Source organism: Streptomyces panaciradicis, from assembly GCF_023516615.1.
In the GTDB taxonomy this organism is placed as follows: Bacteria; Actinomycetota; Actinomycetes; order Streptomycetales; family Streptomycetaceae; genus Streptomyces; species Streptomyces panaciradicis.
The window spans coordinates 1-56,742 of sequence record NZ_JAMGBF010000120.1 but is presented as its reverse complement, the minus strand read 5'-3'; the positions used below and the strand labels follow the sequence as shown (position 1 = coordinate 56,742).

Below are 56,742 nucleotides of genomic sequence, written 5' to 3'. Positions count from 1 at the left end.
CCCTCGTGCAGCAGCCGTACGTCCGGATGGACCTTGGCGGCGAAGTAGGCGAAGCCGTAGGCCTGGGAGGCGGCGGCGCGCAGACCGAGGACGGGCAGCGGGCGGGAGGCGGCGAGCAGGCGCCCTGCCCGGCGCACCGGGCGCGGGTCGGCGAGCAGTTCGGCCAGGTGGCGCAGGTTCTCGATCTCCGCCTCGACGGCCTGCTGGTAGGCGTTGTGCGCGGCGGCCTCGGGGGCCTGCTCGGCCGGCGCGACCTCGCGCAGGTGCCGGCGCAGCGCCGGGTAGCCGTCGAAGCCGAGGGCCACGGCGAAGCGGGTCACCGACGGCTGGCTGACCCCGGCCAGCTCGGCCAGCTCCACGCTGGACAGGAAGGGCACGTCGGCGGCCCGGCGCACCATGCTGTGCGCGATGCGCCGCTGGGTCGGCGTCAGCCGGTGCCCCTCGAAGAGCGCCTGCAGGCGCCCCGCAGGACTGTCCATCACGCTCATGTCCCCTTCCAGGCTCATGACTCGCTCCCCCTCCAGATACCGGGGAACCGGTCCAGAGTCGCGGCCGCCGCCGTCACGTCGTCCGTGAGCGGCCGGTCGGCCTGGTCCTGTGCCAGTACGGATTCGGCGAGCCGAAGCGCGTGTCCGACCGGAAGTTCCGGGTCGGGTCTCAGGTCGCGCTGACGCAACGCCCTTACGGCGGCGACGAGTTCGCAGCCGACGACGAGACGGTACGCGCGGCAGGCCCGCAGTGTCTGGCGTGCGGCGAGCGAGGCGAAGCTGGCCTGTTCCTCGACGCCCCGGGAGAGTACAGCGTGGCCGAGGGAGGCGGGGGCGCAGAAGGCACGCAGGTCGCCGAGGGCGGCGCCGGCGGCGTACTCCAGGATCATCACGCCGGAGGCGGCCGGCTCGTGGTCGGCGAGGAAGGGGCGCAGTCGGGTGAAGGCGGGCTCGTTGAGGGTGGACAGGCGGGAGGTCGACAGCCGCGCCACCTGCATCAGCGAGAGGCGGAAGTGGTCCAGGGCGAGGGCGAGCTGGGCCTGGTAGAAGCCGCCGTGGTGGTAGGCGGCCATGTCCTCGGGCGAGATCAGCGGGTTCTCGGCGGCCGCGTTGATCTCGACGTCCAGCACCTTCTCCAGCGCGTCGGCGGCGTCGTGCGCCGGGCCGTGGATCTGGGGCAGGCAGCGGAAGCCGTACGGGTCCTGGATACGGCCCAGCGGCGGGGTGGGCCGGTCGGCGGCGCCGATCAGCCGCCGCATGCGCCGGGCCACCTCGGCGCTGCCGCGGTGCGGGCGGGCGGCGTGCACGGGGGCGGCGTAGGCCTCGTGCGAGCCGTCCACGGCCAGCAGGGACAGGGCGGCGACCACCTGGGTGGCCTCCACCAGGGCGCGCAGTTCGTGCAGGGCGAGCGCCGACTGGCCGAGGGTGAGGGCGTTGCTGCTGATGAAGGCCAGGGCGTCGTTGTTGTCGAGGGGCTGGGCCGCTGGGGCGCCGGAGCCGTCCCCGGCCGTCCGCCAGGGATGCTCCCCCGCCAGCGCGAGCCCCGCCTGGGCCAGGGCGGCGATGTCCCCCGTGCCGACCGACCCGAACTCGTTGACGACCGGATGCGCGCCGTTCGTCAGCGCCTCGCACAGGGCCGTCACCACCGTCGGCCGCAGCCCCGCGCCGCCGGCCAGCAGCTGGTTGGCGCGTACGGCGAGCATGGCCCGGACCTGCCGGGCGGGCAGCTCGTCCCCGATGGCGCCCGCGTGGCTGCGCAGCAGCCGCAGCCCGTGCCCGGCGGCCGCCTCGGTGGGCACGGGCTCGTTGCGGTTGGCGCCGACGCCGGTGGAGCGGCCGTAGACCCGTCCCGTCGCGGCGATGCGTCGGGCCGCGTCCCAGGACTCGGTGACCCGCTTCATGGCGTCGGTCCCCGCGACGGGGCGCGCCGAGCCGTCGGCGAGGCGGACGACGTCCTCGACGCCGAGGCCGATCCCGTCGAGGACGACCAGACCGGTGTGCGCCACGCCCCCACTCCCCTCACCCGGACCGCCATATTCAGATTCTAGGAACCCTGCATGGCCCTATGCAGGCACAGCGTTCCCGATCAGGCGGCCACCTCGCAAGATCGGCGGCGTCCTCCCGCCCGGCGGACCCCCGTCCGGACAGGGGGGCTAACCCCAGTGCGGTGGGCGCCGGGGCTGCCTACCGTGGGTTTCCATGACAGGCATGGGGACGGAGACGGTGATGGACGCGCGGGACGCGGAGCTCAAGAAGGAACTCAACGCCACCCTGCAGGCGCGCCGGGAACTGGGCGAGGAGTACGAGTCCGCGCTGGTCGACTCGTTCCTGGAGAAGGTCGACCAGCGCATCGACGGGGCGGTCGAGCGGCGGGTGCGCCGGCAGATGGCCGAGCAGCAGATGGTCGTCGCCCGGGGCGCCCGCGCGCCGAGGCCGACGGACTCCTGGGGCGAGCGCTTCGGCTTCGGCATGGTCTCTATGGTCCTGGCGATCCCGCTGTCCGCGATCGGCGGCGGCATCGCCCACCTGCCCGGCCTGTTCGTCACCTGGGCCGGCATCGTCGGCGTCAACGCCTTCCAGGCGGCGCGCGCCAACCCGGCCCTGTTCGGCGCGCGGCGCCGGCGGGACAAGGACGGCGACCGCTGGGAGGACTGACCTCACGCCTGCCGGGTCGGCAGCACCATGATCTGCCGCAGGTTGACGTGCCGGGGACGGCTGCTGGCGTAGGCCACGACGTCGGCGACCTCCTCCGGGGACAGGCTGCCCATCGTGTCCACCATCCCGTCGACGAACTCCCGCAGCGTCTCGCTCTCGATGTGCGAGGCGAGCTCGGTCGCCGTCAGTCCCGGCTCGATGTTGGTGACCCGGACGTCGCGCGGCCCCAACTCGGCGCGCAGAAGCTGCGAGAGGTGGGTCAGCGCCGCCTTGGTCGCCCCGTAGACGGCGTAGTTGGGGAACGTCAGGTGCGCGCCGACCGACGAGATGTTCACCAGGTCCGCGGTGCGTCCGGCACCGGCGGCGGCGAGCAGGTCCCCGGTGAAGGCGCGGATCATCCGCAGCACCCCGGTGACGTTCGTGTCGATCATCCGCTGCCACTCGTCGATGCGCCCGTCGTCGACGGGGTGGGGCAGCATCACGCCCGCCGAGTTCACGACCAGGTCGACGGCTCCGTACTCCGCGTGGATCCGCTCAGCGGCGGCGTCCACCGAGGCGTCGTCGGTCACGTCGGCGGCGACGGCGAGGGCCTGCCCGCCGTCCGCCCGGATCTTCTCCACGACGGCGTCCAGCCGCTCCCGGCGCCGTGCCAGCAACGCCACCCTCGCGCCCTGCGCGGCCAGCAGCACGGCGACGGCCTCGCCGATCCCGCTCGCGGCCCCGGTGACGACGGCGGTACGGCCGGCCAGGTTCTCGTACGACATGAAGCACTCCCGATTCGTCGGGCCGCCGGCGTGCCCGGCGGCGACCACCACCGTGCGCCGCCGGGCCGGTCCTACCCAGGGATGCGCTTTTCCTGGGTCTGGCAGAACCAGGCTGGAATCCCGCCTCTCCCCTAGGCTCGAACCCATGAACGGGGACCTCGGAGACTTCCTGCGCTCGCGCCGTGCCCGCATCCGGCCCGAGGAGGTGGGGCTGGCCTCGTACGGCCGGCGCCGCGTGCCGGGCCTGCGCCGCGAGGAGGTGGCACAGCTCGCCGGAGTGAGCGTGGACTACTACATCCGGCTGGAGCAGGGGCGGGGGCCTGGGGGCCCCTCCCGGACGAAGTCTGGGGGAGTCTCCGACGCCGTCCTGGACGCCATCGCGCGCGTGCTGCGGCTGGACGAGGAGGAGCACGCGTATCTGTACGCGGTGGCCCGGCCGCGGAAGACCCGCGAGCGGCGGGCCGCGTCCCGGGTCCGGCCCGGCATCCGCGCGCTGCTCGACGGGATGGCGCACACCCCGGCGTTCGTCCTCGGGCCCGCCATGGACGTGCTGGCCTGGAACGCGCTCGCCGACGCGCTGAGCGGCTTCGGCGGCATGACGGCGGCGGGCCGCAGCATGCCGCGGCAGGTGTTCCTGGACCCGGCGAGCCGGGAGCTGTACCCGGAGTGGTCCGCGGTGGCCGCCCAGACCGTCGCCAACCTGCGGATCTGCGCCGGCCGGCACCCCGAGGACGCCGAGCTGTGCGCGCTGGTCGGGGAACTCTCCGTCAAGAGCGAGGACTTCCGCCGCCTGTGGGCCGACCACCAGGTCAAGGAGTGCGCGTACGGCGTGAAGCGGATGCGGCACCCGGTGGCGGGCCTGCTGACCCTGCCGTACGAGACCCTGACGATTCCCACCGACCCGGACCAGACGCTGGTCGTCTACACGCCCGAGCCGGGTTCGGAGACCGCGGAGAGGCTCGCGCTGCTGGGCAGCTGGGCGGGCGCACGCGCGTAGAAAAGTGATGCGCGGGGACCGCCGCACCCCCGTTGCCGGGGGGCGGGACGACGGCGGTCCCCGCGAAGGACGCTGACCGGGTCAGGCCGGGCCTCGCGTCCGGCGTCCATGGAGGTCCGGGAGCCGCTCCGGAGGTCCTTGGACGATCGGTGCCGGCCGGGGCGGGGAGCCGCTCCCGCCCTGCCGACACCCACCAATGTGCCGGACCCGTGTTAAGCGTGTGCTGCGTGGACGTGACACGCTCGTACCACTTCCGCGAAGTCCGCGAACCCGGGCGAAGAACCGCAGGACCCACGCCGGCACGGGCCGTTCACCGGACGTTCGCCGTCACTTGCCGCCCTTGGCCAGGAACGCCAGCAGGTCCTGCCGGCTGACCACACCGGTCGGCTTGCCCTCGACGAGGACGATCGCCGCGTCCGCGGCGCCGAGCACGGACATCAGGTCGGCGACCGGCTCGCCGGAGCCGACCTGGGGCAGCGGGGCCGACATGTGCTTCTCCAGCGGGTCCTCCAGCGAGGCCCGCTGGGTGAACAGGGCGTCCAGCAGCTCCCGCTCGACGACCGAGCCGACGACCTCGGCGGCCATCACGTCCGGGTGGCCGGCGCCCGGCTTCACGATCGGCATCTGCGAGACGCCGTACTCGCGCAGCACCTCGATGGCCTGGCCGACGGTCTCGTCGGGGTGCATGTGGACGAGGGACGGGATGGCGCCGTGCTCCTTGTCGTTGAGGACGTCGCCGACGCGGGCGCTGGGGCCCTCGTCCTCCAGGAAGCCGTAGTCGGCCATCCACTCGTCGTTGAAGATCTTGCTGAGGTAGCCGCGGCCGCTGTCCGGCAGCAGGACGACCACCACGTCGTCCTCGGTGAGCCGCTCGGCGACCCGCAGCGCGGCCACGACCGCCATGCCGCAGGAGCCGCCGACCAGCAGACCCTCCTCCTTGGCCAGGCGGCGGGTCATCTGGAAGGAGTCCTTGTCGGAGACGGCCACGATCTCGTCGGCCACGGTCCGGTCGTAGGCGGTCGGCCAGAAGTCCTCGCCCACGCCCTCCACCAGGTACGGCCGGCCGGAGCCGCCGGAGTACACGGACCCTTCGGGGTCGGCGCCGATGACCTTCACCCTGCCGTCGCTGACGTCCTTCAGGTAGCGGCCGGTCCCGGAGATGGTGCCGCCCGTCCCCACGCCCGCGACGAAGTGGGTGATCTTCCCCTCCGTCTGCTCCCACAGCTCGGGGCCGGTGGAGTGGTAGTGGGAGAGGGGGTTGTTGGGGTTGGAGTACTGGTCGGGCTTCCACGCGCCGGGCGTCTCGCGCACCAGGCGGTCGGAGACGTTGTAGTACGAGTCCGGGTGCTCGGGGTCCACGGCGGTCGGGCAGACGACGACCTCGGCGCCGTAGGCGCGCAGCACGTTGATCTTGTCAGTGCTCACCTTGTCGGGGCAGACGAAGATGCACTTGTAGCCCTTCTGCTGGGCCACGATCGCCAGTCCCACGCCGGTGTTGCCGCTGGTGGGCTCCACGATCGTGCCGCCCGGCTTCAGCTCCCCGCTCTGCTCCGCCGCCTCGATCATGCGCAGGGCGATGCGGTCCTTCACCGAGCCGCCGGGGTTGAAGTACTCGACCTTGGCCAGGACGGTGGCCCTGATGCCCTTGGTCACGCTGTTGAGCCTCAGCAGCGGGGTGTTGCCGACGAGGCTGATCATCGAGTCGTGGAATCGCACCGTTGTCTCCGGTCGCTTGCAAAAGAAGTGGTCCTGGTGGTCCGGCCAGCCTATGACCTGTGGAGCGTCCACGAAGGTCGTTCACTCCCCGTTGAGATTGGCGCACCGTCTGTACGGGGCAAGGAGTGGTTGTACGGCTAAGAGGAGGTGACGGCGACGCATGACGAGCATGTCGAGGGCACGGGTGGCCCGGCGGATCGCGGCCGGCGCCGCATACGGCGGCGGTGGCATCGGGCTGGCCGGTGCGGCCACGGTCGGTCTGCTGCTGGCGGAGGTGCAGCTGGCCAAGCGCCACGTGGGTAACGGCGGCAGCGGCCGGGTACCGGTGGCGGACGGCCTGTACGGCACCGCGTACACCGTCCCCGACGAACCTCCCCTGCGCCTGACGATGCTCGGTGACTCCACGGCCGCCGGCCAGGGCGTGCACCGCGCGGGCCAGACGCCGGGCGCGCTGCTGGCCTCCGGCCTGTCGGCGGTGGCGGAACGCCCGGTGGAACTGCACAACGTGGCCCTCCCGGGGGCCACGTCCGACGACCTGGACCGGCAGGTGGCCCTGGTCCTGGCGAATCCCGCCCGGATGCCGGACGTCTGCGTGATCATGATCGGCGCGAACGACGTCACCCACCGGATGCCGCCGACCCGCTCCGTCCGGTACCTGGCGGCGGCGGTCCGCCGGCTGCGCACGGCGGGCGCGGAGGTGGTGGTCGGCACCTGCCCCGACCTCGGCACGATCGAACCGGTCCAGCAGCCGTTGCGGTGGCTGGCCCGCCGGGCCTCCCGTCAGCTGGCGGCGGCCCAGACGATCGGCGTGGTGGAGCAGGGCGGCCGCACGGTGTCGCTGGGCGACCTGCTGGGCCCGGAGTTCGAGGCCAACCCGCGCGAGCTGTTCGGCCCCGACAACTACCACCCCTCGGCCGAGGGCTACGCCACGGCGGCCATGGCGGTCCTCCCGACGGTCTGCGCGGCGCTGACCCTGTGGCCGGCCGACGAGGAGCGCCCGGACGCGGCCCGCCGCGAGGGCTTCCTGCCGGTGGCCCGGGCGGCCGCGGAGGCCGCCTCCGAGGCCGGCACGGAGGTCGCGGCGGCGATGCCGACGGGCCCACGCGGCCCCTGGGCCTTGCTCAAGCGCAGGCGCAGGCGCAGGGTGGCAGTGCCGGAGACCGAACCGTCCCGACCGACCTCGGCCCCCTCCAGCCGGACCGGCGCCTGAGGCCAAGGCCCGCCCCCTCCAGCCCGTCCGGCGCTGGAGGACGAGGCCTGCCCTTTCAGCCCGTCCGGCGTTTGAGGACGAGGCCCGCAGGGCCGACGGGGGGTCTGGGGGCGCAGCCCCCAGGGACGCCCGCCCCCACCCACCCGCACCCCCACCGGCCCAACCGCCGGAGGCCCAAGCAAGCGCTTAGAAAATTGCGGCCAGGGTCACACCGCCACACCCGTGACCCGGCTCATACGTGCGGGTAACTTCCCAACCAGCCCTGCCCATGCTCATCCGTACGCCCGCCCGTCACCCGACCACCGCCCCTCAACGAGGCGCTACGCGCCACCCCTTTCCTCTGGAGCCGTGATGCCCGAAGCCGTGATCGTCTCGACCGCCCGCTCCCCCATCGGCCGCGCCTTCAAGGGCTCCCTGAAAGACCTGCGCCCCGACGACCTCGCCGCCACGATCATCCAGGCCGCCCTCGCCAAGGTCCCCGAGCTGGACCCGAAGGACATCGAGGACCTGATGCTCGGCTGCGGCCTGCCCGGCGGCGAGCAGGGCAACAACCTCGGCCGCATCGTCGCCGTGCAGATGGGCATGGACCACCTGCCGGGCTGCACGATCACCCGGTACTGCTCCTCCTCCCTGCAGACCTCCCGCATGGCCCTGCACGCCATCAAGGCCGGCGAGGGCGACGTCTTCATCTCGGCCGGCGTCGAGATGGTCTCCCGGTTCGTCAAGGGCAACTCCGACAGCCTGCCCGACACGCACAACCCGCTCTTCGCCGACGCCGAGGCCCGCACCGCCGAGGTCGCCCAGCAGGAGGGCACGACCTGGCACGACCCGCGCGAGGACGGCCTGGTCCCCGACCCCTACATCGCGATGGGCCAGACCGCCGAGAACCTGGCCCGCCTCAAGGGCGTCACCCGCCAGGACATGGACGAGTTCGGCGTCCGCTCGCAGAACCTCGCCGAGGAAGCCATCAAGAACGGCTTCTGGGAGCGCGAGATCACCCCGGTGACCCTCCCCGACGGCACGGTCGTCTCCAAGGACGACGGCCCGCGCGCCGGCGTCACCATGGAGGGCGTCTCGGGCCTCAAGCCCGTCTTCCGCCCCGACGGCCTGGTCACCGCGGGCAACTGCTGCCCGCTCAACGACGGCGCCGCCGCGGTCGTCATCATGAGCGACACCAAGGCCCGCGAGCTCGGCCTCACCCCGCTCGCCCGCATCGTGTCGACCGGCGTCTCCGGCCTCTCCCCGGAGATCATGGGCCTCGGCCCGGTCGAGGCGAGCAAGCAGGCCCTCAGCCGCGCCGGCCTGACCATCGGCGACATCGACCTGGTCGAGATCAACGAGGCGTTCGCCGCCCAGGTGATCCCCTCCTACCGCGACCTGAACATCCCGCTGCAGAAGCTGAACGTCAACGGCGGCGCCATCGCCGTCGGCCACCCCTTCGGCATGACCGGCGCCCGCATCACCGGCACGCTCATCAACTCCCTGCAGTTCCACGACAAGCAGTTCGGTCTGGAGACCATGTGCGTGGGCGGCGGCCAGGGCATGGCGATGGTCATCGAGCGCCTCAGCTGAGCCCTCCGTAACCACCGGGGCACACCTCGTGAGCCTCTGGCCCGGAGTCCGGGACACCCCTGGACTTCGGGCCGTTTTGTGATCCAATCTCCCCCAGGATGTGACCTATCTCCCTCACCGGAGAGATCCACGCAGGTCAGCGCCGTCACGGCGGGGACCCCGGGCCCAAAGTCCTGTCCGATTCGTGACGTTACGCACTGACAGCTGGTTAGTCCGCCCTTCAAGCTGATGTAGGAAGTCGGGGGTCGACTTTGAACCGGGAGTACGTCAGTGAGCGCCATGCCGATCGCCTTGCTGCTCATCACGGCCGCCACGGGCGCCGTGGGCGTCGCCGTCCTGCGCACCCTCATGGTGCTGCGCCGTGAGGTCGCCGCCCTGCACACGCAGCTCGCCGAACAGCGCGCCCCGCACGGCCTCGTGCCGGCGGCCCGCCTGTCCGCCGAGGCCGACGAGATACGCGCCGCCGTCGCCGAGGCGCTCGCCGAGGAGCGCGAGCGCGAACTCGCCGAGGCACGCGCCTTCTGGGCCGCGCAGGAGGCGCGTGACGTCTCCGACGCCCCCTCCCTGCTGGGCCTGCCGGACAGCGAGCTCTTCCTGCCCCGGCAGAGCGACTTCGTGGGCCTGGAGCCGCTGGAGTCGGTGACCGAGCCGTCCACGGACGGCGACGAGTTCGCCGCCGACTCGGCCGAACTGGCCGCGGCCCGGCGCCGCCACCCCTCCCACCCGGACTTCGTCCCGGTCCAGTCGCCGGTGGTGAACGACCATGAGCGCACCGTGGCGACTCTGGAGGAACTCGCCGCCTCCCGCGTCGAACTGGCCGACGTCCGCCCCGGCCCGCTCGGCACCCTGGACGTCTACGTCTTCGCCGACGGCACCACGCTGTGCATGACCCCGGGCCACCGCGAGACGGCCGAACGCCTGGCGGCGGCCCTGCGCGCGGGCGAGACCCCGGTCCTGCTGGGCGGTTCGGGCGTCTCGGGCGCGTACACGCTGACGTTCGCGTGCGGCGAGGAGAACGTCTACATCCTGGCGGACCGGGTCATAGCGTCGCTGTAGCGATCAGACCCCGGCCCGCTGCTGGGCCTGCCCCACGAGCTCGACCGCCTCTTCCACCTGGCCCTCGTCCTTCAGGACGAGGGCCAAGTCGTGCGCGGCGACGGTGATCTGGTCGGCGGCCGCGAACATCCCCGCGTCCGGCATCTCCCTGAGCGGGGTGCCCGGCTCCTCCACGGCCTGCGTCCGGCGGGCCAACTCCCGGGCCAGTTCCAGCGCCTCGGCGGCGGCCCCGCGCTGGAGCCGGCTCTGCGGCGCTGCCCGCAAACGGTCGGCGAAATGATCCACGGCACGTGTCAGGGGCGTCGTATCAACCACAGACGGAGCGTACGCGGGACCTCCGGACTGTTGCCAACAGGCGAACGCTCAGGCACCGTGACCTGAAGGACCGGCTTACATCCCCTTTGCGTCCGGAGGCGCCGATGTCCCACGTCCTCTCCGAGGAGACCCACCGCAACATGCTCGCCCGCATCCCCCACTGCACCGGTCGTGAAGTATCCGACTGGCTGCGCACCGTCGAAGAAGGCCCCGCCCTCTTCCGCTTCGAGGAAAAGGTCAGCTGGCTCCGCCACGAGCACAACCTCGCGTACGGCCACGCGAAGGCGATCGTCCACGAATACGACCTGAGGAGGGCAGCGCGCAAACTGCTCTAGGCGCGCACCACGACATGACGAAGGGCCCCGGTCAGGCGACCCGGGGCCCTTTGCCGTACGACCGGCGCAGGCTAGTCGTTGCTGTTGAGGATCGCGATGATCCGCAGGAACTCCATGTAGATCCACACCAGCGTCAGCGTGAGCCCGAAGGCCGCCAGCCACGCCTCGTTCTTCGGCGCGCCGTAGGCGATGCCGTCCTCGACCTGCTTGAAGTCCAGGGCGAGGAAGCAGGCGCCGAGGATGATGCCGACGACGCCGAAGAAGATGCCGAGCGGGCCGCTGCGGAAGCCGAGCCCGTCACCGCCGCCGAAGACCGCGAACAGCAGGTTCACCGTCATCAGCAGCACGAAGCCGAGCGCGGCCGCCATCACGAAGCCGTAGAAGCGGCGGTTGACGCGGATCCAGCCCGCCCTGTACGCCACCAGCACACCGGCGAACACCGCCATCGTGCCGATCACGGCCTGCATCGCCGCGCCGCTCGCGATGCGGTTGTCGACGATGCTGGACACCACGCCGAGGAAGACACCCTCGAACGCGGCGTACGACAGGATCAGCGCCGGCGTCGCCGTGCGCTTGAAGGACTGCACGAGCGCCAGCACCATGCCGACGATCATCGCGCCGAAGCCGATGCCGTACGACCGGTTGATGTGGGCGTCGTCGACCGGCAGCAGCGCCCAGGCGAGCGCGGCGGTGACGATCAGGGTGCCGAGGGTGGACGCGGTGCGCAGGACGACGTCGTCCATGGTCATCCGGCCGGTGGTGGCCGGGGCCTGGGGCGGGGCGCCGTACTGCAGGTCCTGCTGGGCGTACGGGTTCTGCGCGTAGGGGTTGCCGTACTGCTGTCCGTACGGGTTGGCCTGCGTGCCGACAGCGGGTCCCCCGGCCTGCGGCGCGGTGTTGAAGCCCGCGTAGCCGTTGTCGCGGCTGAACCCCCGTCGCGAGAAGACCGGGTTTCTGCTCCTCATTTCACTCCTCCATGGCCACACGTCGCGGCCTTGGCTCAAGAGTAATAGGTAGGCAAAGAAATGCCTCTAGTGCTTGGGGAGGATCTTTCCCTCACCACGCTGCGCAACACGCTACGCGGGTCCGTGATTCCCCTCACCGGAGGGGCCCACACGGCCGTCGTCCAGGGGAAAGCCGGTGTAGCCCTCGGCCAGGTCGGTCTCGGCCGCCCGGGAGCGGGCGATCCGGTCGAGGCGGGCGAGCTGGAGGCGGTCGTCGAAGGGCGCGGCACCGGGGGCCGGGTGCAGCATCGTCGTCATGTCGTACGAGAACCGCTCGGCCTGCCAGACGCGGCGCAGGCAGGTCTCGGAGTAGGCGTCGAGCAGCGCGTCCGATCCGGTCTCCTTCGCGTACGTCAGCGCCCGCGCGAAGGTCACGACGTCGCCGACGGCCAGGTTCAGCCCCTTCGCGCCGGTCGGCGGGACGATGTGGGCGGCGTCCCCGGCCAGGAACAGACGGCCGTGGCGCATCGGCTCGTGGACGTAGGACCGCATCGGCGTCACCGACTTCTGGGTGATCGGCCCGCGCTCCAGCCGCCAGCCGTCCGCGGTCTCGAAGCGGCGCTCCAGCTCGTCCCAGATCTCCTCGTCGGTCCAGTCCCCGGCGTCCGTGCCCTCGGGGACCTGGAGGTAGAGCCGGGACACCGACGGGGAGCGCATGGACAGCAGGGCGAAGCCGCGGTCGTGGCGGGCGTAGACGAGTTCGTCGTGGGAGGGCGGGACGTCGGCGAGGACGCCGAGCCAGCCGAAGGGGTACGTGCGCTCGAACACGCGGACCAGTTCGGCGGGGACCGCCTTCCTGGCGACCCCCCAGAAGCCGTCGCAGCCGACGACGTACGCGCACTCCAGCACCTGCTCGCGTCCCTCGTGCCGGAAGCGCACGGACGGGCTGTCGGTGTCCGCGCCCTCGACCGCCAGCGCCTCCGCCTCGAACAGCAGCGGGCCGCCCTCCTTGAGCTGCAGGGCGATGAGGTCCTTGCACACCTCGGTCTGGGCGTAGACCATCACCGACCGGCCGCCGGTGAGGGCGGGGAAGTCGACGCGGTGGCGCTTTCTGTCGTACCGCAGCTCGATGCCGTCGTGCCGGAGTCCCTCCCGGTCCATCCGCTCCCCGGCGCCGGCCGCCCGCAGCACGTCCACCGTGCCCTGCTCCAGGATTCCGGCGCGCTGGCGCTGCTCGACGTAGGCGCGGTCGTGGCTCTCCAGGACGACCGAGTCGATGCCGGCGTTGTGGAGCAGCCGGGCCAGGAGGAGGCCGGCGGGGCCGGCTCCGATGATGCCGACGGTGGTGCGCATCGGGCGTTCCCTTCGAGTAGCCGCGGAGGTTCGCTTCACCTCTGTTCGTGAGGTGAAATTTTGTTCACCTGAATGCTGGACGTGAGTCTGCGCCCGCGGGAACGCGATGTCAATGGCCGACCGCCGTGCCTCTGGGGGGCGGCACGGCGGTCGGAGTCCGGCGGGGTCAGGCGGCCGGCGGCCAGCCGTCCAGGTGCCGGTGGAGCGTGACGTCGGGCTGCACGTCGCCCTTGGGGGCGCCCGCCACGGCGTCCTTCAGGACCGCGCTGACCTCCGCGGCCAGGCAGTCGGCCTGCTTCTTCAGGTCGGCCGCGGAGACGGAGGACCTGGTCAGCTCGTCCAGCCGGCGGTGGATGTCGGCCAGCTTGCCCTGGGCGGTGGCGTCCAGGGTGAGGGGCCGGGGCGTGGAGACGACGAACTGGTAGGCGCCGGCCAGCGTCTGGCAGCCGGTGCACTCCTTGTTCGCGGCGTCGCTGATGTTCACGGCCCGCAGGTGCGCGTGCTCGCCGGCGACGGTGACGATCTGGAAGGACAGCGCCACCGAACGGCAGGCGTCGTCGGCCGAGCAGCCGGCCGAGACGGCGTTGGCCTGGTTGCGGGCGCTGGCGGCGTTCACCGTGCCGAACTGGCGGATGGTGAACGAGTCGCGGGCCTGCGTGTGGTGCGCCCGGTCGACGTGGCTGAACACGTGGTCCGAGACGACGGCGGCATGCGTCACGCCGCTCGCGGCCTGCGCCGGCACGGCGGTCGCGGCACCGGCGACGCCGGCGGCGAACAGGCCTATGCCGAGGGCGCGGCGGGTCAACGGGTTGCTGACCGGTCGTACTTTTCGATGGCTGCTCAAGGGATCTCCTCGGTGGATGGATCAGGATCGGAACGGACTGGGTGAAACGGAGGCGGCGCCGACGAGGCGCGGCGGTGCGGACGGACGCCGCGACGGGGGGCGGGGTCACGCACCGGGGAAGCCGGTGCGGCGGCCCGTCCCCAAGCCGCCGCACCGACCCGCCGTACGGGCCCCCGCCCGAACCCCGACGCCGCCGGGCCCGCGTGCCCCCGCCCGGAACCGCCGTGCCGTGGTTTCGCCGCCGTGGCCGAAGCGGGGACGTCCACCCCGCCGAGGCCACGCCGGCGGCCCTCAGGTCGCCGCCGGCGACGCGCTGGCCGGTGGTGACGAGGGAGCCTCGGTGGGTGAGGGCGGCACGCTCTCCGAGGGGGTCGGCGACGGCTGCGGACCCGACGGGATGCCGCCGGGGGCGGAGGACGTCGCGGTCGGACCGGTCCCCGGCCCGTCCGTCCTGGACGACGACGAGCTCCCGCCCGGCCGGGCCGACTTCGAGGCCGACGGCGACGCCGACGCCGCGGCGGACGCGCTCGCCGACGCCCCCGGCGAGGGACTGCCGTGCAGACCGGACGGGCCGGGCGACGCCGACGGCGACAGCGAGGCGCCGATGCCGGAGGAGTCGTGCGACCCGCGCCCGCCGGGTGTCGAGGCGTCCTGGGGGCCCGGAGGCTCCGTGGACACCCCCGGCTGCAGGATGGGCGCGATCGGCGGCTGCTTCGGCAGCGGCTTCGGGGTCATCCCGGACACCCACGCGTAGCTGAGCCCGGTCAGCCCGGCCAGCGCGAGCGCGCACACCACGATCCGCAGGCGGGGCCGGCCGGCCGTGGAGCGCTTCGCGGCGCGGAAGAGCCGGCCGCCCAGCTTCACGGACAGGTAGAGGACACCCGCCATGGGGCACAGCAGCATCACGCAGCCGATCACCCCGACGAGACCCTCGGCGATCCGCCCGTCCCCGAACGCGGCCCCCGTACCGATGATCTGCTCGGTCAGCGACCGCGTCATCGTGGCCAGGATGCGCGGCAGATTCCACAGCGCGTACCCCAGCTCGCCGACGATCAGCGGCACCATCGTCAGCACCCAGGTGGCGACGATGTGCCGGGCCGACTTCTTCAGCCCCGCGACCTCCTGGCGGGCCGCCGCCCCCTTCGCGCCCGGCAGCAGGCTCAGCAGGATCGGCTTGATCTTGCCGTAGAGGTCCGGCACCCCGGCGAGGTCGCCCAGGATGTAGTAGCCGTCCAGCCGGACGGCCGGCATGAGCTGCTCGAGGATCTCGAAATGCCCCAGGTACACCGCGGCCAGGAAGAACTGCATCCCGGTCGCGAAGTACGCCGCGGCCATGGCGAGCATGAAGACGACGTTGAAGTACACCCCGCCCAGGTCGGTGCGGATGCGCCCGCCCCGCCCGATCCGGTAGACGTCCGTCACGTCGGTGTACATCGACGGCCAGATGAGGAACAGCCCGCAGCCGATGCAGCCGGGCCGGGCCCCGCCGTACTTGCAGGCGGAGGCGTGGCCGAACTCGTGGAAGACGAGCGAGGCCACCGTCAGCACGAAGACGATGAGGATCAGCACCGGCTGGTCGAGGACCTGCAGGACCGGCTCGATCGCCCCGAAGAAGCCGAACAGCCACACGTCCATGGCCACCGCCGACAGCAGGACGGCCACGACGACGGCCGGTTTGTGCAGCCAGGCGAAGGCCGCCGCGATCCGCGCCGTCCGCTTCTCGTCGAAGATGACCCGGTGGCCCTTGAGGGCGAGCAGCAGGTCGGAGCGCGGGGCGTCGACCTCGTCGTCCTCCTGGCCGGCGGGCACCGTCACACCGAGCGGCTGGAGCTTGTTCTCCACCAGGTAGCGGACGTTGTCGCCGCTGACCTCGCGGCCGAACCGCGCGCTGACCCGGTGGGCGATCGTCTCGGCGTCGCGGACGCCGTCGATGCTCGACGCCACCAGGTACAGCAACCGGGACAGCTGCACGACCTGCCCGTCCCCCCGACGGGCGATGTACTTGGGGTCGGTGAAGCCCGACCCCTGGTACTCGCCGTGCAGTTGCAGCCCCGCGCTCAGCCGCGGGGCCGGTTCCGGCGGCTGTTCGACGACGGGCAGCTTGCCCGTCGCGACCTGCTCGTAGGTCACCGGCCAGCCGCCGGGTCCGGGCACGGGCCCGGTGTCGTACAGCGCCGTCGGACCGTTGCCGAGCACTGTCATGTGTGGTCTCCCCCCAGAGTCCTCGGCGCTTCCCCGGACCCGCCGCTTCCCCCCGGAAGCGCGGCGGGTTCCCCCCGGAACGCGCCGTGGGGGCGGACCGGGCCGTCAGTTGCTCACGGTCCGCCCCCTGGCCGCCACGGTGGCGGGTGCCGCTACTGCTGGACGGTGATGTTCTGCGTCGCCTGCGACTGGGCGTCCGACCACGAGGAGTGGTCGTTCAGGGCCGCGGACTCGTTGTGCGCCGAGATGTGGGCGACGTGCTTGGTGACGTTGACCGTCTTGCCGAAGCTGAACTTCAGCCGGCCCAGGGCCTCACGGCCCGGCAGCAGCTCCGCGCTCTCGGTGTCCAGCTCGCGCATGTCCATGCTCATGACGTATGTCCTTTCGGTGTTCTCGGGTGGGTGGTGAGGTGGAGCGCGAGCGTTACTGCTGGACGATGATGTTCTGGGCGGCACCGGAGTCGGCCACGGACCACGAGGAGTGGTCGTTGAGGGCCGCGGACTCGTTGTGCGCCGAGATGTGGGCGACGTGCTTGGTGACGTTGACCGTCTTGCCGAAGCTGAACTTCAGCCGACCCAGGGCCTCGCGACCCGGCAGCAGCTCCGCGGACTCGGCCTCAAGCTCGTGGGCGTTCATCATGATCAATTCCCCCTCAGGGATGGGCACTTCCGATCAGACAGCGTCAGGTTCCCCCCGGACTCTGTCCAATCTGGTCGGACGGGCTGTCCAACGAGATTGGACACTAGGGCCTCGCGGGGCGGTTGCGCAACCCGTTCGGGGAATCACCCTTTCGGCGACCCGGGGCCACGACCGTAGAATCGGCCCCGACATGGACGGTCCAGCCGACACAGCCAGCAGGAAGTGACCCACCCGTGGCCAACGCACTGCAGCAGTTGATCCGTGACCGCCTCGACCACAAGGGCTGGTCCTACGGCGATGTCGCACGCCGCGGCGGCGTCCCGCGCTCCACCGTCCACCACCTCGCCACCACCGAGCGCGTCGTCCGCATGCCCCAGTCGGCCACCCTGGAGGGACTGTCCAAGGGGCTGGAACTGCCGTTGGACACCGTGCGCCGCGCCGCCGCCGAGGCGTGCGGCATCCACGTCTACGGCAGCCCGGACACCGCCGGGTCGGACGCCGGCGCCACCGACCCCGAGGTCGACCTGCTCATCGCCAGCGTGCAGAAGCTCTCGGCCGACGACCGCCGGCATGTGACCGCCCTCGTGGAGTCGCTGCTCGACCGCTCGGCCCCCCGCACGCCGGAGAAGTGACGGCCGGTCGAGCCGACCCGCGCCATCCGGCGAGCACGGACGGGCACCGTACGGCCCCCGGACGCGCCGAGTCCGTCAAGTCGGAAAAAGAATTCAACTCGCCCGAAAGCGCCGAGATCCCCCGCTAGTCTCTCGTCCTGCCCGAGAAGCGTGAGCCGCCCCACGACCACGCCGGGCCCCTGGGGGGAAGTGTGTTGTTCGTGCATGGCGGACCGGCCACGGCCGTGGTCCGCGGACCCGCCGGCCAATCGGTCGTCCTGCTCTCGGGCGAACTGCCCGAGGTGCTCACGGAGGGAGCGGTGGCCGAACTCGTGGACCTGGCCGCCGCGATCCTGGACGCCGAGGAACTGGAGCTGTTCCACAGCTGTCTGGAGAAACTGCGCGGCGGGCTGCGCCCGGGCCGCCGGATAGAGGTCGACGGCGCCGTCCTCACGGTCTACGAAGGCTGAGCCGTACCCGAAGACCGAGCCGCGCGGCCGAGCGGTGCGCGAAGGCAGAACCGCGCGCGAAGACCGAACCGCGCGCGAACGGTGAGCCGCGCCCGAAGGCCGCGCCGCACACGAAGCGTGACGACCGACCACGGAACGCTTCGTCCCGTGGGCGCGGTAGTGCCCGGAGCCGGACTTGAACCGGCACGCCCGCGAAGGGGCAGCGAGGTTTAAGCTCGCCGTGTCTGCATTCCACCATCCGGGCAGGCCATGGGCTCCGCGTCGAGGTTCCGAGCCTATCGGGATGCCTCCCCCGAACAGCGGCCCCACGGAGCGATGTTGTCTTATTTTATTGACGTCTGAGGGTGCATCAGCACAAGGAACACGCCATCAGCACTTGCCAATAGCCTTGCGTGAGACGCCCGCGCACGCATGCGGAATGACGGAATTTCACCGCCCGAACGAGGGTGCTCCACCGGTTCTCGACGTCTGCCCGAGCAAGCGCTTGCGCCCCACCCGGCCGTCAGGGTCTCCCGTCATCCCCAGGTATGACACCGCGGCACCGGATCAGACCCGAGTCGCCCCCCGGAACCGGAACTGCGACTGACTACACGGGCCTGTTCGGCGACCACCATGGAACACGTCCCTTCCCGACGTCGTCCCCGCGAGGAGTCCCTTCCCGTGACCACCACACCCGTCGCCGACCGGTCCACCGCGACCGTGGCCGCACGCGCCACGGATCTTTCGAAGATCTACGGACAGGGCGAGACCCAGGTGGTCGCCCTGGACCGCGTCTCCGTGGACTTCCGGCAGGCCGAGTTCACCGCGATCATGGGCCCCTCCGGGTCGGGCAAGTCCACGCTGATGCACTGCGTGGCCGGCCTCGACACCTTCTCCTCCGGCTCGGTGCGCATCGGCGAGACCGAGCTGGGCTCGCTCAAGGACAAGCAGCTCACCAAGTTGCGCCGGGACAAGATCGGCTTCATCTTCCAGGCGTTCAACCTGCTGCCGACCCTCACGGCCCTGGAGAACATCACCCTCCCGATGGACATCGCGGGCCGCAGGCCGGACAAGCAGTGGCTGGACACCGTCATCCAGATGGTGGGCCTGCGCGACCGGCTCGGGCACCGCCCCTCCCAGCTCTCCGGCGGCCAGCAGCAGCGCGTCGCCGTCGCCCGCGCCCTCGCCTCCAAGCCGGACATCATCTTCGGCGACGAGCCGCCCGGAAACCTCGACTCCCGCTCCGGCGCCGAGGTGCTGGGCTTCCTGCGCAACTCCGTACGGGAGTTGGGGCAGACGGTGGTGATGGTGACCCACGACCCGGTGGCGGCGGCGTACGCGGACCGGGTGGTGTTCCTCGCGGACGGACGGATCGTCGACCACATGTACGGCCCGACGGCCGAGACGGTCCTCGACTTCATGAAGCAGTTCGACGCGAAGGGCCGTACGAGCTGATGTTCCGCACCGCCCTGCGCAACGTGCTTGCGCACAAGGCCAGGCTGCTGATGACCGTGCTCGCCGTGATGCTCGGCGTCGCGTTCGTCTCCGGGACCCTGGTCTTCACCAACACCATCTCCGACGCCTACCAGAACAGTTCGGCCAAGGGCTTCGACCGGGTCGACGTCGCCGTGTCCGCCAAGTCCCAGGAGGACAAGGGCAACACGATCGGCAAGACGCCCGAGCTGACCCAGGCCATGCTCGACCGGAGCGCGAAGGTGCCGGGCGCCGCCTCCGCGGTCGGCGTCGTCAACGGCTTCACGGCCATCGCCGACAAGCACGGCAAGCTCATCGGCCGCGGCTTCCAGTCGCAGGGCGGGAACTACTGGGGCGACAAGGACGCCCGGTACCCGCTGAAGTCCGGCCGCGCGCCGCACGGCGCGGACGAGGTCGCCATCGACGCCAAGACGGCCCGGCGCGCCGGGTACACGGTCGGCGACACCGTCCGCCTCTCCGTCGACGGCCCGGTCCTCAGCCCCAGGATCAGCGGCGTCTTCACCACCGACGACGGCAACGTCGCCGCCGGCGGCAGCCTCGCCCTGTTCGACACGGCCACCGCCCAGAAGCTGTTCGGCAAGCCGGGCACGTACGACGAGATCGACGTGACGGCCGCCGCCCGCACCTCCCAGACCGCGCTGAAGACCGAACTGGACAAGGCGCTGGGCACGAAGCTGGTGGAGACCACCACCGGCAAGAAGCTCGCCGACGACCAGGCCGAGCAGATCTCCTCCTCGATGAGCGGGCTCAAGCAGGGCCTGCTGGTCTTCGCGGGCATCGCGCTCTTCGTCGGCACGTTCATCATCGCCAACACCTTCACCATGCTGGTCGCCCAGCGCACCCGGGAACTCGCGCTGATGCGCGCGGTCGGCGCCTCGCGCCGCCAGGTGACCCGGTCGGTGCTGATCGAGGCGTTCGTGGTCGGCACGGTCGCGGGGGTCACGGGCCTGGTCGCGGGCATCGGCATCGGCGCCGGCCTGCGCTCGCTGATGGGCACCCTCGGCGCCACCGTCCCGGACGGGCCGCTGATCGTCACGCCGGGCACGGTCGCGACCGCCCTCGTGGTCGGCATCGTCATCACGATGCTGGCGGCCTGGCTGCCCGGCCGCCGGGCCGCGAAGATCCCGCCGGTCGCCGCGATGAGCAGCGTCCACGCCCAGGCCACCACCAAGTCGCTGGTGCTGCGCAACACGCTGGGCGCGCTGTTCGCCGCGGCGGGCGTCGCGGTGGTCCTGGCCGCCACGACGATGGACGGCTCGGACGGTCAGGCCCCGATGGGTCTCGGCGCGGTCCTGCTCATCATCGGCGTCTTCATCCTCACGCCGCTGCTGTCGCGCCCGCTGATCGCGGCCGCGGCACCGCTCCTCCGCGTCTTCGGCGTCGCCGGCAAGCTGGCCCGCCAGAACTCGGTGCGCAACCCGCGCCGCACCGCGGCCACCGCCTCCGCGCTGATGATCGGGCTCACCCTCATCACCGGCATGACGGTGATGGCGGGCAGCCTGCAGAAGTCGATCGACAAGATGGCCTCCTCGGCGATCAGGGCCGACTACGTGGTCTCCATGGCGAACGGCAACTACCTCTCGCCGGACGTCGACCGGAAGCTGAACGCGACCGGCGGGGTCACCGCCACCAGCCCGCTGCGCAACGTCTACTCGCGCATCGACGGCACGGGCGAGTCTCTGACCGGTGTGAACGGCGCGGCGATCGGGAAGCTGACCGACCTCAAGGTCGACCAGGGCACCTTCACGGTGGACGGCACCCAGGTCGTCGTCGACAAGGACACCGCCCGTTCGCACGGCTGGAAGGCCGGCTCGGCCTTCACCGCGCACTACGAGGACGGCAAGTCGTCCCGCCTGACCGTGTCCGGGATCTACGAGGGCAACGAACTGATCCGGGGCATCCTGCTCGACAAGGCCGTCGTCACCCCGCACACGACCGACCCGGGCGACATGCGGGTCCTGGTCCAGACGGCCGACGGGGCGTCCAGCGCCACGAAGGACAAGCTGGAGAAGGCCCTCGGCACCAACCCGGCGATCAAGGTCCAGAGCAAGCAGGACCTGTCGAACGACATCGCGCAGATGTTCACGCTGATGCTGAACATGCTCTACGGCCTGCTGGCCATGGCGGTGATCGTGGCCGTCCTCGGTGTCATCAACACTCTGGCCATGTCGGTCTTCGAACGCTCGCAGGAGATCGGCATGCTCCGCGCGATCGGCCTGGACCGCAAGGGCGTCAAGCGCATGGTGCGCCTGGAGTCCCTGGTCATCTCCCTGTTCGGCGGGGTGCTCGGCATCGGGCTGGGCGTCTTCTTCGGCTGGGCGGCCGGCGAGCTGCTCGGCACGAAGATGGCGACGTACGAACTGGTCCTGCCCTGGGCGCGGATGGCCGTCTTCCTGCTGCTCGCGGCGACGGTCGGCATCCTGGCGGCCCTGTGGCCGGCCCGGCGCGCGGCCCGCCTGAACATGCTGACGGCGATCAAGTCGGAGTAGCGGCATGGCACGAGGAGGCCCCGTCCGGTGCGCGGACGGGGCCCCCTCGTGTGTGCGCACGGGCTCCGCTACGAGGGGTGCGGTCCCCATGTCCGCGCCCGCAGCGGCATTCCGGCCCCGCCGTCCTTCGGGGTCCGTACGGCCAGCACCTGGTTGACGCCGATGCGGTTGTGCTCGAAGGCGAGGGCGCTGGCGGCCATGTACAGCCGCCACACCCTGGCCCGCCCCGGCCCGGCGAGCCGTGCCGCCCGCGGCCACTGGGCCTCCAGGTTGGCCACCCACCGGCGCAGCGTGAGCCCGTAGTGCTCGCGGAGGGACTCCACGTCGCGCACCTCGAACCCGGCGCGTTCGAGCTGGGTGACCGTCGTGCCGAGGGGCGCGAGCTCGCCGTCGGGGAAGACGTAGGCGTCGATGAACTCGTCGACGTCGTACGCCGACTCGTCGCGCTGCGGGCGGCGCGCGATCTGGTGGTTGAGCAGCCGTCCGCCCGGCCGCAGCAGCCGGCGCAGGGTCTCGGCGTACTCCAAATACCGGTCCGCGCCCACGTGTTCGGCCATCCCGATCGAGGAGATCGCGTCGTAGGGCCCGTCGGCGACGTCCCGGTAGTCCTGCACCCGGATCTCGACCCGGTCGGTCAGCCCCTCCTCGGCGACGCGCTTGCGGGCGTAGGCGGCCTGTTCGTGGGAGAGCGTGATGCCGACGACGCGCACACCGTGCTCGCGTGCCGCGTGGACGGCCATGGAGCCCCAGCCGCAGCCGACGTCGAGGAGTCGCTGTCCCTTCGTCAGACCGAGCTTGCGGCAGACGAGTTCGAGCTTGTCGTGCTGGGCCTGCTCCAGGGTGGCGTCCGGGGCGGGCCAGTAGGCGCACGAGTAGACCATCGACGGGCCGAGGACGATCTCGTAGAAGTCGTTGCCGACGTCGTAGTGGTGGCTGATGGCGCGTTGGTCGGTGCGCTTGGTGTGCAGGTGGCGGGCCCTGCGGACCTCCTCGCGCGGCGGGGCGGGCGGCAGCGGCAGCCCGGCGATCCGCACCAGTCCGCGCGCGGCGGCCCGTACCTCGGGGTCCCGCAGCATCTGCACCAGGCCGCGGGCGTCCTCCCCGCGCTCCCACACCAGTTCGGCCATGAGGTCGAGGGCGGCGTACAGGTCCCCCTCGATGTCGAGGTCCCCGGCGACCCAGGCCCGCGCGAGCCCCAGCTCCCCCGGTTTCCACAGCAGGCGGCGCACGGCGCGGCGGTTGCGCACGACCAGGGCGGGCGCGTCCGGCGGCCCCGCCTGCGAACCGTCCCAGGCGCGGATGCGCACCGGCAACGGCGCTCCCAGCAACTGCTCGACGAGGCTCTTCAGCCGCGACGCGGCGTCGGCCATGGCGCACACCTCCGTGACAGGCGATCCCGGAATGCCCAGCACCACGTAAACAAAACCCGGGCGACTGTGCAGTCCCCCGCAGCCGTCACGAATATGCAAAAAGGTGCAGGGACCATCTACTTGGGTCGCCCATTCGGAGCCGTGCCCGCCGTCCGGAACGCCGAAGGACCTCCCGCACCACGGATGGCGGGAGGTCCCTCGGTTCGTGCGGCGACCGGGGCTGCGGTCAGGAGGCCTTGGCCTCGGTCTTCTCCTGCTTCGCCGCCGCCGGGACGGGCTTGGCGGCCTCGTAGAACTCCTCGCGGGGGTTCTCCATAGCGCCCAGGGAGACGACCTCGCGCTTGAGGAACATGCCGAGGGTCCAGTCGGCGAAGACGCGGATCTTGCGGTTGAAGGTCGGCATCGCCATGCCGTGGTAGCCACGGTGCATGTACCAGGCGAGACGGCCCTTGAGCTTGATCTTCATCTTGCCCATGACGATCATCGCGACGCCCTTGTGCAGGCCGAGACCGGCCACCGCACCCTTGTTGGCGTGGCTGTAGTCCTTCTGCGGGAAGCCCCGCATGCCGGAGATGACGTTGTCGCCGAGGACCTTGGCCTGACGCAGCGCGTGCTGGGCGTTCGGCGGGCACCAGGCGTTCTCGTTGCCCGCCTTGCGGCCGACGAGGTCCGGGACCTGGGCGTTGTCGCCGGCGGCCCAGATGTAGTCGGTGCCCTTGACCTGGAGGGTCGGCTCGCAGTCGACGTGACCGCGGGGGCCGAGCGGCAGGCCGTAGCGGGCCAGCGCCGGGTTGGGCTTCACACCGGCGGTCCACACGATCGTGTTGGAGTCGACCTCGAGGCCGTTCTTCAGCACGACGTGACCGTCGACGCAGGAGTCCATCGAGGTGGAGAGGTAGATCTCCACGCCGCGGCTCTCCAGGTGCTCCTTGCCGTAGGCGCCCAGCTTGGGGCCGACCTCGGGCAGGATCTTGTCGGCGGCGTCCACGAGGACGAAGCGCATGTCCTCGCGGGAGACGTTCTTGTAGTACTTGGCCGCGTCGCGGGCCATGTCCTCGACCTCACCGATGGTCTCCGCGCCGGCGAAGCCGCCGCCGATGAAGACGAAGGTGAGGGCCTTGCGGCGGATCTCCTCGTCCGTGGTGGAGTCGGCCTTGTCCAGCTGCTCCAGCACGTGGTTGCGCAGGCCGATGGCCTCCTCGATGCCCTTCATGCCGATGCCCTGCTCGGCGAGGCCGGGGATCGGGAAGGTGCGGGAGACCGCGCCGAGCGCGATCACCAGGTAGTCGAAGGGCAGCTCGTACGCCTCACCGACCAGCGGGGAGATCGTGGCCACCTTGCGGTCCTGGTCGATGGTGGTGACGCGGCCGGTGAGGACCTCCGCCTTCGGCAGCACGCGTCGCAACGGGACGACGACGTGGCGCGGGGAGATGTTGCCGGCTGCGGTTTCGGGGAGGAAGGGCTGGTAGGTCATGTACGACCGGGGGTCGACGACCGTGACGGTCGCCTCGCCGTAGCGCATCTTCTTGAGGATGCGCCGAGCTGCGTACAGGCCTACGTACCCACCGCCTACTACGAGGATCCTGGGACGCTCCGTGGTGCTCATGGCATCGAGTATCCACCCGCCTGAGGGGGGTAGCTCGTGCGCCCCTTCACAAGCTCCGACAGGGGGTGTGTTATCCTCCGCGACCCACGTGGCACAGGTCCTGTTGCCGGCCCTCGGGCCGGGTCCGTTACGACCCGTTGTCAATGCCGCGTGAGCTGCCTCTCTGGGCCCGCGGAGGTGCGGTGAGCCCTCCGAAACACCTCTCCGCGAGGGCCTCCGGAACCCCCTTCATACCACGATTCTGAACATGTTCAAGGGGCCTTCGGGCCCTCGAAAGGCCCAACCGGGACCGTTTCACGGTCTCCGGGGACGGAATTCCTTGTGAAGAACTTCACGAACTTTCCGGCGGACACATCACGGAGGGGCCCGCGAAGGCCCCTCCGTGATGCTCATACGCTATCCGACCTGCTCGTCAGAGAGCTACCCATCGGTAACAAACGAGACCTACGCCACCGACCACGCGATGCCGTCGAGGATGTCGTGCTCGCTGACGACGACCTCCTCGGCGCCCGTCCGCTCCATGATCGACAGCAGGACGAGGGCCCCGGCCGCGATGACGTCGACGCGCCCGGGGTGCATCGAGGGGACGGCCGCGCGCTCGGCGTGGGTGGAGCGCAGCAGCCGTTCGGTGATCTCGCGGACGCGCTCGCGCGAGACACGGGAGTGGTGGATGCGCGCGGAGTCGTACGCGGGCAGGTCCTGGGCGATGGCCGACACCGTGGTCACCGATCCGGCGAGCCCGACCAGGGTCCGCGCCTCGCCGAGCGGGACCGTCTCCTCGGCGAGGTCCAGCGCCCGCTCGATGTCGGCGCGCATGGCCGCGATCTGCTCCTCGGAGGGCGGGTCGCCGGCGGCACCGTCGACCACGAGGTGCCGCTCGGTCATCCGCACACAGCCGACGTCCACCGAGCGCGCGGCCCGCACATGGTCGTCCCCCACGACGAACTCCGTCGACCCCCCGCCGATGTCCACGACCAGGTACGGCCGGGCCAGGTCGTCGCGGCCCTTCAGCTCGTTGGTCGCGCCGGTGAAGGAGAACTCCGCCTCCTGCTCGCCGGAGATCACCTCGGGCTCGACGCCGAGGATGTCGACGACGCCGCGGACGAAGTCGTCCCGGTTGGAGGCGTCCCGGGAGGCCGAGGTGGCCACGAAACGGACCTTCTCGGCGCCGAGGTCGCGGATCACCTCCGCGTACTCACGGCAGGCCGCGAACGTCCGCTCCAGCGCCTCCGGCGCCAGCCGGCCGGTGCGGTCCACGTCCTGGCCGAGCCGCACGATCGTCATCCGCCGGTCCAGCTCCAGCAGTTCGCCGGTGCCGGGGTTGACGTCGGCGACCAGCAGCCGGATGGAGTTGGTGCCGCAGTCGACCGCGGCGACCCGGGTGAAGCCCCTGGGCGTCATCGGCCGGGCGGAGAAGAAGCCGCTGCGGATCACGGTCGGGTCCTCCTCGGCCTCCTCGCCGGGGAGTTCGTCGGCCGGGTCGGGAGCCGCAAGCGGCTGTACGCACGGGCCCTTGCGCCACCACTCGGGCAGCATCGCGATCGCCTCGTCGCCCAGCGGGTTCACGCCCGGACCCGCGGCCAGGGAGTGACCCACCAGCACGTGCAGGCACTTCACCCGGTCCGGCATGCCGCCCGCGCTCGGGAAGCCCTCCAGGACCTCGATCTCGTCCCGGCGCCGGATGTAGTCCTCGTGCGCGGCCCGGTAGGCGGCGGCCAGCTCCGGGTCGGTCTGCAGCCGCTCCGTCATCTCCTTCATGACGCCGTTCGCCTCCAGCGTGCCGATGGCCGAGGCGGCGCGCGGGCACGTCAGGTAGTACGTCGTCGGGAAGGGCGTGCCGTCCGGCAGCCGGGGCGCCGTCTCCACGACGTCCGGCTGTCCGCACGGGCAGCGGTGGGCGATCGCGCGCAGCCCGCGCGGCGGCCGCCCGAGCTGCTGCTTGAAGGCCTCGACGTCGGCGTCGGTGGGCTCGGTGCGCGGGGTGGGCGGCGGAGGCGTTTCCACGGAGAACTGTCTTTCTGCTCAGGTCACTGGTCGGAGGCGTCGGACTTGTCGACCCCGTCCCAGACGTTCGCGTACCACGGGCGGTCGGCGGCGCCCAGTTCGGCGCGCGACTGCCTGGCGCGGTCCGGGTCGACGACGACGTATCCCGTCTCGCCCGGCATCACGTAGTGCAGCCGCCGCCGGATCTGCTGCTCGGCGTAGGAGTCGTCCTTCCAGCGCGCCTTGAGGTCGCGCAGCTGCTCGACCCGCTCCTTGGCCTGCTGCTTCTGGCGCTCCAGGTCGGAGATCTCGGCACGCTGGGAGACGTACTGCCTTATCGGGTAGGCCAAGGCCACGACGAGGGTGCACAGCACCAGGGCGAGCAGCGCGGCCCGGCCCGTCAGCCGGGAGCGGCGGGCCTGCCGTTTGGTCTGGGAGCGGTAGACCCGGGCCGCCGTCTGCTCGCCGAGCAGCCTGAGCCTGGTCGCGGTGGAGAACCGGTCCCGGTCCTTCACGGCCATGTCCGCGCCTCCCGTTCATGCCGTTCACACGTGCGTACGTCCCCGCACACGGTACGGGACCGGTACGGGGACGTACGTACGACTGGCGCAGGATTGACCCTTTGCGGCTCAGCCCTTGAAGCGCGGGAAGGCGCTGCGGCCGGCGTACACCGCGGCGTCGTCGAGGATCTCCTCGATGCGCAGCAGCTGGTTGTACTTGGCGACGCGCTCGGAGCGGGCCGGGGCGCCGGTCTTGATCTGGCCGCAGTTGGTGGCGACGGCGAGGTCGGCGATGGTGACGTCCTCGGTCTCGCCGGAGCGGTGGGACATCATGCACTTGAAGCCGTTGCGCTGGGCGAGCTCGACGGCGTCCAGGGTCTCGGTCAGCGAGCCGATCTGGTTCACCTTCACCAGCAGGGCGTTGGCGGTGCCCTCCTCGATGCCGCGGGCCAGGCGCTCGGGGTTGGTGACGAACAGGTCGTCGCCGACGATCTGCACCTTGTCGCCGAGCTTGTCCGTGAGGACCTTCCAGCCGGCCCAGTCGTCCTCGAACAGCGGGTCCTCGATGGAGACGAGCGGGTAGGCCGCCACGAGCTCCTCGTAGTACTCCGTCATCTCGGCGGCCGAGCGGTCCTTGCCCTCGAACTGGTACTTGCCGTCCTTGTAGAACTCGGAGGCGGCGACGTCGAGCGCGAGGGCGATCTGCTCGCCGGGGACGTACCCGGCCTGCTTGATGGCCTCGAGGATCAGGTCTAGGGCGTCACGGTTGGAGCCCAGGTTCGGGGCGAAGCCGCCCTCGTCGCCGAGGCCGGTGGCCAGGCCCTTGGACTTCAGCACGGACTTGAGGGTGTGGTAGACCTCGGCGCCCCAGCGCAGGGCCTCGGAGAAGGTCTCCGCGCCGATCGGGGCGATCATGAACTCCTGGATGTCCACGTTGGAGTCGGCGTGCGAGCCGCCGTTCAGGATGTTCATCATCGGCACCGGCAGCAGGTGCGCGTTCGGGCCGCCCAGGTAGCGGAACAGGGGGAGGTCGCTGGCCTCGGAGGCGGCGTGGGCGACGGCGAGCGAGACGCCGAGGATGGCGTTGGCGCCGAGCGAGCCCTTGTTGTCGGTGGCGTCCAGGTCGAACATGGCCTGGTCGATCAGGCGCTGCTCGGTGGCGTCGTAGCCGACCAGCTCCGGGCCGATCTGCTCGATGACGGCGAGGACGGCCTTCTCGACACCCTTGCCCTTGTAGCGGTTGGGGTCGCCGTCGCGGAGCTCGATGGCCTCGAAGGCGCCCGTGGAGGCGCCGGACGGGACGGCGGCACGACCCGTGCTGCCGTCGTCGAGGCCGACCTCGACCTCGACCGTGGGGTTGCCTCGGGAGTCCAGGATTTCCCGGGCTACGACGACGTCGATGGACGGCACGAGCATCTCCTTCGTGGATGTGACGCTGGTTGTGCGGGGCACGTGGGCCTTCTTTAGGCCCTACCTCGGCCTTGCGACTAGAGCCTAACCGCCCCGGGGCCATCGGCCAGCCGACCGACCGTCCCGTGGACAAGGACAGACGGTACCTATTGTTCACGCCCGGAACAAAGGCGGGTGAACACAGCATGTATCCCGGGCGACGAGGCGCGGGCGACGGGCCGGCGGCGGGCGGGCGGCGGACCGGCCGCGGGCAGAGAAAAGCCCCGCTCCGGTGCGTACGGGGGAAGACGCACCGGAGCGGGGAGCCCGTGGGGACGGGGGTGGCCCTCACGCACCTCCACGGTGGGGGACACGGATGTGCGGGGCCTGTATGTCGGCTGTGCCTTACTTCAGGTGCAGCTGCTGACCCGGGTAGATCAGGTTGGCGTCCTCGACGATGCCCTTGTTCAGGTCGAACAGCTTCTTCCAGCCGCCCTTGACCTTGTGCGCGGAGGCGATGGAGCTGAGGGTGTCGCCCTTGACGACCTTGTACTCGCCGTCACCCTTCTTGACCTTCTTGCCGGTCGGGGTGGTGACGGTCTTGGTCGACTTCTTGGGGGCCGGACGCTCGGAGGAGCGCGAGGCCTGCTGCTCGGTGGTCGAGCGGGTGGTGGTGCTGCTCGACGAGCCGGTGGAGGCGCCGGCGCCGTTGTAGGCGGCGCTGGACAGGCCCGTGCCGCAGACCGGCCAGGCGCCCTTGCCCTGGGAGGCGAGAACCTTCTCGGCGACGGCTATCTGCTGCGCCTTGGAGGCCTGGTTGGCCTGCGCGGCGTACGCGGTGCCGCCGTACGCGGCCCAGGTGGAGGCGGAGAACTGCAGACCGCCGTAGTAGCCGTTGCCGGTGTTGATGGACCAGTTGCCGCCCGACTCGCACTGGGCGACCGCGTCCCACTCGGAGGCGGTGGCGGCGGAGGCGTTGCCGGCCGCCATCAGCGGGGCGGCGATGGCGACACCGGTGACACCGGCGAGCGCGGCGGCGCGGGTGGCCTTGGACGGACGACGGTGCTTGCCCTTGCTGGAAAACAGCATGGTGGATCCCCTCACCGACGCCTGCGAGGTGAGCTGTCGGGTTCGGGCCGGTTGAGTTGCCCGGCCGCGGACTCGCTCTCGCGAGCCGCGGCTACACCCCGAGCCACCACCGTCAACCACCCGGTGGGGCACTTACCTTGGGTCCCCCGCTCCTGCCTACGGCGCTGTGAAGCGACGACTGTTCCCGTACGGCCGCTGGCAGGATTCGGCGTTGCGGCAGACGGGGCTCGGGTTGCCGAGCGGTCACGACCGTAGACACGGAATCCGCCGAATTTCAAAGACGATCAGGGCCTCTGAGACTCATCCCACACTTTCACCAAACCGGACATTCAGCGCGAAGTGTGACGTGAACTCCCGCCTCATTTGGCCCTATTCGGCAGGGAGATCGAGGGTCTGACCGGTGAAGATGTGGTTCGGGTCGGTACCGATGGCCTGCTTGTTCGCGTCGTAGAGCGCGCGCCATCCGCCGTCCAGGTCAAGGGAGTCGGCGATGGAGGCGAGAGTGTCGCCGGTGTGCACGGTGTAGGAGTCGCGCCCGGCGGGCTTCACGCCGCTCTCGTCGGCGCTGGCGCCGCGGTGCTTGCCGGTGCCGCCGGCGGCGGGCGTGGAGTCGACCGCCCCGGTGTCGACGAGGCTCCAGGAACCCAGCGCCTGCCGGGAATTGTCCGACTCGTCACTCTTCGACCGGTCACCGGAAGAGCCACCGGCCCCCTGGGAGGCACTCGAAGCCGAAGTGGAAGGCGAGGCCGACTTGCCCGATTTGCTGGACTTACCGGTGGAATGAGAAGAAGAACCGGGAGTGGCCGAGGGTGAACCGGACGCGTCCGACGAGGCGGAATCGCCGGAGGGGTCGCTCGACGCGGTGCCCGACGAATTGGACAAACCGGTGGAGTTCGAACTGTCCGACGAACCGGACGAGTCGGACGAGCCGCCCCCGATGCCGGTGTCCACGTCGGCCGAACCGGAGTCCTTGCTCAGCCCCGACGTCAGTCCACAGGTATGGAAGGCGCCGACGCCCTCGGCGTCCAGGAGCTTCTCCGCGACGGCTATCTGCTGGTTGCGGCTGGCCAGGTCGGGCCGGGTGGCGTAGTCGAGGCCGCCGTACTTCTCCCAGTCCGCCTGAGAGAGCTTCAGGCCGCCGTAGAAGCCGCTGCCACTGTTCTCGCTCCAGGAGCCACCCGTCTCGCACTGCGCCACCTTGTCCCAGGTGGTCCCGTCGGCGGCGCTGGCGCCGCCCGCCGCGAACAGCGGGATCGCGATGGCGGAGCCGGTCACTCCGGCCGCGACGAGGAGAGCCGGAGCCTGGCGGGGGCGACGGTGACGACCGTTCCCGGAGAGCATGCGGAGGGCCTTTCGCGAGACAGCAGTGACCGCGGCGCGTGAACCTTGGGCCAAACCTTCGCGCCGCTGTTGATCCGTGAACGTAGCGGCAACCGATCACTTGTCACAAGTTAATGCCGCGTAGATCACGTGAAGATCACAGACTTGAGCGCGTGTCACGTTTGCGCGGTGGGTCGCGCTGCCTCGACCGGGGTGAACTCGACCGGGAGCGTGCGCAGTCCGCGCATGATGAGCCCGCCCCGCCACCTCAACTCCCCCGGATCCCCGGCCAGTCGGAGGTCCGGCAGCCGGGTGAGCAGGGTAGCGAGGGCGGTCTGGCCCTCCAGCCGGGCCAGCGGGGCGCCGAGGCAGTAGTGGATGCCATGGCCGTACCCCAGATGCTGGTTGTCACGCCGGGACAGGTCGAGGGTGTCGGGATCGGTGAAGCGGGCGGGGTCGCGGTCGGCGGCGGCGAGGACGACGAGGACGGGGTCGCCGGCCGCGATGTCCTGTCCGCCGATGGTGAGCGGCTCGGTGGCGAACCGCCACGTGGCGAGCTCCACCGGGCCGTCGTAGCGCAGGAGTTCCTCCACGCCGGTCTCCAACAGGCCGCGCTCGCCCGCCGCGAGGGAGGTCTGCAGGCGGGTCCGCTGCTCGGGGTGGGTGAGGAGGGCGTAGGTGCCGTTGCCGATGAGGTTGACGGTGGTCTCGAAGCCCGCGAAGAGCAGGATGAAGGCCATCGCCGCGGCCTCGTTCTCGGTGAGGTGCTCGCCGTGGTCGGAGGCGCGGATCAGGCCGGAGATGAGGTCCTCGCCGGGGGCGGGGGTGTCCGGGAGGGCGGCGCGCTTGCGGTGGATGAGGTCGGCGAGATACCCACGCATCTTCTTCACCGACCGCGCCACCCCGCCCCTGGGGCCGCCCTGATGCCGAATCATCATGCCCGCCCAGTCCCGGAAGTCGTCCTGGTCCTCGCGGGGGACGCCGAGCAGGTCGCAGATCGCGTAGATGGGCAGCGGGAAGGCGAACTCGTGGATGAGGTCGGCCTCGCCCTTCGCCGCGAACCCGTCGATGAACTGATCGGTCAACTGCTGGACGCGCGGCGCGAACTCGGCCACCCGACGGGGTGTGAACGCCTTCGAGACGAGACGCCGCAGCCGGGTGTGGTCGGGCGGGTCGATGTTGAGCAGATGCGTCATCAACTCGGCCTTGCGCTCACCGGGGATGCCCGTCTTGCCCTTGGCGTGGGCGGGCTCGTCGTGGTGGGCCGGGTTCTTGGACAGCCGGTGGTCGGCGAGGGTCTGCTTGGCGTCGGCGTACCGCGTGACCAGCCAGGCCTCGACCCCGCTGGGCAGGGTCGTCCGATGCACGGGGGCGTGCGCGCGCAGCCAGGCGTAGGCGGGGTAGGGGTCGGTGGCGAATTCCCAGGTGAAGAGGTCGGGCATCGCGGGGGCAGAGGCGCGGGCGGGGGTGTCGGGGCGGGGCTGGTCGGTCACTCCCCGACCGTATCCGGGATTTCCCGGAGGGCCGCCCTCGCGCCCGGGCGGTCTGCGGCGCCGCCGGCGGCCCGGGCACCGGGCACCGCTCCCGCGGCGACGGAACTACCCTTCGAGCCCCTCCGCTGCCCGGACCGCGTCCCGGTAAGCCCTCGCCGCGACCCGCAGCGCCGCCTCGGGGTCCACTCCCTCCGCCTCCGCCCGCGCCGCCAGCGCCAGCAGCTCGTACCCGACGCCCTGCCCGGTGGGCAGCGGCACCTCCAGCCCGGCCGTCCGCACCCGCGAGGCGAGCTTCGCGGCGAGGGCGAGGCCCGGCTGCCCGAGAGGTATGCCGTCCGTCACCGACTCCCGTTGCTTCTCGATCGCCTTGGTGCGCAGCCAGTGCTCCTTGACCTCCTCCGGGGTCGAGGCGGTCTCGTCGCCGAAGACGTGCGGGTGGCGGTGGATGAGCTTGGCGACGATGCCGCCTGCCACGTCGTCGATGGAGAAGGGGGCGTCGGGGTCCTCCTCGGCGATGCGGGAGTGGAAGACGACCTGGAGCAGGACGTCGCCCAGTTCCTCGCGCAGCTCTTCGCGGTCGCCGTCCTCGATCGCCTCGACGAGTTCGTAGGCCTCCTCGATGCCGTACTTCGCCAGGCCCTTGTGGGTCTGCTGCGAGGACCAGGGGCACTCGGCGCGGATGCGGTCCATGACCTGGACGAGGTCCAGCAGACGGGCGCCGGGGAGGTCGTAGGAGGCAGGGAGGAGTTCCAGCTCGGGCATGCTGACCCGGCCGGAGCCGGCGAGGCGGGCCAGACCGTCGGTGAGGGCGGGCTCGCCCTCGCCCGTGGCGACGACGACCACGGTGCGGCCGCCGGTGCAGGCGGCCACCAGCTCCTGCGCCGTCGGGGACGCCTCGTCGACCCGTAGGCCCGCCTCCCGCAGATACGGCAGCTGCGGGTGGGCGCCGTCCGCGCACAGCACGCGGTCGGCGGCGTGCAGGACCTGCCAGGCGGGCCAGGACATCAGGCCGGGCGCGACACGGTGGCTGGTGGTCAGCAGGACGACGCGGCCGGGGGCGAGGGCCTGGTCGGGGTCCTGGTCGGAGGCCGGGTCCGGGGCGGGGTCGAAGCTGGTTGCGTTCACGATTCGAAGCTAACGCACGTCACCGACAGCCCTGTGAGTTGTCCACAGGCGGAGGCCACAGGGCCGGATATCCACAGGCACCGGCGGGCGTCCACACGGGCGCCCGCCGCTGCTGCCGGACCGTTCCTCCGGCCACTCCTCCGGCTACGCGGTGCCCTGCGAGGCCGCCGTCGTGACCTCCCGCACCCACGGCGTCTTCGCGTCGACGCGGCTGCTCTTCTGGACGTCCCAGGCGCCGTAGCGCGGGTTGAGGTCGACGTGGAGTTCCTTGGACGCCTTGGCCAGGGCGCCCCAGAAGGCCGGCTTGCTGGTGTCGGTGCCGAGGGTCTGGGCGAGCTTCTGGGCCTCCAGCTGGAGGCGGAGGTTGTCGTCGAGGCGCTCGGGGGCCACGCCGTACTGCTGCAGCCACGCCGTCTCCAGCGCCTTGGAGCCGCCGACCTGCTGTTCCAGGCCGCTGCGCATCTGCTGGATCTCCTTGGGGGTGACGCTCACGCCGTTGTCCTGGGCGGCCCGGTGCAGTACCCGGTCGAGCACCATGTTGTGCAGGGTGTCGCGGGTGAGGCTGCCGGTCTGGGCGACGGCCTGCTTGTACTGCGCGTCGTTCGCCACGGCCGCGCGCTGGGCGGTGCGGACCTCGTTGACCCGGTTCTCCAGCTGCGCCACGGTGATCCGCTGGCCGCCGACGACGGCCGCGGCGCCGGGATGCGAGTCGCTTCCACAGGCGGTGAGGACGGGCGCCGCGGCGGCGATCGCGGCGGTGAGCAGGAGCGCGGTGCGACGGCGGCGGTGCAAGGAAGCCTCCCGAGGAGATTGTGCGACGGTGCACAAAGTCTTGCGGTGATCGATGTTAGGCAGTGGGACGGCTGTGGCCAACCCATTCGACCGACCCATTCGACCAACGATTCACCGCGGCTTCGGGCACCGCCGCGCCCGGGAGGCTTCGGCGGGCTCAGCCGGTGATGGCCACCGGGGCGTCCCACGCGTCGCGGTCCACGGTGATCGTGTAGCCGTTGCGCGTCTCCTTGCTGTTGACCAGGTACTGGTGGCCGCGGCTGTGGCCGGTGTACTGGGTCGAGCCGAACGGCCAGTCCGCCGTCGTGGTGTTCTGCTTGTCCCACAGCGCGTACCAGAGGTTGCCCGGCAGGTCCGTCTTGTCGGTGGCGTTCGCGACGGCCTTGGCGCTGGAGCTGGTGAAGCCGTAGTAGCCGGCGCGGTAGGTCTTGGCGCGCAGTTCCTTGTCGAAGGCGCGTACGTAGGTGAGCACGACGTCGTTGCACGACGTGTTCGTGATGTCGTACGACTCCATGTCGAGGTAGATCGGGCTGCCGGCCTTCATGCCGAGCGCGGAGGCCTTGGCGACGGCGTCGTCCGCGTCGGTCTTGCCGAGGGAGGCCGCGGTCGTGGCGGTGAGCTTCTCGGGGTTGGAACCGGACTGGCAGGGCGGCTGGGCGCCGACGTAGATCGGGATGAGCTTCCAGCCGAGGGTGCTGACGGACTTGACCCAGGAGGCGGTGAGGTTGGGCTGCGAGCAGCCCCGGTTCCTGCCGCCGACGTAGACGGCCGCGGCACCGTAGAAGCCGGTGTGCCAGGCCTTCATCGCGGACAGGGAGGGCGCGGCGCAGGTGTCGAAGGCGCGCCCGGTGTACGTCTTCTGCGCGGGCCAGGTGGTGGCGGCCATGGAGGTCTGCGCGGCCACACCCGCTCCGGCGACGACGGGGGCGCCGGCGACGGCCCACGTGATGTATCTGCGCTTCTTCGACTGCCGGTGGCCGGCCATGATCCCCACCCTTGGTTGTGCCTGGCGTCGTGCCTGGCGAAAACGAATCGCAACTTATCCGGGGCCGTTCATGCGTTCGGGAAACACAAGCCCCACGGATGCACAAGATTCCCTCACGGCACGGCAAAATCGTGCCTTCTTTCAGCCGCTTTCAGCCGCGCACCTGCCCGAGCCACTGCAGCGTGCGGCGAATCTCGGCCGCGAGCGGGTGGCCGGGGCCCCGCAGGCGCTCGACGTCCATCAGCAGGCGCGCGAGCGTGTCGTGCGCGGCGGGGCGGTCGCCGAGGGCGAGGAGGAGGTGGCCCATGCGGCGGCGGACCTCGTGGGAGAGCTCGGGGTCGCCCGCCGACACGTACTGGTTCTCGTAGTACGGCAGCAGCGCGCGGTACTCCGCGAGCGCCCCCGCCGGATCGCCGAGCGCCTCCAGGCACTGGGCGGCCTCGTAGCGGAACCGCAGCGACTGGGGGTCGGCCTGCCCGGCCTCGGCGGCGCGTTCGTCGGCGAGACGGCGCAGTTCGGGCAGCGCGCGCCGGTACTGGCCGTCGTCCATGAGCGTGGCCGCGTACTGCTTGCGCAGGGTGCGCACGACCGGGGAGTGCTCGCCGTGCTGCTCCGCGGCGGCGGGCAGGATCGCGCCGAGGATGTCGACGGCCTGGGTGATGCGGCCCTCGCCGAGGAGGCGCTTGACCTCGTCGACGGCGCGCGCGACGTCGGGTTTCTCGGCGCTCTCGGGGGCGGGCGTGACAGGGGCGGGCTGGGGCGCGGGCGTGCGCGCGCGGTCCGGCCAGGGGGCGTGCGGGCGCAGGAAGGGGCGCGTGGGGTCGAGGGGCGCCCCTGTGGGCGTCCCTCGCGCGGGCAGGAGCAGCGCCAGGTGCTCGTACACCTCCTGCGCGGACGCCGGACGGTGCTGCGGGTCCTTCGCGAGCAGGCGCAGGACGAGCGCTTCGAGCGGTTCCGGGACCTCGGGGCGGACACGGCGCACGGGCACCGGGGGCTCGTACAGGTGCCGGTGCAGCACGCCGAGCGCCGTGGAGCCGGCGAACGGGACGTCGCCGCTGAGCAGTTCGTGCAGGAGCACGCCGAGCGCGTACAGGTCGGTGTACGGGCCGACCGCGCCGCCCATGGCCTGCTCGGGCGCCATGTAGGCGGGCGAGCCGATGGGCGTGCCGGTGTGGGTGAGCCGGGTGGTGTCGGCGTCCATGACGGAGGCCACGCCCAGGTCGAGGACGGTGACGGTGCCGTCCTGCTTGACCATCACGTTGCGCGGCTTGAGGTCGCGGTGGACGATCGGCACGGCGTGCACGGCGCTGAGCACGGCGCACAGTTGCGCGGCGACCGCGACGGCCCACTGCCAGGGGTACGGGTCGTGTTCGGCGAGGTGGTCGGAGAGGTCTGCGCCGTCGACGTACTGCATGACGAGGAACAGCTCCTCGCCCTCGCTGCCCGCGTCGTGCACGGTGACGAGCCCGGGGTGGTCGACCTGAGCCGTCACCCGGCACTCGCGCACGAACCGCCGGCGCAGTTCGTCGGCCTCCTGCCCGGCCACCTTGTCGGGGCGCAGCAGCTTCACCGCCACGCGCCGGTCGAGCCGCTGGTCGTAGGCCGTCCAGACCTGTCCCATGCCGCCCTGCCCGATGAGCGTGGACAGTTCGTACCGCCCGGCGACGACGCGTCCTGCCGTCACGGTCACCTTCCGCCCTCGTGGTCGCCGTCGCTCCCGCCGGGGTGCTTGCGCAAGTAGTCGCTGAGTTCGTCGAGTTCGGCGCGCACCTGGTCGATGCGGGCGGGCGCGGGCCGCTGCGGCGGCGCGGGGGCCGTCGCGGGCGGGTGCGGCACGGGCGTGTGGGAGGCGGGCGTGTGGGGCGCGGGCGTGTGGGGTGCGGGCGTGTGGGGTGCGGGCGTGTGGGGCATCGGGGGCGGGGCGTAGGGCGCCTGCGGGGTGCTCGGCACGGTCGCCGCGGTGAACGGCGAGGACGGGTGCGGGTATCCGTAGCCCGGCGTCATCGGCGGCCGGCCGGCGTACGTTCCACCGAGCCGGCTGAAGTGACGTATGTCCGCGTAGAGGAAGTACCCGGCGCAGGCGACGGCGTTCAGCAGCAGGATGCTCATGCCGATGTTGCCGTTCGGCGTGCTGAAGTCGTCGGTGTGGTCGGTGCTGAGGAAGGCGAAGCTGGTGCCGAGGGCCACCACCGAGGCCGCGAAGACCCACCACTCTGCCGCCCGGCGCGTCACGATCGCCGCGCGGAGCGTCGCCACCCACGCCAGGAACCCGATGCTCAGGATCGGCACGGCCACGAAGATCACGCGCAGCACGACCAGCGCCCCCGTCGAGGGTCGCTTCGGCGGAGGCGGCGCGTAGCCGGGGCCTTGCATGGCTGCTCCTGGAGGCCTGGTGGGGGCGGACGTGTGTGCCGTGTCCGAGCGTATAGGCCGACAAGGACAACCGGTCCGGCTTGTACCGAACCGTTGTCGTGCTGATCGGCTCCCGGTGCGGCGCGTGGTTCTCGGCCGTCTCAGCCGGGCGTCACCGTCCCGTCCGTCAGCCCGTCGTACATCCCGCGCACGAGCTGATCCCCGAGCCGGTTCGCGCGCCTGAGCGCCCGCTCGAACTCGTCGAGTGCGCGGAAACGCGCGCCGTAGCGCCGTTGTTCGTCGAGCGCGAGCCGGGGCAGCTGGAGCCGGCGCACGTCCAGGCGCGTGGCCGTGGACGCATAACTGCTGGCCTGACGGTTGTTGGCGGTGCCGCGCAGGAAGCCGGCGAGGAACCACGGGTCGAGCGCCGCGGGATCGGGGCGCAGGAGCACGAGGTTGCGCCCCAGGGCGGCGCCCCCCGTCGCGTCGTCGATCACGCGCGCCACCGCGCCACCGCCGAGCACCGGTACGACGACGTCGCCCGGCTCGGTCAGCACGGCCTCCTCGTCGCTCTCGGGGAGCGTGCCGGAGGGCGCCGTACCGGCGAGGACGTCGTGGTCGGTGAGAACGGGCACGCGCGCGTGGCCGCCGTTTCCACCGGTACGCATCACCAGGGCTCCCCCGCGCGCGAGTTCACCGACGGTCGTGAACGGCCAGCGGGGCGCGGGCTGCGCGGGGGCCGCGGGCGGCGGGGTGAGGTCGACGGTCAGGCGCAGGGTGTCGCCGAGGCGTTCGCGTACGGCGGTGAGCGCGTCGGTGCCGTCGGCCGCGGCCGGCGGGGGCAGGTGGCGGGCCGGCGCGAGGTCGACGTCGTCGTCGAGGAGGTCGATGACGGGCAGGGAGCGGGCCACGCCGGGGCGTTCCTCCCGGAGGGTGCCCGCCCGGTCGAAGGCGCTCCAGGCGTCGAGGACGGCCTCGCGCACGGCCCGCCAGTCGGGCCCGCCGCGCCCCTCGGTGGCGTACTGCCCGGTGTCGACGAGCAGCACCTCGGGCTGCGCGGGCGCCTTGTCGGGCCGGCGCAGCACCCACAGGTGGAGCGGGATGTTGTACGGCGGTGCCGCGCCGATGGGCAGCGCGACGACGGCGCGCAGCGCGCCGCGGCGCAGCAGGTCGGCGCGGATGCGGCGGCCGGAGCGACGGGAGGCGGCGGCGGGCGGCATGAGCAGCACGGCCGTGCCGCCGTCCCGCAGACGGGCCAGGGCGTGCTGGACCCAGGCGAGCTCGGACTCGTTGCGGGCGGGGAAGCCGTACTCCCAGCGGGGGTCGTAGGCGAGTTCGTCGTGTCCCCAGTTGCGCTCGTTGAACGGCGGGTGGCACAGGACGGCGTCGGCGCGCAGGTCCGGGAAGGCGTCGGCACGCAGGGTGTCGCCCGCGGCGGCGCGCACGGTGGCCCGGGTGTGCAGGGCGAGGCGCAGCGCGGTGAGCGCGGCGAGGTCGGTGACGTCGTCCTGGGCGTAGAGCTCCTGGTCGGGGCGGGCGGAGACGGCGCGCAGGAGGGCGCCGGTGCCGGCGGCCGGGTCGAGGAGGGTGCGGGCCGGGCCGGCCAGGTCGGCCATGAGGCCGGCGAGTTCGGCGGGCGTGAGCGTGTACTGGCGCGGGTTGGCGTCGAGATGCCGGCCGAGGAGGAACTCGAACGCCTGCCGGGCGCCCAGGTCGGCGGCGAGTTCGGCGGCGCCGCGCAGGAGGGGGGCGGAGGGGAGGAGCTGGGGGCCGGTGGGGGTGTGAACTGCCGGCGAGGTGTTCACAGCGTGAACGGCTGAGGGTGTGTTCACGGCGTGAACCGGCGGTGCCGTGTTCACAGCGTGCGGCGCGCTCGTCCGGGGTGGCTGGTCGACGGAGGTCGGCGAGTTCACAGCCCCCGGAGCGTTCACGGCTGCCGGGCCGGTCGTGGGCCGCGAGCCGAACCGCGGCACCAGCACCTGCTCCAGCGCCCCGGGCAGCATCGCGGCCAGCCGCTCGTCCGACCCCGAGCTCACCTCGAGCCACACCGTCGGCCGGTCATGGATGAGCAGCAGGACGCATCCCGCGTGCGTGAGCGCGGTGACCGGCCCCTCGGGGTGCCCGGCGAGCTGCTGCCAGACGCGTTCGCGCAGCGGGACCTCGGCGAGTTTCCCCTGCTTGCGCAGCCAGGCCTCGATCTCGGTGAGGGCGAAGGAGGGGCTGGTCTCGGTGCCGCCGACCGGCTTGGGGAAGTCGGCGTGGCGGCGGCGCCAGTTGCTGACGGCGGCGCGGCCGACGCCGGCCAGCCGGGCGATCCCGGCGGCGGTCACCTCTGTCGCGTTGTCCTGCACCCGTCGGCTCCCCTCGTCGTCCCCGTGTCCCGACCTCTGCGTGTGAGCCGAGCATACCGACGCAGGCAAGATCTACCCCTTCACGCTCGTGTACACATCGACTTCCGTGAACAGTGTTGACTCGGTTCACAAGCTCTGCTCTTATTGACCCATCGAACAGCGACCGCCGCCAAGGAGGCGGCCGCACCGTCCGAGGGGGGACACAGCCATGGGCATGAAGGGCAAGGTCGCACTGGGGGCCGTCGTCGGGATCGTCGTCATCGGCGCCGTGTCGGCGAACGCCGGCAGCAACGGCGACAACGGCAACGGCCACGACACCAGCGGCAAGGGCTCCTCGGCGTCCGCCGGCCACGACTCCGACGGCGAGAAGAGCGCCAAGGGCAAGGACGCCGGCGCGAAGGCCACGCAGAAGAAGGCCGCCTTCGCGGGGGACGGCGAGTACCGGGTCGGCAAGGACATAAAGCCCGGCACCTACCGCACCACCGGCAACAGCGACGGTATGTGCTACTGGGAGCGCGCCAAGGACGCCAAGGGCGAGATGGACTCGATCCTGGCCAACGACAACGTCACCGGCGCCAGTTACGTGACCGTCAAGCCCACCGACAAGATCTTCAAGTCCAACGGCTGCAAGGACTGGGAGGCCGTCGACCTCAAGGCGAAGGCCAAGGGCGCGTCCGCCTCCCGGATGGCCGGCGACGGCGGCATGTTCCGGGTCGGCGCCGACATCGCGCCCGGCACCTACCGTTCCACCGGCAACGCCGACGACTCCTGCTACTGGGAGCGCACCAAGGACGCCAAGGGCGACATGAACTCCATCATCGCCAACAACAACGTCAGCGGCACGGCCGTCGTCACCATCAGCGCCTCGGACGGCTACTTCAAGACGACGGGCTGCAAGGACTGGAAGAAGGCCTGACCGGACCGGACCGACTCCCGTCGCCGGCCCCGCGATCGCCACCGCACCGCCCCCGTCCCCGTCTTCCGCCCCCCACGCTCACCTCCCCTCCCACACCACCACGTGAAGGACTGTCATGCGTCTCTCGCCCCGTGCCGCCAGCCTGTTCGCCGTCGCAGCGCTCCCCCTGGCCCTCACCGCCTGTTCCTCCGGTTCGCCCTCCGGCTCGTCCGCCGACACGGGCGCGAACGCCAAGCCGGCCAAGGCCAAGGACCTCAACGCCGGTCTGGCCACGGGTACGGAGCTGAAGAAGGCGCTGGCGCCCGCGTCGGCCTTCCCGGCCGGGTTCACCCTCGAATCCGACGGCGCCTCGGACAGCGGCGGCCACTTCCTGTCCCCGTCGGCCCGCAAGACCGCCAAGCCGGACTGCTCCAAGCTGGAGGCCACGTCCTGGATCCAGGTGACCGGCTACGAGGGCGGTGTGTCGTTCGCGCAGGACGACTACGTCAACCAGGACAAGACCGAGGAAATGGCCCAGGAGATCGACGAGTTCCAGGGCTCCACGGCCCAGGACGTGATGAAGCGGCTCCAGTCGGTCGCGGCGGAGTGCGCCACGTTCACCGACACGGACGCGCACGCCAAGGTGAAGGTCGCGGGCGCCGCGACGGCCGGGCTCGGTGACGAGGCCTACACCATGACGCTGACGAGCGGCGCCTGGCAGAACGGCACCACGCTCGTGGCGGCCCGTTCGGGCAACGCCGTGGTGACCGTGCTTTCCACGGCGGGCGGCGACAACGGCGCCGCGACCGCGAAGAAGCTGACGGGCCGGCTCCTGACGTCCCTGAAGGACCTGAAGACCGCCTGATCCACGTCACGGTCACACGCCCGACCGGCCCGGCAGGCCGTGCGCGCCCACCGGCGCGCGCACCCTGCCGGGCCGCCGTCGTGCCCGCAGAACCGTGCGAAGACCCCGGTCAGCCCGCGTGGAACCGCGCCGGGGCGTCGGTCGGGTTGCCGCCCGCGGGGAGCTTCTGCCCGGGACAGGTCCGGAGCACCTTCTCCATGGCGGCCTTCTCGGCTGCGGTCACCCACAGCTGGTACTTCTTCTTCACCGCGACCTGGGCGGCGACGTACGTGCACCGGTACGCCTTGTTCGGGGGCAGCCAGGTCGCCGTGTCGCCGTCGCCCTTCGCCCGGTTGGTGCTCGCGTCCACCGCTATGAGGTTGAGCGGGTCGTTGGCGAGGGCGATGCGCTTGCCCGCGTCCCAGTACTTGGCACCCTTCTGCCAGGCGTCGGAGAGCGCGACGACGTGGTCGATGTCGACGAGGCTGCGGCCGCGCCGGTAGGTGACCTTCTTGCCGGAGTAGGGGTCCGACTCCAGTACGCCGTACGACACCTTGCAGCGGCCGCCGGTGAACCTCACCTCGTCCAGGTCCCGTTTGAGGATGTCGTCGCGCGTGTCGCAGGAGTTGGAGTCGGTGTCGGCCCAGGCGGTGCCGAACCGTTCCCGCGAGTAGCCCGTCTTCGGAGCGCGGCCCTTGACGGTCAGCGACTCGGCCGCGGTGAGGGCGGCGCCGCCGCCCCCGGTCTCCTGCGGCCCGCCGGACCCGGTGGTCGTCTCCGCCTTGCACCCGGTCACGGCGACCACCAGCACGACGGCAGCCGCGGTCCCGCCCCTCAGACGCCTCACGTCGCGTCCCTCCCCTTTGCCACCCCGGTCGGCCCCCGCACGGGGCGTCTTCCCTGTACGACTGTGCGCACACCGTAGCGACAGGGCGCGCGGGTGCACGCACGAGGGTCACGCAGGGTTTCGGCCAGGCGCTCCACGAGTGGGCATTTGCCTCATACCAGTCGTATCGTCGATTCTGAGTCACCTCTGGAAGGAGCTCTGGATGGGCATCTTCGACAGGTTCAAGAGCAACCGCATGGCGCAGGACAAGGCCAGGGACATGTCCGACGCCGCGGAGAAGAAGGTCAACGAGAGGACGGGCAACAAGTACGAGAGCCAGGTCGACCAGGGCCAGCAGAGGCTCGAGGAGCAGCTCGGCATGGACCGCGACCGCGAACGCCCCGACCAGCCGTAGACCGGCGCGCACGGCCCCACGCGAACGGCTCGCCGCACACTGACGTCCAGGCCACCCGCCCCCTGTGGGGCGGGTGGCCTGACGCCTGTTCAGAAGTGGTGCGGGAAGGTCACGATCCGAGGATCGACGTCAGGAACTCCCCGACCCACCCGAGCAACTCCCGCCCGACCAAGGGCTTCCCGCCGACCTTCGCCGTCTTCGGCCGCGGCACCAGCACCTGGTGCGCCGCCGGCTTGATGACGGTCCCGGGGTAGAGGCGCTTGACGCGCAGCTCCTGGGACTCCCTCAACTCCACCGGTGCGAAGCGGATGTTGTTGCCCTGCAGGACGACCTCGCCGACGCCGCACGCGCGGGCGAGCATGCGCAGGCCGGCCACGAGCAGCAGGTTCTCCACCGGCTCGGGCAACTTGCCGTAGCGGTCGACGAGTTCCTCGCGGACCGACTTGACGTCCTCCTCGGTGTTGGCGGAGGCGATGGCACGGTAGGCCTGCAGGCGCAGGCGCTCGCCGGGGGCGTAGTCGTGCGGGACGTGGGCGTCGACCGGGAGCTCGATCTTGACCTCCAGCGGCGGCTCCTCCTCCACTCCGCCCTCCAGGGAGGCCCGGTAGTCCGCGACGGCCTCACCGACCATCCGCACGTACAGGTCGAAGCCGACGCCCGCGATGTGGCCGGACTGTTCACCGCCGAGGAGGTTTCCGGCGCCGCGGATCTCCAGGTCCTTCATCGCCACGTACATGCCCGCGCCCATCTCGGTGTGCTGCGCGATCGTGGCGAGTCGCTCGTGGGCGGTCTCCGTGAGCGGCTTCTCCGGCGGGTAGAGGAAGTAGGCGTAGCCGCGCTCGCGGCCGCGGCCGACCCGGCCGCGCAGCTGGTGCAGCTGGGAGAGGCCGAAGTTGTCGCCGCGCTCGACGATGAGGGTGTTGGCGTTGGAGATGTCGATGCCGGACTCGACGATCGTCGTGGAGACCAGGACGTCGTACTTCTTCTCCCAGAAGTCGACGACGACCTGTTCCAACGTGGTCTCCGACATCTGGCCGTGGGCGGTGGCGATGCGCGCCTCGGGCACGATCTCGCGCAGGCGGGACGCGGCCCGGTCGATGGACTCGACCCGGTTGTGGATGTAGAAGACCTGGCCCTCGCGCAGCAGTTCGCGGCGGATGGCGGCGCCGATCTGCTTCTCCTCGTAGGGGCCGACGAAGGTCAGCACCGGGTGGCGCTCCTCCGGCGGGGTGGTGATGGTCGACATCTCGCGGATGCCGGTGACGGCCATCTCCAGGGTGCGCGGGATCGGGGTGGCGGACATCGTCAGGACGTCGACGTTGGCGCGCAGCTTCTTCAGCTGCTCCTTGTGCTCGACGCCGAAGCGCTGCTCCTCGTCGACGATGACCAGGCCCAGGTCCTTGAACTTGGTCTCGGAGGAGAACAGGCGGTGGGTGCCGATGACGACGTCCACCGAGCCCTCGCGCAGGCCCTCCAGGACCGCCTTGGCCTCGGTGTCGGTCTGGAAGCGGCTGAGCGCCCGGACGTTGACCGGGAACTGCGAGTAGCGCTCGGAGAACGTCCCGAAGTGCTGCTGCACCAGCAGGGTCGTCGGCACCAGGACCGCGACCTGCTTGCCGTCCTGGACGGCCTTGAAGGCGGCGCGCACGGCGATCTCGGTCTTGCCGTAGCCGACGTCGCCGCAGATCAGGCGGTCCATGGGGACCGTCTTCTCCATGTCCTCCTTGACCTCGGCGATGGTGGTGAGCTGGTCGGGGGTCTCGGCGTAGGGGAAGGCGTCCTCGAGTTCGCGCTGCCAGGGGGTGTCGGACCCGAAGGCGTGGCCGGGCGCCGCCATCCGCGCGCTGTAGAGCTTGATGAGGTCGGCCGCGATCTCCTTGACGGCCTTCTTGGCGCGCGCCTTGGTCTTGGTCCAGTCGGCGCCGCCGAGCCGGTGCAGGGTGGGGGCCTCACCGCCGACGTACTTGGTGATCTGCTCCAGCTGGTCGGTGGGGATGTAGAGGCGGTCGCCGGGCTGGCCGCGCTTGGCGGGGGCGTACTCGACGACCAGGTACTCGCGGGTGGCGCCCTGGACGGTGCGCTGCACCATCTCGATGTAGCGGCCCACGCCGTGCTGCTCGTGGACGATGTAGTCGCCCGCCTCCAGGGTGAGCGGGTCGATGGTCTTGCGGCGACGGGCCGGCATCCGGGCGCCGTCCTTGCCGGCCGCCTTCTGCCCCGACAGGTCGGTCTCGGTGAGGACCGCGAGCCTGAGGGCCGGGTCGACGAAGCCGTAGTCGATCGAGCCGCACGCCACGTGCACGACGGACGGGGAGATCTCGCCCAGCTCGGCGTCCAGGCGGGCCGCGATGCCCTCGCCGCCCAGCACCTCCACCGTGCGGGCCGCGGGGCCATGGCCCTCGGTGACGAAGACCGTGCGCCAGCCGTCGGCGAGCCAGCCCTTGGTGTCGGCGAGGGCCTTGGCGGTGTCGCCGCGGTAGGTCTCGGGGGCGTGCATGCCGAGCTTGAGGGTGTCAGCGTCCAGTTCGTCGTCGGCGGCGAACGGCGACACCGACCACCACATCATGTCCAGCTCACGGGCCCGGTCCCGGACGTCGGCGATGGACCACAGGGAGGCCGCGCCGACGTCGATGGGCGCCTCGCCGCCGCCCGCGGTGGCCGCCCAGGACGCCTGGAGGAACTCCTGGCTGGTGGCGACCAGGTCGGCGGCGCGCGTGCGGACCCGCTCGGGATCGCACACGAGCGCCATGGCGCCCTTGGGCAGGACGTCGACCAGCAGCTCCATGTCGTCGACCAGGACGGGAGCCAGGGACTCCATGCCCTCCACGGCGATCCCCTCGGCGATCTTGCCGAGCAGTTCGCCGAGCTCGGGGTGCTCCTCGGCGAGGGCACGCGCACGCGCACGGACGTCGTCCGTCAGCAGCAGTTCACGGCAGGGGGGCGCCCACAGCCCGTGCTCGGCGACTTCCAGGGAGCGCTGGTCGGCGACCTTGAAGTAGCGGATCTCCTCGATGTCGTCGCCCCAGAACTCCACGCGCAGGGGGTGTTCCTCGGTGGGCGGGAAGACGTCCAGGATGCCGCCTCGTACGGCGAACTCGCCGCGCTTCTCGACGAGCTCCACGCGCGCGTACGCGGCGGCGGCGAGGGCCTCGACGATCTCGTTCAGGTCGGCCGTCCGGCCGGTTCTCAGCGCGACGGGCTCCAGGTCGCCGAGGCCCTTGACCTGCGGCTGCAGCACGGATCGTACGGGCGCGACGACCACGGAGACCGGGCCGGTCTCGGGGTCGGAGGGGCTGGGGTGGGCGAGCCGGCGCAGCACGGCCAGGCGGCGGCCGACGGTGTCGCTGCGGGGGCTCAGCCGCTCGTGCGGGAGGGTCTCCCAGGCCGGGTACTCCACCACGCCGTCGGGCGGCAGCAGCGACCTCAGGGCGGCCGCGAGGTCCTCCGCCTCGCGGCCGGTCGCCGTGACCGCCAGCACCGGGCGGCCGGTCTCGCGGGCCAGCGCGGCGACCGCGAAGGGGCGGGCCGCCGGGGGGCCGACCAGGTCGACGTGCATGCGGTTGCCGTCGGCGCCCGCCTTGATCGCTTCCGCGAGGGCGGGGTCCTTGACGACGGCGTCGAGCAGACCGTGCAGGCTCATTCTGGGCGGCTTTCGTCCGGGGGGTGGGCAACGCGAATCGCCCGACGCGCGCTGCGGGCCGGGGGTACCTCCAGCGTACGTCGCGCTTCGCGGGGGCGCCGGGTGCTGTGGACAACGCCGGCGGTGGCGCTGGTCTCCCAGAGCCGAACAGGCCCGGCGCCGGCGAGTCCCCCAAGACTCCCCGGCGCCGGGCCGCTCCCCCGCAACCCCCGTATGCGGTGGCTATTCGGTGGCGATGGCGTTCAGGACGTTCATCCGGCCCGCCCGGAACGCCGGGATCAGGGCGGCGAACAGGCCCACGAAGGCCGATCCGAGGAACACCGCGATGATCGTCGGCCACGGGATGTCGAGGACCTTCAGGCCCTCCAGGGCGAGCAGCCTCTGGGCCGTCGCGCCCCAGCCCATGCCCAGCCCCAGGCCCAGCAGGGCGCCGAAGAGGGCGATGACGACCGACTCCATGCGGATCATGCGGCGCAGCTGGCGGCGGGAGAGGCCGATGGCCCGCATCAGGCCGATCTCCCGGGTCCGCTCCACCACCGACAGGGCCAGGGTGTTCACCACACCGAGGATCGCGACGATGATCGCCAGGGCGAGCAGGCCGTAGATCATGTTCAGCAGCTGGCCGATCTGGTCCTTCAGCGCCTGCTTGTAGTCGGTCTGGTCGCGCACCTTGTACTGCGGGTAGTCGTGCAGCGCGGTCTTCAGCGCCTTGTACGCGGCGTCCTGCTGCCCCTTGTCGGCGGTGGCGAAGACCAGCTGGTCGAGAGGCATCTTGTCGGCCGGGACGTACTTGGCGAGCGTCGCGATGGACATGTACTTGGCGCCCTGGTCGATCACGACGTCGCTGCTGGTGATCGCCCGGACGGTCAGGTTCGCGGTGCGGCCGCCCTGGAAGGCCACCTTGATCGTCGAGCCGAGGTGGATGCCGTGGGCCTTGGCGAACTTCTCGTGCACGGACATGGAGTCCGGCCGGTAGGCGTCCTTGAGGTTGCCGGCGACCGTCTTGGTGCGCAGGTCGGTCGCGTACGTCGGGTCGGCCGCCGTGATGTCGGTGTCCTTCAGGAGCTTGCCGTCGGGCGTGGTGTAGTCGGCCTTCATCGAGCGGTACTCGGTGACCCGGGCCAGCCCCGGCGTGTCCTTGACCGCCTTGACCGCCTGCGGGGTCACCAGCTGCCCGCTGTCGGACTGGATGATGAAGTCCGTGCCGACGGTCTTGTCGAGCTGGTCGGTGGCGGAGGCGACCATGGAGGAGCCGACCACCGACAGGCAGGCGACCAGCGCGAGCCCGATCATCAGGGCGGCGCCCGTGGCGCCGGTGCGGCGCGGGTTGCGCAGCGCGTTGCGCTCGGCCATGCGGCCGACCGGGCCGAACATCCGCAGCAGTACGGCGCCCAGGACGCGCACCACGCCGCCCGCGAGGAGCGGGCCGATGACGACGAACCCGATGAGCGAGAGGACGATGCCCAGGCCCAGCCACAGCGAGCCGTCGGCGGCCTTGCCGACGCCCGCTGCCAGGTAGAGGCAGTAGCCGCCGGCGCCGGTGAGGAGCACGCCCACCAGGGCCCGTACGCGGCCGGCCTTGGCGTCGGCCGGGGCGCCGGCGTCGCGCAGGGCGGCCATCGGGGAGACCTTGCCGGCCCGGCGTGCGGGCAGGTAGGCGGCGAGGACGGTGACGACGACACCGAGGATCAGGCCGACCACCGGGGTGGTCCAGGCGACCGTCAGATCGCTGGTGGACAGGTGCATGCCCATGGAGCCCATGAGTTTCATCAGGCCGACCGCGAGGCCGACCCCCGCGCCGACCCCGAGGACGGACCCGACCAGGCCGAGCAGCAGCGCCTCGGCCAGCACCGACCGGTTGACCTGCTTGCGGCTGGAGCCGATGGCCCGCATCAGGCCGATCTCCCGGGTGCGCTGGGCGACCAGCATGGAGAAGGTGTTGATGATCAGGAAGATGCCGACGAGGAAGGCGATCCCGGCGAAGCCGAGCATCGCGTACTTCATGACGTTCATGAAGCCCTCGACGTCCTTCTGGTTGGCGTCGGCGGTCTCCTTGGCGGTCTGCACCTTGTAGCCGGTGCCGAGTCCGGCGAGGACGTTCTTCTTCAGCTGCGGGTCGCTCACCCCGGAGGCGGCCGTGACGTTGACGTTGGTGAAGACACCGGTCCTGCCCACGAGGGTCTGCTGGGCGGTCCTGGTGTCCAGGTAGAAGATCGCCGCGCCGGGGTTGGTGACCTGGAAGTCGGCGATGCCGGAGATCCTCGCGTCGTGCGTGCCGACGGCGCTGATCACGGCGAGTTCGTCGCCGAGCTCGAGGTGGTGCTTGTCGGCGGTGTCGCGGTCCACCATCACCTGGTCGGGGCCCTTGGGCGCCGTACCGGAGGTGATCTTCATGGTGCGGGCGTCGTTGCCGTTCCAGCTGCCCACGATGGTGGGGGCGCCGCTGGAGGGCGAGAGGCTGTCCTTCTCGGCGTCGACGACGGTCACGGAAGTCGAGAAGACGGTCCCCTCGGCCGACTTCACGCCCTGGGCCGCGCGCACCTCGGTCAGGACGGAGGCCGGCATGACGGGCGGCCTGCCGTTGTCGGAGGTCGTCTCACCGCTGTCGGAGGCGCCCTTGGCGCTGACGGTGACGTCGGAGGAGGTGGCCTGGAAGAGCTTGTCGAAGGTGGTGTTCATGGTGTCCGTGAACACCAGCGTCCCGCAGACGAAGGCGACGGACAGCAGCACGGCGATGGCCGACAGGGCCATGCGCCCCTTGTGCGCGAAGAAGTTGCGCAGGGAGGTCTTCAGGACGGTCATGACGTACGTCCCCGGGCGTCGAAGTCCTTCATGCGGTCCAGGACGGCCTCGGCGGTCGGCCGGTGCATCTCGTCGACGATCCGGCCGTCGGCGAGGTACAGCACCCGGTCCGCGTACGACGCCGCCACCGGGTCGTGCGTGACCATCACGATGGTCTGCCCGAGCTCGTCGACGGAGCGGCGCAGGAAGCCGAGGACCTCGGCACCCGCGCGCGAGTCGAGGTTTCCGGTCGGCTCGTCCCCGAAGATGATCTCGGGGCGGGCGGCCAGCGCCCGGGCGACGGCGACGCGCTGCTGCTGGCCGCCGGAGAGCTGGGTGGGCCGGTGCTTGAGCCGGTCGGACAGGCCGACGGTGTCCACCACGCGCGAGAGCCACTGCTGGTCCGGCTTGCGGCCGGCGATGTCCATGGGCAGCGTGATGTTCTCGATCGCGTTCAGCGTGGGCAGCAGGTTGAACGCCTGGAAGATGAACCCGATCCGGTCGCGCCGCAGCCGGGTGAGCTTCTTGTCCTTCAGGCCGGTGATCTCGGTCTCGTCCAGATAGATCTGCCCGGAGGTCACGGTGTCGAGCCCGGCGAGGCAGTGCATCAGCGTGGACTTGCCGGAGCCCGAGGGCCCCATGATCGCGGTGAACTGCCCGCGGGCGATGTCCACGTCGACGTGGTCGAGGGCGACGACACGGGTCTCGCCGGTCCCGTACGCCTTGACGACCTGCCGCGCTCGCGCGGCAACGGCCGTACGCCCTCCAGTGCCCCCGTGCCTGGGAATGGTCACGGCCGATGTCATGGCGTATCTCCTATGTCGGTCATTGAATGAGTCGCCCGGCCCCTGTGCGGTGCGAGCCGGTGTGTGTCCCGAACTGCTTCGACGATGAGTCTGGTCCCGCGGAGGGGTCCGGCGCGCTGGTGCCCGGCACCCTCTTGTACGGGGGAAAACCCCACCCCCGCCGGTTCGGTCAACCGCCCCCCAGCGGCGTAAAGCCAGGTTAAGGACGGCCCCCCGGCCTTCTCGTCCTCCAGTGGGACGAACCCTCCCCGAGCCGTAGTACGGAGGAACCCTTAGGGGCAGTCCACCGACGGGTGGAGACCGCCTCGGGGTTCGCTCCACCCACCGGCCCACCGAGCCTGCACCCTGCCGCTACGTGAGGCTCAAGTGGGAAGCTGTCCCGCGGCGGATGGATGCAAGGGGAAGGAATCCCGTGGACCAGGGGGAGACCGGCATACGGGCCGAGGTGGCGCGGGAGCGGCCACCGGCGTCCACCGGACGCAGAGGCGCCGTGGTCGCCGCGCTGATGCTCACGATGGCCCTGGCCGCCCTCGACGCCACCGTCGTCTCCACGGCCGTGCCGCAGATCGTCGGCGACCTCGGCGGCTTCTCGTACTTCTCCTGGCTCTTCTCCGGCTATCTGCTCGCCGTCACCGTCACGCTCCCGGTGTACGGCAAGCTCTCCGACACCTTCGGCCGCAAGCCGGTGCTGGTGGCGGGCGCGGCGGTGTTCCTGCTCGGCTCGCTGCTGTGCGCGGGGGCCTGGAACATGGGAGCGCTGATCGCCTTCCGCATCGTCCAGGGCCTGGGCGGCGGGGCCCTGCAGGGCACGGTCCAGACGCTGGCGGCGGACCTGTACCCGCTCAAGGAGCGCCCGAAGATCCAGGCCAAGCTGTCGACGGTGTGGGCGGTGTCCGCGGTGGCCGGCCCGGGCCTGGGCGGGGTCCTGGCGGCGTACGCCGACTGGCGCTGGATCTTCCTCGTCAACCTGCCCATCGGGGCGGTGGCGTTGTGGCTGATCGTCCGCCATCTCCACGAGCCGCAGCGGGAGTCGGCCGGACGTCCGCGGATCGACTGGGCGGGCGCGTGCGCGGTCTTCGCCTGCGGCGGTGTGCTGCTGACGGCCCTGGTGCAGGGCGGGGTGGCCTGGCCGTGGCTGTCGGCGCCGTCCGTGGCCCTGTTCGGCGCGGGACTGGCGCTGGCCGGTGTCGTGGTCGTGGTCGAACGCGGGGCGGCCGAGCCGATCATCCCGGGGTGGGTGTGGCGGCGCCGGACGATCGCCGCGGTCAATCTGGCGCTGGGCGCGCTGGGGCTGCTGATGGTGGCGCCGAGCGTGTTCCTGCCGACGTACGCGCAGTCGGTGCTGGGCCTGGCACCCGTGGCGGCCGGATTCGTGCTGTCCGTATGGACGTTGAGCTGGCCGGTGTCGGCGGCGCTCAGCCAGCACGTGTACCGCAGGATCGGCTTCCGGAACACGGCGTTGCTGGGCATCGGTACGGCGACGCTGATCCTGTTCGCGTTCCCGTTCCTGCCGTATCCGGGCGCCGCCTGGCAGCCCGCGCTGCTGATGCTGCTGCTGGGGGCGGCGCTGGGGCTGTTCCAGCTCCCGCTGATCGTCGGGGTGCAGTCGACGGTGGGCTGGGCGGAGCGCGGGACGACGACGGCGTCGGTGCTCTTCTGCCGCCAGACCGGCCAGACGGTCGGCGCGTCCGTGTTCGGCGCGGTGGCCAACGGGGTGCTGGCCTCCCGCCTGGGCGGCGCCGGCGACCTGGACGCGGTGACGCGGGGGCTGGACGGCGACGGCGTGCCCGAGGCGACCCGGCGCGCCATCGCGGACGCGGTGCACGCGGTGTACGTCGGCGCCGGGTGCGCGGCGGCGCTCGCCTTCCTGGTGCTGCTGCTCGTGGCGCCGCGGCGTTTTCCGGTGCTCAAGGACTGACGGCAGGGGGCGATCTCCGCCCGGTCATCCACCCGATCGATGGGTTAACGCGGGTAACACCGCAGCTCAGCGTAGTAAGCGCGTACCGACCAGCCAGTTTGTGGAAACCCTCGCGCACCCTCGAACTGGCGAGTAACGTGCGTGGCTCGCCCGCCCCCCACCTCCCTGCGGTCCCGTACGGGACCCGAGCCACGCAAGGAGCACAGGGATGTCCCATGAGCCCTACGGCCCATCCCCTGCGTACGACGCCACCTACCCGTGGCAGCCGCACAGCGCCCCGCCGGAGCGCTTCGCCCCGCCCCGTCCGCCCCACCAGCCCCTCGGTCACCACAGCGACCTGCGCGAGCTGCGCAGCGCCTACCGCTGGCAGCGCCGTACCGCCGCGCTCACCGCGTTCGGCTACTTCGTCCTCTTCCTGGCACTGTCCGCCTTCGCCCCGTCGGTGATGACCACCGGCGTCGTGGACGGACTGCCCGCCGGACTGCTGCTCGCCGTCCTGCAGATCCCCATCACCTGGGTGGCGATCGCGCTGTACGAGCGCACGGCCCGCCGTCGCGTCGACCCGATCGCGGACCGCATCCGCAAGCAGGCCGCACTGGACGCCAGGCGGGAGGCCCGGCGATGACCAACGGCTTCAGCGGCAACGCGCAGGCGATGTCCCTCGTCGCGTTCTCCGCCATCGCCACCATCACGCTGCTGCTGTGCGTGATGACCGGCCCCGACCGGGACGACCTCGACGAGTTCTACACCGGCTACGGCTCCCTCTCCCCCATGCGCAACGGCCTGGCGATCGCGGGCGACTACATCTCCGCGGCGAGCGTCCTGGGCACCGGCGGGGTGATCGCCCTGTGCGGCTACGACGGCATCGTGCTGGCCCTCAGCACCGCCCTGTCCCTGATGCTGCTGATGTTCCTGCTGGCCGAACCCCTGCGCAACGCGGGCCGGTTCACCATGGGCGACGCCCTGACCCGGCGGATGCCCGGACGCGCGGTGCGCATCACCGCGTGCGTGGTGACCATCGCCGCGCTGCTGCCGCTGATGCTGGTCCAGCTCGCCGGCACCGGGCAGCTGCTGGCCTTCATCCTCGGCTTCTCCGGCGACGCGCTGAAGACGGGCTGCATCATCGGGCTCGGCGCCCTCATGATCAGTTACGCGGCGATCGGCGGCATGAAGGGCACGGCCCTCATCCAGATCCTGAAGATGGTCATGCTGCTCGGCTCGGGAGCCGTGGTCGCCCTGCTGGTGCTGAGCCGCTTCGACTGGGACCCCGGCGCCCTCTTCCACGCCGCCGCCGCGCAGAGCGGGGTCGGCTCCCGGTTCCTGCACTCCGGCGTGCAGTTCGCGGGCAGCCCCAACCCCCGCCTGGACATGATCACCTCGGAACTCACCGTCGTCATCGGCGGCGCCTGCCTCCCGCACGTCACGATGCGCATGTACACCGCCAACAGCGCCCGCCAGGTGCGCCGGTCGATGTCCTGGGCGGTGTCGTCCGTCGTCGTGTTCGTCCTGATCATGACGGTCGTCGGCTTCGGCGCCACGGCGCTGATCGGACGTTCGGTCATCGCCCAGGCCGACCCGCAGGGCAACACGGCCTACCTGCTCGGTTCCCGGGCCGCGTTCGGCCCCGACGTCTCCACAGCGGAAACGTTCCTGTTCACGACGGTCACCACGGCGATCTTCCTGACCCTGCTCGCGTCCGTCGCCGGCATGATCCTCGCCTGCGCCAACTCCCTCGCCCACGACGTCTTCGCCACGCACATGCGCAAGCTGTCGGCCCGCCGCGAGATGGCGCTGGCCCGGGCCTCGGCGCTCGCGGTGGGCGTACCGGCGATCCTGCTGGCCACCCTGGTCCAGCACCGCAGCCTGCAGCCCCTGGTGACGCTGTCCTTCTGCCTGGGCGCCTCCGCCATCGCCCCGGCCCTGCTCTACAGCCTCTTCTGGCGCCGCTTCACCCGGACGGGCCTGCTCAGCACCCTCATCGGCGGCACCCTGGCCGTGCTCGTGGTGATGCCGGGCACGAACCTCGTCTCCGGCTCCCCCGTCTCCGCCTTCCCCGAGGCCGACTTCAACTGGTTCCACTTCACGACGACGGGCGTGCTCACCATCCCCCTCGGCTTCGCCTTCGGCTGGCTCGGAACGGTCCTGTCCGGCCGGCGCACCGCGGAGGAAGAGCGGCACGAGTACGAGGCGGTGGAAGGGTGGATCCTGGCGGGGGCGGTACGCAGGGGCGCCTGAAGCACGCCCACCCCGCGAACTCGCGCCGGGGGGGCGGCCACCACGGTGGCCGCCCCCCCGGCGCGCTGTCACTCCCCCTGCGTCGACCCCGTCAACGCCGTGAGACTGCTTCGTACGTAGTCCATCTGCGCCTGCACGTCGTCCCACCGCTCCCCGTGCTCGCGCAGCACCCGCTCGGTCTCCCGGGCGATCCGTTCCTCCCGCAGCCGCGCGTCCGCGAGGATCTCCGCGGCACGCGCGCGTGCCTCCTCCTGGCAGCGGCGGCCGGCCTCCTCCGCCTCCCCGAACGCCCGCTTCGCCTCCGACAGCGTCTCCTCCGCCAGCGCCACCCGTTCGGCCTCCCGCGCCGCCGCCGCGGCCACCCGCTCGGCCTCCGCCCGCTCCACCTCCTCCCAGCGCTCGGCGAGCTCCTCGGCCTGCTCGGCGAGCTGTTCCGAGGTGCGGCGGCGCACGTCCCGGAGCGCGCCCAGAGCCTTACCACGCCTCTGCTTCACTTCACGCCGGGCGGAGACACGGATCTCGTCGGCCTCGGCGCGGGCGGCGATCAGGCACTGACGGGCGCGTTCGTCGGCCTCGGCGCGCACGGCGTCGGCGTGCGCCTGCGCCGCGTCCCGCACGCCGTCCGCGCACTCCTGCGCCTCTTCCGCACGGCGCTGCGCCTCCTGACGTGCGCCTTCCCGCACGGCGGCCGCCTCCTGCCGAGCGAGCTCGAACAGGTGCCGCGCGCCCTCCCCGAGCGACTCGTAGGTCTGCGGCGCGAGCCGCGCCACCGCCTCCCGCAACCGCGCCGCCTCCTCCTCCATCTCCCGGGCGAGCACGGTGAGACGGGCGGCCCGCTCCCAGGCGGCATCCCGGTCGCGGGAGAGGGCGGCGGCGTAGGCGTCGACCTGATCGGGCCGGTAACCGCGCCCCCGTACGACCCCGAAGCCGTGGGGCGAGACCGATGCGCTGCTCATCCTGGAACCCCTCTGCGCCGAACGGACACGAAAAGATGATTGCGCGCACATCTTGAGGTATAGGACGGAAGTGTTCATAACGCGACACTCCGCGCAAGGGTCACGGTCAGGTGCGGACACGTACGCGCATGACCGCGCAGTCGGCGTGCCTGCGGGGACGCAAAAAGGCCGGGCCCGGTCACAACGACCGGGCCCGGCCCGAGAGTCCGCTCACGCGGGCTCAACAGGGTGTTACAGCAGGCCGTCCCACATCTCCTCCAGCAGCACCGACCACCAGCTCTCCGGCGATCCCAGCGCCGCCGGGTCCAGCGAGGCGAGCTGCGCCTGGAAGTCGACGGTCCAGCGGCCCGCCTGCTCCTGGTTCAGCCCGAACCGCAGCCGCCACATCCGCCCGAGCAGCGCCAGGCAGCGCTGGAACTCGGGCAGCCCGGTGTTCACGAACTGCGGCGGCACCGGCGCCCCACCGGGCCCCGCCTCCACCGGCACGGCCACGATGTTCGCCGAGCCGTACTGCACACAGATCGCCTTGCCGAAGTCGCTGCCCATGACGAGGTAGGAGCCCGCGTCCGAGGCCGGCTGCACACCGCGCTCCTGCGCCAGTTCGGCGAGCGTCGGCACCGGCCGCCCCGGCTGGGCCTGCGCCCAGAAGAACGGGCCCATGTCCATCGGCAGCCCCGCCACCACCAGCGACTGCGCCACGATCGGCGGCACGCCCTGCCGGGACACGGCCTGCTGCTCGAACCGGAAGATCCCCGGCCCGAACGCCCCGCCCAGCTCCTGCGCGATCGCCTCCGGCGGCACCGGCGGCGACGACTGCACCGGCGGCAACGGCGCCCGCACCGGCGCCGGCCGCGCGGGCCCGTCCGCCACCTGGTGCAACTCACCCTGATGCGCCAGCAGTTGCTGCATGCCCTGCTGCCGGCTCGCATGATCCGTGCCGTACGGCGCGATGCTCGTGATCCGCGCCTGCGGCCACTGCTCCCGGATCATCCGCGCGCAGTACGCGCCCGGCAGCTCGCACGACTCCAACTCGGTGTGCAGCTCCAGCACCTGGTCCGGCGGCACGTTCATACCGCGCAGCTCGTGGAAGATCTGCCACTCCGGATGCGGCATGCCCGGCGCCGAACGCCGGATCAGCTGCTGCTCCGAACCGTCCTGCGCGCGGTATCGCAGCACAGCCTGATAGCCGGGGCCGACCGTCGGCTGCCCCTGCGGCTGAGGCTGCGGGTAGCCGTACGCCGGCTGCTGACCCGGCACGGGTTGCCCGGGCATGGGCTGGCCGGGGGGTGGCGGCTGCTGGCCGGGCAGGGGCTGCCCCGGCGGAGGCATGCTGCCGGGGGCCGGCGGCATCGCCGGCTGGGGAGCGGGCGGTGCCATGCCGGGGGCGCCCGGAATGCCGGGTGCGCCCGGAGCGGGGGGCTCACCGGGGGCTTGCGGCG

47 protein-coding genes, 1 tRNA gene, 1 pseudogene and 1 riboswitch (1 of these 50 only partly in view) are annotated in these 56,742 nt (G+C 71.6%); of the genes and pseudogenes, 16 read left to right on the top strand and 33 right to left on the bottom strand.

Features of this window, described 5'->3' with window-relative positions; all coding sequences use genetic code 11:
- Positions 1-506, bottom strand: partial view of a MurR/RpiR family transcriptional regulator gene (locus M8J74_RS32560; protein WP_058924908.1) — the 5' portion only. It extends 355 nt beyond the left edge of the window; the window shows 506 of its 861 coding nt (coding positions 1-506); the start codon lies at positions 504-506; the stop codon falls past the left edge of the window.
- On the bottom strand, positions 503-1,993 hold the full coding sequence (locus M8J74_RS32555) for an aromatic amino acid ammonia-lyase (protein ID WP_249839883.1): 1,491 nt from the start codon (positions 1,991-1,993) through the stop codon (positions 503-505). The genes M8J74_RS32560 and M8J74_RS32555 overlap by 4 nt, the downstream gene beginning before the upstream one ends.
- 220 nt (positions 1,994-2,213) lie before the next feature.
- Between M8J74_RS32555 and M8J74_RS32550 the strand changes: the two genes are divergently transcribed.
- Complete coding sequence (locus M8J74_RS32550; RefSeq protein WP_249839889.1) at positions 2,214-2,642, top strand: hypothetical protein; 429 nt, start codon at positions 2,214-2,216, stop codon at positions 2,640-2,642.
- Positions 2,643-2,644: 2 nt separating this feature from the next.
- On the opposite strand, the gene M8J74_RS32545 is transcribed toward M8J74_RS32550, so the two are convergent.
- Positions 2,645-3,406, bottom strand: a complete 762-nt coding sequence (locus M8J74_RS32545) for an SDR family oxidoreductase (RefSeq protein WP_249839882.1) — start codon at positions 3,404-3,406, stop codon at positions 2,645-2,647.
- A gap of 145 nt (positions 3,407-3,551) precedes the next feature.
- Between M8J74_RS32545 and M8J74_RS32540 the strand changes: the two genes are divergently transcribed.
- Positions 3,552-4,403, top strand: a complete 852-nt coding sequence (locus tag M8J74_RS32540) for a helix-turn-helix transcriptional regulator (RefSeq protein WP_249839881.1) — start codon at positions 3,552-3,554, stop codon at positions 4,401-4,403.
- Between the two features lie 327 nt (positions 4,404-4,730).
- Here M8J74_RS32540 and M8J74_RS32535 read toward each other — a convergent pair whose 3' ends face one another.
- Positions 4,731-6,119, bottom strand: coding sequence for a cystathionine beta-synthase (locus tag M8J74_RS32535; protein WP_249839880.1), 1,389 nt, complete (start codon positions 6,117-6,119; stop codon positions 4,731-4,733).
- A gap of 160 nt (positions 6,120-6,279) precedes the next feature.
- Here M8J74_RS32535 and M8J74_RS32530 point away from each other — a divergent pair, with 160 nt between their 5' ends.
- The 3 genes from M8J74_RS32530 to M8J74_RS32520 all read left to right on the top strand — a co-directional run bounded on the left by M8J74_RS32530 (position 6,280) and on the right by M8J74_RS32520 (position 9,957).
- Positions 6,280-7,329 carry an SGNH/GDSL hydrolase family protein gene (locus M8J74_RS32530; protein WP_249839879.1) on the top strand — a complete coding sequence of 350 codons (1,050 nt, stop codon included), beginning with the start codon at positions 6,280-6,282 and terminating at the stop codon, positions 7,327-7,329.
- Positions 7,330-7,680: 351 nt separating this feature from the next.
- The gene (locus M8J74_RS32525) at positions 7,681-8,901 is read left to right on the top strand and encodes an acetyl-CoA C-acetyltransferase (protein WP_249839878.1); all 1,221 of its coding nucleotides are present in this window, start codon (positions 7,681-7,683) and stop codon (positions 8,899-8,901) included.
- Between the two features lie 279 nt (positions 8,902-9,180).
- Positions 9,181-9,957 carry a hypothetical protein gene (locus M8J74_RS32520; RefSeq protein ID WP_203237857.1) on the top strand — a complete coding sequence of 259 codons (777 nt, stop codon included), beginning with the start codon at positions 9,181-9,183 and terminating at the stop codon, positions 9,955-9,957.
- A 3-nt stretch (positions 9,958-9,960) separates the two neighbouring features.
- Here the strand turns inward: M8J74_RS32520 and M8J74_RS32515 are convergent, their stop codons facing one another.
- Positions 9,961-10,272 (bottom strand): hypothetical protein, encoded by a 312-nt coding sequence (locus M8J74_RS32515; protein ID WP_249839877.1) that lies wholly within the window; start codon positions 10,270-10,272, stop codon positions 9,961-9,963.
- Positions 10,273-10,376: 104 nt separating this feature from the next.
- On the opposite strand from M8J74_RS32515, the gene M8J74_RS32510 reads away from it, so the two are divergent.
- Positions 10,377-10,607, top strand: a complete 231-nt coding sequence (locus M8J74_RS32510) for a DUF4287 domain-containing protein (RefSeq protein ID WP_058924900.1) — start codon at positions 10,377-10,379, stop codon at positions 10,605-10,607.
- Between the two features lie 71 nt (positions 10,608-10,678).
- Here the strand turns inward: M8J74_RS32510 and M8J74_RS32505 are convergent, their stop codons facing one another.
- The 6 genes from M8J74_RS32505 to M8J74_RS32480 form a co-directional block, all read right to left on the bottom strand.
- On the bottom strand, positions 10,679-11,572 hold the full coding sequence (locus M8J74_RS32505) for a Bax inhibitor-1/YccA family protein (RefSeq protein ID WP_249839876.1): 894 nt from the start codon (positions 11,570-11,572) through the stop codon (positions 10,679-10,681).
- Between the two features lie 111 nt (positions 11,573-11,683).
- A complete protein-coding gene (locus tag M8J74_RS32500; protein WP_249839875.1) occupies positions 11,684-12,904 on the bottom strand; it encodes a 4-hydroxybenzoate 3-monooxygenase in 1,221 nt (406 codons plus the stop codon).
- 166 nt (positions 12,905-13,070) lie between these two features.
- Positions 13,071-13,748 (bottom strand): hypothetical protein, encoded by a 678-nt coding sequence (locus M8J74_RS32495; RefSeq protein ID WP_249839874.1) that lies wholly within the window; start codon positions 13,746-13,748, stop codon positions 13,071-13,073.
- A gap of 291 nt (positions 13,749-14,039) precedes the next feature.
- Positions 14,040-15,950 (bottom strand): zinc metalloprotease, encoded by a 1,911-nt coding sequence (locus M8J74_RS32490; protein ID WP_249839873.1) that lies wholly within the window; start codon positions 15,948-15,950, stop codon positions 14,040-14,042.
- 152 nt (positions 15,951-16,102) lie between these two features.
- Positions 16,103-16,321 (bottom strand): hypothetical protein, encoded by a 219-nt coding sequence (locus M8J74_RS32485; protein WP_142152400.1) that lies wholly within the window; start codon positions 16,319-16,321, stop codon positions 16,103-16,105.
- A 52-nt stretch (positions 16,322-16,373) separates the two neighbouring features.
- Entirely contained in the window at positions 16,374-16,589 is a 216-nt protein-coding gene (locus M8J74_RS32480; RefSeq protein WP_203237716.1) for a hypothetical protein, read from the bottom strand.
- A gap of 233 nt (positions 16,590-16,822) precedes the next feature.
- Here M8J74_RS32480 and M8J74_RS32475 point away from each other — a divergent pair, with 233 nt between their 5' ends.
- Both M8J74_RS32475 and M8J74_RS32470 read left to right on the top strand, forming a co-directional pair.
- Positions 16,823-17,221 carry a helix-turn-helix domain-containing protein gene (locus tag M8J74_RS32475; protein ID WP_249839872.1) on the top strand — a complete coding sequence of 133 codons (399 nt, stop codon included), beginning with the start codon at positions 16,823-16,825 and terminating at the stop codon, positions 17,219-17,221.
- 200 nt (positions 17,222-17,421) lie between these two features.
- On the top strand, positions 17,422-17,670 hold the full coding sequence (locus M8J74_RS32470) for a hypothetical protein (RefSeq protein ID WP_239015294.1): 249 nt from the start codon (positions 17,422-17,424) through the stop codon (positions 17,668-17,670).
- A gap of 160 nt (positions 17,671-17,830) precedes the next feature.
- On the opposite strand, the gene M8J74_RS32465 is transcribed toward M8J74_RS32470, so the two are convergent.
- Positions 17,831-17,914 (bottom strand) — tRNA-Leu (locus tag M8J74_RS32465).
- Between the two features lie 416 nt (positions 17,915-18,330).
- On the opposite strand from M8J74_RS32465, the gene M8J74_RS32460 reads away from it, so the two are divergent.
- Together M8J74_RS32460 and M8J74_RS32455 are read left to right on the top strand one after the other, a co-directional pair.
- Entirely contained in the window at positions 18,331-19,104 is a 774-nt protein-coding gene (locus M8J74_RS32460) for an ABC transporter ATP-binding protein (protein WP_249839871.1), read from the top strand.
- A complete protein-coding gene (locus M8J74_RS32455) occupies positions 19,104-21,632 on the top strand; it encodes an ABC transporter permease (protein ID WP_249839870.1) in 2,529 nt (842 codons plus the stop codon). The genes M8J74_RS32460 and M8J74_RS32455 overlap by 1 nt, the downstream gene beginning before the upstream one ends.
- Positions 21,633-21,700: 68 nt before the next feature.
- Here M8J74_RS32455 and M8J74_RS32450 read toward each other — a convergent pair whose 3' ends face one another.
- The 15 genes and pseudogenes from M8J74_RS32450 to M8J74_RS32380 form a co-directional block, all read right to left on the bottom strand.
- Positions 21,701-23,002, bottom strand: coding sequence for an SAM-dependent methyltransferase (locus M8J74_RS32450; RefSeq protein ID WP_249839869.1), 1,302 nt, complete (start codon positions 23,000-23,002; stop codon positions 21,701-21,703).
- Between the two features lie 226 nt (positions 23,003-23,228).
- Positions 23,229-24,608: an NAD(P)/FAD-dependent oxidoreductase gene (locus M8J74_RS32445; RefSeq protein WP_249839868.1), complete on the bottom strand. Its 1,380-nt coding sequence runs from the start codon at positions 24,606-24,608 to the stop codon at positions 23,229-23,231.
- 444 nt (positions 24,609-25,052) lie between these two features.
- Positions 25,053-26,009: a Ppx/GppA phosphatase family protein gene (locus M8J74_RS32440; protein WP_249839888.1), complete on the bottom strand. Its 957-nt coding sequence runs from the start codon at positions 26,007-26,009 to the stop codon at positions 25,053-25,055.
- 153 nt (positions 26,010-26,162) lie between these two features.
- Positions 26,163-26,612, bottom strand: a pseudogene (locus tag M8J74_RS44870) (DUF501 domain-containing protein); the annotation flags it as partial.
- A 23-nt stretch (positions 26,613-26,635) separates the two neighbouring features.
- A complete protein-coding gene (locus M8J74_RS32430) occupies positions 26,636-27,112 on the bottom strand; it encodes an FtsB family cell division protein (RefSeq protein WP_249839867.1) in 477 nt (158 codons plus the stop codon).
- Positions 27,113-27,220: 108 nt separating this feature from the next.
- Entirely contained in the window at positions 27,221-28,507 is a 1,287-nt protein-coding gene (gene eno, locus M8J74_RS32425) for a phosphopyruvate hydratase (protein WP_058924887.1), read from the bottom strand.
- 378 nt (positions 28,508-28,885) lie between these two features.
- Positions 28,886-29,569 (bottom strand): LysM peptidoglycan-binding domain-containing protein, encoded by a 684-nt coding sequence (locus M8J74_RS32420; protein ID WP_249839866.1) that lies wholly within the window; start codon positions 29,567-29,569, stop codon positions 28,886-28,888.
- A gap of 3 nt (positions 29,570-29,572) precedes the next feature.
- A riboswitch (cyclic di-AMP (ydaO/yuaA leader) is annotated at positions 29,573-29,743 on the bottom strand.
- A 195-nt stretch (positions 29,744-29,938) separates the two neighbouring features.
- On the bottom strand, positions 29,939-30,910 hold the full coding sequence (locus M8J74_RS32415) for a LysM peptidoglycan-binding domain-containing protein (protein ID WP_249839865.1): 972 nt from the start codon (positions 30,908-30,910) through the stop codon (positions 29,939-29,941).
- Positions 30,911-31,065: 155 nt separating this feature from the next.
- Entirely contained in the window at positions 31,066-32,382 is a 1,317-nt protein-coding gene (locus M8J74_RS32410; protein ID WP_249839864.1) for a cytochrome P450 family protein, read from the bottom strand.
- 105 nt (positions 32,383-32,487) lie between these two features.
- Positions 32,488-33,507 (bottom strand): nucleoside triphosphate pyrophosphohydrolase, encoded by a 1,020-nt coding sequence (locus M8J74_RS32405; protein ID WP_308406138.1) that lies wholly within the window; start codon positions 33,505-33,507, stop codon positions 32,488-32,490.
- A 144-nt stretch (positions 33,508-33,651) separates the two neighbouring features.
- Positions 33,652-34,299: a SurA N-terminal domain-containing protein gene (locus M8J74_RS32400; protein WP_249839863.1), complete on the bottom strand. Its 648-nt coding sequence runs from the start codon at positions 34,297-34,299 to the stop codon at positions 33,652-33,654.
- Between the two features lie 157 nt (positions 34,300-34,456).
- Positions 34,457-35,284: a glycoside hydrolase domain-containing protein gene (locus M8J74_RS32395; protein ID WP_249839862.1), complete on the bottom strand. Its 828-nt coding sequence runs from the start codon at positions 35,282-35,284 to the stop codon at positions 34,457-34,459.
- Positions 35,285-35,435: 151 nt separating this feature from the next.
- On the bottom strand, positions 35,436-36,932 hold the full coding sequence (locus tag M8J74_RS32390; protein ID WP_275297645.1) for a serine/threonine-protein kinase: 1,497 nt from the start codon (positions 36,930-36,932) through the stop codon (positions 35,436-35,438).
- 38 nt (positions 36,933-36,970) lie between these two features.
- Positions 36,971-37,657, bottom strand: coding sequence for a hypothetical protein (locus M8J74_RS32385; RefSeq protein WP_249839861.1), 687 nt, complete (start codon positions 37,655-37,657; stop codon positions 36,971-36,973).
- A gap of 140 nt (positions 37,658-37,797) precedes the next feature.
- Positions 37,798-39,987 carry an N-6 DNA methylase gene (locus M8J74_RS32380; protein WP_249839860.1) on the bottom strand — a complete coding sequence of 730 codons (2,190 nt, stop codon included), beginning with the start codon at positions 39,985-39,987 and terminating at the stop codon, positions 37,798-37,800.
- 208 nt (positions 39,988-40,195) lie between these two features.
- On the opposite strand from M8J74_RS32380, the gene M8J74_RS32375 reads away from it, so the two are divergent.
- Positions 40,196-40,903: an Rv1352/Rv1906c domain-containing protein gene (locus tag M8J74_RS32375; protein ID WP_249839859.1), complete on the top strand. Its 708-nt coding sequence runs from the start codon at positions 40,196-40,198 to the stop codon at positions 40,901-40,903.
- 115 nt (positions 40,904-41,018) lie between these two features.
- Positions 41,019-41,747, top strand: coding sequence for a hypothetical protein (locus M8J74_RS32370; RefSeq protein WP_249839858.1), 729 nt, complete (start codon positions 41,019-41,021; stop codon positions 41,745-41,747).
- 109 nt (positions 41,748-41,856) lie between these two features.
- Here the strand turns inward: M8J74_RS32370 and M8J74_RS32365 are convergent, their stop codons facing one another.
- A complete protein-coding gene (locus tag M8J74_RS32365; RefSeq protein ID WP_249839857.1) occupies positions 41,857-42,573 on the bottom strand; it encodes an HNH endonuclease family protein in 717 nt (238 codons plus the stop codon).
- A gap of 202 nt (positions 42,574-42,775) precedes the next feature.
- Here M8J74_RS32365 and M8J74_RS32360 point away from each other — a divergent pair, with 202 nt between their 5' ends.
- Positions 42,776-42,967 (top strand): antitoxin, encoded by a 192-nt coding sequence (locus M8J74_RS32360; protein ID WP_058924876.1) that lies wholly within the window; start codon positions 42,776-42,778, stop codon positions 42,965-42,967.
- A 109-nt stretch (positions 42,968-43,076) separates the two neighbouring features.
- On the opposite strand, the gene mfd is transcribed toward M8J74_RS32360, so the two are convergent.
- The 3 genes from mfd to M8J74_RS32345 all read right to left on the bottom strand — a co-directional run bounded on the left by mfd (position 43,077) and on the right by M8J74_RS32345 (position 50,194).
- Positions 43,077-46,607, bottom strand: a complete 3,531-nt coding sequence (gene mfd, locus M8J74_RS32355; protein ID WP_249839856.1) for a transcription-repair coupling factor — start codon at positions 46,605-46,607, stop codon at positions 43,077-43,079.
- A 222-nt stretch (positions 46,608-46,829) separates the two neighbouring features.
- Positions 46,830-49,409 (bottom strand): ABC transporter permease, encoded by a 2,580-nt coding sequence (locus tag M8J74_RS32350; RefSeq protein WP_249839855.1) that lies wholly within the window; start codon positions 49,407-49,409, stop codon positions 46,830-46,832.
- Positions 49,406-50,194: an ABC transporter ATP-binding protein gene (locus tag M8J74_RS32345; RefSeq protein ID WP_249839854.1), complete on the bottom strand. Its 789-nt coding sequence runs from the start codon at positions 50,192-50,194 to the stop codon at positions 49,406-49,408. The genes M8J74_RS32350 and M8J74_RS32345 overlap by 4 nt, the downstream gene beginning before the upstream one ends.
- A gap of 388 nt (positions 50,195-50,582) precedes the next feature.
- Here M8J74_RS32345 and M8J74_RS32340 point away from each other — a divergent pair, with 388 nt between their 5' ends.
- The 3 genes from M8J74_RS32340 to M8J74_RS32330 all read left to right on the top strand — a co-directional run bounded on the left by M8J74_RS32340 (position 50,583) and on the right by M8J74_RS32330 (position 54,347).
- The gene (locus tag M8J74_RS32340) at positions 50,583-52,112 is read left to right on the top strand and encodes an MFS transporter (RefSeq protein ID WP_283948875.1); all 1,530 of its coding nucleotides are present in this window, start codon (positions 50,583-50,585) and stop codon (positions 52,110-52,112) included.
- A 208-nt stretch (positions 52,113-52,320) separates the two neighbouring features.
- Complete coding sequence (locus M8J74_RS32335; protein ID WP_249839853.1) at positions 52,321-52,737, top strand: DUF485 domain-containing protein; 417 nt, start codon at positions 52,321-52,323, stop codon at positions 52,735-52,737.
- Positions 52,734-54,347, top strand: a complete 1,614-nt coding sequence (locus M8J74_RS32330; protein ID WP_249839852.1) for a sodium/solute symporter — start codon at positions 52,734-52,736, stop codon at positions 54,345-54,347. The genes M8J74_RS32335 and M8J74_RS32330 overlap by 4 nt, the downstream gene beginning before the upstream one ends.
- Positions 54,348-54,415: 68 nt before the next feature.
- On the opposite strand, the gene M8J74_RS32325 is transcribed toward M8J74_RS32330, so the two are convergent.
- Positions 54,416-55,303: a coiled-coil domain-containing protein gene (locus tag M8J74_RS32325; protein ID WP_249839851.1), complete on the bottom strand. Its 888-nt coding sequence runs from the start codon at positions 55,301-55,303 to the stop codon at positions 54,416-54,418.
- 231 nt (positions 55,304-55,534) lie between these two features.
- The coding region (locus tag M8J74_RS32320; RefSeq protein ID WP_249839850.1) for an SUKH-4 family immunity protein at positions 55,535-56,742 on the bottom strand (1,208 nt) is incomplete at its 5' end.

What these genes read in the sequence shown, in the direction of transcription:
- M8J74_RS32455 (WP_249839870.1), top strand. Translation starts at nt 19,104, where the DNA reads ATGTTCCGCACCGCCCTGCGCAACGTGCTTGCGCACAAGGCCAGGCTG.
- M8J74_RS32550 (WP_249839889.1), top strand. Translation starts at nt 2,214, where the DNA reads ATGGACGCGCGGGACGCGGAGCTCAAGAAGGAACTCAACGCCACCCTG.
- M8J74_RS32540 (WP_249839881.1), top strand. Translation starts at nt 3,552, where the DNA reads ATGAACGGGGACCTCGGAGACTTCCTGCGCTCGCGCCGTGCCCGCATC.
- M8J74_RS32420 (WP_249839866.1), bottom strand. Translation starts at nt 29,569, where the DNA reads ATGCTGTTTTCCAGCAAGGGCAAGCACCGTCGTCCGTCCAAGGCCACC.
- M8J74_RS32485 (WP_142152400.1), bottom strand. Translation starts at nt 16,321, where the DNA reads ATGAGCATGGACATGCGCGAGCTGGACACCGAGAGCGCGGAGCTGCTG.
- M8J74_RS32490 (WP_249839873.1), bottom strand. Translation starts at nt 15,950, where the DNA reads ATGACAGTGCTCGGCAACGGTCCGACGGCGCTGTACGACACCGGGCCC.
- M8J74_RS32440 (WP_249839888.1), bottom strand. Translation starts at nt 26,009, where the DNA reads ATGACGCCCAGGGGCTTCACCCGGGTCGCCGCGGTCGACTGCGGCACC.
- eno (WP_058924887.1), bottom strand. Translation starts at nt 28,507, where the DNA reads ATGCTCGTGCCGTCCATCGACGTCGTCGTAGCCCGGGAAATCCTGGAC.
- M8J74_RS32370 (WP_249839858.1), top strand. Translation starts at nt 41,019, where the DNA reads ATGCGTCTCTCGCCCCGTGCCGCCAGCCTGTTCGCCGTCGCAGCGCTC.
- M8J74_RS32350 (WP_249839855.1), bottom strand. Translation starts at nt 49,409, where the DNA reads ATGACCGTCCTGAAGACCTCCCTGCGCAACTTCTTCGCGCACAAGGGG.
- M8J74_RS32360 (WP_058924876.1), top strand. Translation starts at nt 42,776, where the DNA reads ATGGGCATCTTCGACAGGTTCAAGAGCAACCGCATGGCGCAGGACAAG.
- M8J74_RS32325 (WP_249839851.1), bottom strand. Translation starts at nt 55,303, where the DNA reads ATGAGCAGCGCATCGGTCTCGCCCCACGGCTTCGGGGTCGTACGGGGG.
- M8J74_RS32415 (WP_249839865.1), bottom strand. Translation starts at nt 30,910, where the DNA reads ATGCTCTCCGGGAACGGTCGTCACCGTCGCCCCCGCCAGGCTCCGGCT.
- M8J74_RS32500 (WP_249839875.1), bottom strand. Translation starts at nt 12,904, where the DNA reads ATGCGCACCACCGTCGGCATCATCGGAGCCGGCCCCGCCGGCCTCCTC.
- M8J74_RS32375 (WP_249839859.1), top strand. Translation starts at nt 40,196, where the DNA reads ATGGGCATGAAGGGCAAGGTCGCACTGGGGGCCGTCGTCGGGATCGTC.
- M8J74_RS32345 (WP_249839854.1), bottom strand. Translation starts at nt 50,194, where the DNA reads ATGACATCGGCCGTGACCATTCCCAGGCACGGGGGCACTGGAGGGCGT.
- M8J74_RS32480 (WP_203237716.1), bottom strand. Translation starts at nt 16,589, where the DNA reads ATGATGAACGCCCACGAGCTTGAGGCCGAGTCCGCGGAGCTGCTGCCG.
- M8J74_RS32510 (WP_058924900.1), top strand. Translation starts at nt 10,377, where the DNA reads ATGTCCCACGTCCTCTCCGAGGAGACCCACCGCAACATGCTCGCCCGC.
- M8J74_RS32395 (WP_249839862.1), bottom strand. Translation starts at nt 35,284, where the DNA reads ATGGCCGGCCACCGGCAGTCGAAGAAGCGCAGATACATCACGTGGGCC.
- M8J74_RS32525 (WP_249839878.1), top strand. Translation starts at nt 7,681, where the DNA reads ATGCCCGAAGCCGTGATCGTCTCGACCGCCCGCTCCCCCATCGGCCGC.
- M8J74_RS32430 (WP_249839867.1), bottom strand. Translation starts at nt 27,112, where the DNA reads ATGGCCGTGAAGGACCGGGACCGGTTCTCCACCGCGACCAGGCTCAGG.
- M8J74_RS32450 (WP_249839869.1), bottom strand. Translation starts at nt 23,002, where the DNA reads ATGGCCGACGCCGCGTCGCGGCTGAAGAGCCTCGTCGAGCAGTTGCTG.
- M8J74_RS32545 (WP_249839882.1), bottom strand. Translation starts at nt 3,406, where the DNA reads ATGTCGTACGAGAACCTGGCCGGCCGTACCGCCGTCGTCACCGGGGCC.
- M8J74_RS32445 (WP_249839868.1), bottom strand. Translation starts at nt 24,608, where the DNA reads ATGAGCACCACGGAGCGTCCCAGGATCCTCGTAGTAGGCGGTGGGTAC.
- M8J74_RS32505 (WP_249839876.1), bottom strand. Translation starts at nt 11,572, where the DNA reads ATGAGGAGCAGAAACCCGGTCTTCTCGCGACGGGGGTTCAGCCGCGAC.
- M8J74_RS32530 (WP_249839879.1), top strand. Translation starts at nt 6,280, where the DNA reads ATGACGAGCATGTCGAGGGCACGGGTGGCCCGGCGGATCGCGGCCGGC.
- M8J74_RS32385 (WP_249839861.1), bottom strand. Translation starts at nt 37,657, where the DNA reads ATGCAAGGCCCCGGCTACGCGCCGCCTCCGCCGAAGCGACCCTCGACG.
- M8J74_RS32330 (WP_249839852.1), top strand. Translation starts at nt 52,734, where the DNA reads ATGACCAACGGCTTCAGCGGCAACGCGCAGGCGATGTCCCTCGTCGCG.
- mfd (WP_249839856.1), bottom strand. Translation starts at nt 46,607, where the DNA reads ATGAGCCTGCACGGTCTGCTCGACGCCGTCGTCAAGGACCCCGCCCTC.
- M8J74_RS32340 (WP_283948875.1), top strand. Translation starts at nt 50,583, where the DNA reads ATGGATGCAAGGGGAAGGAATCCCGTGGACCAGGGGGAGACCGGCATA.
- M8J74_RS32335 (WP_249839853.1), top strand. Translation starts at nt 52,321, where the DNA reads ATGTCCCATGAGCCCTACGGCCCATCCCCTGCGTACGACGCCACCTAC.
- M8J74_RS32520 (WP_203237857.1), top strand. Translation starts at nt 9,181, where the DNA reads ATGCCGATCGCCTTGCTGCTCATCACGGCCGCCACGGGCGCCGTGGGC.